Genomic DNA, 54825 nt, shown 5'->3' on the forward strand with positions numbered 1-54825 from the left:
GCCGAGGCGGACACGATGTTGTTCGGGCGGGTGACCTATGACGGGTTCGCCGGGGCTTGGCCGGAGCGGGAGGCTGCGGGTGGGGAGGATGCGGGGTTCGCGAAGGCGTTGGGGGATATGCGGAAGGTTGTGTTCTCGCATGGGACGGTCGATCTGTCGTGGCGCAATTCCGAACAGCCCCAAGGGGATCTGGTCGAGGTGGTTACCGCGCTGAAGGCGGAGGCGGGTGGCGAGATCACGCTGAGCGGGTCGACTTCCATCGTCCAGCAACTGCTGGCCGCCGCTCTGATCGACGAACTGCATCTGTTCGTCCATCCGATCGTCCTGCGCAACGGGGCGATGCGGCTCTTCGACGAAGGCACTCCGATTCCGCTGCAACTGCTTTCGGCCACCACCTTCAAGACCGGCGTTCTCCACCTGGTCTACGGTCCTGCCGAAGCTCCCACGCCCGTCGGCTATGACGAGGCGAAAACTCATATCTCCTAAACGAATTCGACACCTGTGAGGGCTGAACTGGCGGTCCACAGCTTGGCTGCGGTGTCACCGTCGGTCATATGGGGCAGTGGGTTTTCCTGAACCGGTCGGCCACGGAGGCCGAAGACCTCGGGCCCCCACAGTTGGCCACCGACGACCTCGGGATCCAGTGCCGCGCGGACGATGATGCGGGCACCCGCGTGCTTGCCATGCAGCACCGTCCGCGCGGGAAGGCTGTAGAGGCGCTGGGCGAGGCTGCGGGAGAACAGCGGTGGGCGCGCCGGAGTCAGTGCGTCCAGCGCGCCACCGGGGTGGGCGACGACGCTGGCGATGTCGGCACCCTGCTCCCGCAGTCGGCGATCCAACTCGAACCCGAACATCATCTGCGCGAGCTTCGACCGCCCGTAACTGCGCTTGGCTCGATAATCCCGTTCGGACTGCAGGTCATCCAGATCCAGCCGCTCCGACCGGGCCGCAAAGCTCCCCACCGTGACTACCCGGCTCCCGGTAGTAGCGGCTAGGACCGGCGCCAGGTGGGCAACCAGTGCGAAATGCCCGAGATGGTTTGTCGCGAACATCATTTCGTGGCCCTGCGGGCTCGTGCGCCGTTCCGGCTCCGACAACAGGATCCCGGCATTGAGCACCACCGCGTCCAAGCTGTCGACACCGAGCGCATCCACGGTCGCGGGCAGGGAAGCCAGGTCCGCCAGATCCAGCCGCACACTGCGTAACCGCGCGCCCTCGACGCGTGACCGGATCACTTGCATCGCCAACTCGGCCTTGCCGGTATCGCGGCAACCCAGCACCACGGTCGCGCCCCTGGCCGCGAGTTGTTCCGCGGCGAAGTACCCGATCCCCGCATTGGCACCGGTCACCAAAAACGTCTTCCCATCGGCCCGAAGCCCGCTCTCCCAGCTCATACCCCCAACCCTCGCCTCCACTCCTTGCACCACCCTCACATCCGGCTGTCGTGGCCCGGCGACCTCCACGCCGTCGCGACCATCGGGGAGTAGGAGAAACTTCTCGTATGAGTCTTGCCGCACATCTGGAGCAGCTCGGCCGCCCGCTGGTCGAGGAGCAACTGGCGCACCCGACCGTGGTGGGGATAGCGAAAGGCGACCTCCCCGACCCCGTGTTCCGCTCCTGGCTGGAACAGGACTACCTCTTCTTACTCGACTACGTCCGAGTCTTCTCCCGCCTCGCCTGGCAGGCACCCGCCGCCCACCTCGGCGACCTGGTCGACCTCGCGCACAACACCTTCCACGACGAACTCTCACTGCACCGCGGCCTGGCCGCAGAGTTCGGCGCCGACCTGGAAGGCGCCACCAAGGGCGACCCCTGCACGAAATACACTGCGTTCCTACTGGATTCGGCCGCAACGTACGCCGACGGCCTAGCCGCCCTCTACCCCTGCATGTGGGGCTATTCAACCCTCGGCGCCATCCTCGCCCGAACCCCGCCCGCCGACCCCCGCTACCGCCGCTGGATCGACACCTACGCCGACCCCGCCTTCGCAGCCCTCACCACCCGTTGCGCTCACATGCTCGACGAAGCAGCCGGCGACAACGCCGAAGCCCTGTTCCTCACCGGCATGCGCCACGAACTAGCCTTCTGGGACGTGCCGCCCAGCCGCGGCTGACCCGTTCTGGTCGATCGCGTTCGCAACTTCGCCGAGGTCCTGACTGGCCGGATCCCACAGTCCGCCATGGAAACTGGCCAGAATTGCCCCATCACGAGGGGTTTGTGTGGGCTGAAGCCAGTCGTCCTGTCCTCGGCCTATGAGTCTCGGCCTGGCTCTTGGTGAGTCGAGGTTGCGGGGGCGGCGTCGTCGGCGGTTAGGGCGAGCATGCAGGGATGTAGTAGCCGGATGATGTGTTCCGGGTCGGCGTCGGCGAGTTCGTCGGATTTGACGAGGTGTCGCGACATGATGACGCCGAGGATCACGGCGCTGATGACGGCGGACCGCAGCTCCGCGTCCTCGGCGGGGATGGTGTGGGCGATCTGTGCTCGGTAGCGGGCCATGGCGGCGCTGACGGCATCGGCCGCTTCGGGATTGGTCAGCATGGAACGAAACATGCTCAGTGACGCGACGGGCTCGTCGGTCAAGCGGTCGGCGAGGTTGGCGAGGATCTGCTCGGCCGCCTGACCGGGTGCCGCGGTGACCTCGGGTGCCGGAGCGGCTTCGATCACCCGTCGGAAAAGCTCCTGCTTGGAGCCGAAATAATGCATGACCAGCCCGGACTCGACTCCCGCCGCCGAGGCCACCGCGCGGATGGTGGTCCGTTCGTACCCGTCGGCGAAAAAAGCCTGGGCAGCGGCGTCGAGGATGCGGGCCTCGCTGAGCCGGGCCTGCTCGGCCCGCGAACCAGGCCGGGGAGTCGTCATCGGCCCATCGTACGCATATTGACCGCGCCTCCATTTTCGTTGTACCGTCGTTCAATGAACGCTTGTTCAATGAAATTTCGAAGTCTGACGGGGGACTACCGACATGTCATCTGCAACGCCCGCTGACGTCCTGGACCGACGTCGTCGCATGACCATGAACGGTGACGCCGATGGCCTCGCCGAGTTGTACTCGCTCGACGCGGTGATCGAAATGCCCTTCGCCGGGCCGGACGCTCCCCGGCGACTGGAGGGCCGGGAGGCGATCCGGGCGTATGCGCGGCGCGTGACGACCTCGCCGATGCGGCTGGACAGCTACGACGTGGCCGAGCTCTACCGGACCGACGACCCGGAATTGGTGATCGTGGAGATGCGGGGAACGGCGACCATGACCACGACGGGTCGGTCGTTCACGACGACGTCCATTCAGATCCTCCGGATCCGGGACGGTGAGATCGTGCTCTTCCGCGACTACGCCAACCCCGGGATTCTGAAAGACCTACTGGGGGAGACGAACCGATGAAATCGGCTCTGCGCGTGGCCATCACGGCCGCGATCGTCGGCGTTGCGGCAGTCGGCTGTGGGGCTACGGCGGCTGCGACACCGGGACAAGGGATCTCGGCCAGGCTGCTCGGGCAGGGACACGTCGGCGACAGCGACTACGTGCTGCGCGAGTACACCCTCGCGCCCGGCGGCTCGACCGGGTGGCACTACCAGGATGGGGCGGCATACGTCCACGTGATCAGCGGAACTCTGAGTCACTACGGTCCGGACTGCGCGCTCAACGGAATCCACGGTCCCGGCGATATCAGCTCCGAGCCGCCGGGGCCCGGCAACGTGCACGACGGACGCAACGAGGGGTCGGAGCCTGTGGTCATGGACGTGCTCTACATCCAGCCGACAGGCATGCCGACATCGGTCGACACACCGGCCCCGAACTGTGCGGCGTCGACCGCGTCGGAATCGATCGGGGAGTGAACGACATGACTGAGGCAACCGAGCTCAAACGCCGAGTCCGGCAGTTCAATAAGGTCATCGTCAGCTTACAGCGGATCGGGATCGCCTGGGGCCCTACACATTTGTTGACGATGCCCGGCCGCCGAACCGGTCTGACGCGCACGGCTCCGATCAATGTCGTGTCGATTGCGGGACAGCGCTACATCATTCAGGTATATCCGAGCGCCGCGTGGGTGACCAACGCACGCAGCACGGAAACGGTGACTCTGAGCCGGGGCCGCAGGTCTTCGACGGTCCGGCTGGTCGAGGTGCCGATCCCGGAACGACGTCCGCTACTGCACGACCACGTGCTGAACAGCCCGAAACGGGTGGCCGAACTGTTCGTCAGGAGTGGCTTGACGGCGCGGGCCGACGTGGCAACCGTGATGGCCGCCGCGGATCGAATAGCGATTTTTCGAGTAATACCAGCGTGATTGGGTTGGCAGCGGCGGGCGGCGATGGCTTCGCGGCGAAGAGTCATCATGCCTCTAGAGATTCACAATGCGGCGTCCGCTTGGTGCCGCCTGAGCTGAAACTGCTGATTGTCACCACTTTTCGGGCAGTGCGAGATACTCCGCGGGTTCGTAGAACTTGCACCCGTGTGGAGCGATGATCATCGGCCCGTGGGCCAGTGTGCTGCGCGCGAGCGTGCTCAGGATCTCCTCGGCGCGGTCCAGCCCGTGCTGCCAAAGGATGAAATAGACCGGATCCGGGATCCTGGACCTCAGGTGCTCCGGCATATCCTCGATGACCTCATCGATCGTCGCGAGGTCGTCGTCGACCTCCATCCGATCGTTGGTCGGCCACGGTTCGGGGTATTCGATCCGCAGTTGAGTTGGCGAATCAGGGTCGTAGTAGGACACCGAATCGCCCAGCGGCGCCAGTGCGCAGCGCACCATTTCCAAGGTCACCGACGAGGGGAGAATGATCCAAGAACTGTTTGTCATTTCAGCCGGGTCTCCTCGCGTTTTACGATTTGGACGATCGCGACCAGTCGACCTTATTGTTCCGTGATTCCTTGCGGATAAAGGCCACTTCCCATCCGGGTTGCATCACAACCCTCGCGGGCGCGTCCAGACATCGCCGAGTGGCACATTCCGGAGGGGTTTCGCCTCATTTGTCCGGCTTTTTGTGCCACTCGGTGTTCGGTTAGGCGGGGTGGCGGTGGGGGAGGGCGTTGTAGCGGAGTTGGAGGCCGTCGGTGAAGGCGGTTAGGGCTAGTTCGAAACTCTCCGAGTCGATTTCGTCTGCTTTGGCGCGGAGGAGGTGGGCTTGTTCTAGGTGGGGGTAGCGGTCTCGGTAGACCTGGATGTCGTCTACGAAGCCTCGGGAGAAGGAGCCCATGGTGGCGCCCATGACTAGGTAGCGGGTGGCGGCGCCGATCATGGTGGCGTCGCGTGGGGGCCAGCCTGCGGCGACGAGGCCGCCGTGGACGGCGTCGGCGTGGCGGAGGTTCTCTTCGCGGGTACCGGGGCCTGCGGCCAGGTAGGCGACGAAGTTGGGGTGGCGGACGAGAGCCTCGCGGTAGGAGCGGGCCCACGAGGTGAGGCCGGTGCGCCAGTCGGTTGATTCGAAGGCGGAGGTGTCGACTCGGGACATGATGCCGCCGGCGATGTCGTCGAGGACGGCGTCCTTGGTGGGGTAGTGGGTGTAGAGGGAGGCGGCTTGCACGCCCAGTTCGGCGGCGAGTTTGCGCATGGAGAGTTCGGCGAGGCCGTCGCGGTCGATGAGGGTGAGCGCGGCTTCGCGGATGCGTTCGCGGCTCAGCAGTGGCACTTTCGGCCTGGCCATCGACGCACCTCCTGCTGTGGCGAACCCCTGCTGATCCCCCGGTGAGGGTCGAACCTATCACCGTTTCCTTGATAACCGAACACTGTTAGGATAGCTTCGAGTAGTAAACCTAACAACGTTCGGTTAGGAGCTATCGGCACCATGGACTTCGAACTCGGCGAGTCGCAGCGCGAGCTGCGCGACCTGGCCAAGGCTTGGGTGGACAAAGAGGTCGTCCCGTACGCCGCCGCCTGGGATCGGGCCGAATCGGTCGACACCGCCATTGTCGGGAAGCTCGGCGATATGGGCTTTCTCGGCATCGAGATCCCCGAGGAGTACGGCGGCTCCGGCGGCACCGCGCTGGACTACTGCGTGCTGCTCGAGGAGCTCGGGCGCGGCGACAGTTCGGTGCGCGGCATCGTGTCGGTCTCGCTCGGACTGGTCGGCAAGACCATCAAGACCTACGGCACCGAGGCGCAGAAGCGTGACTGGCTGCCGCGGCTGTGCGCCGGACGGGCGCTGGGCTGCTTCGGGCTCACCGAACCCGGCACCGGCTCGGATGCGGGCAATCTGACCACCAAAGCCGTTGCGGACGGCGATGATTGGCTGCTGTCGGGCACCAAGATCTTCATCACCAACGGCACCTGGGCCGATGTAGCCATCATCTTCGCGCGCACCGGCGGCCCCGGCCCGCGTGGCGTGACCGCCTTCCTGGTCCCCACGGATGCGCCCGGCTTCACCCGCACCGAGATCAAGGGCAAGCTGGGCCTGCGCGGCCAGGCCACCGCCGAACTGGTCCTCGACCAGGTCCGCGTCCCGGACGCCAACCGGCTCGGCGAACTCGGCCAGGGCTTCAAGATCGCCATGGCCGCCCTCGACAAGGGCCGCATGGGCGTGGCCGCCGGTTGCGTCGGCGTCGCACGCGGCTGCCTCGAGGCCGCCGTCGAATATGCCGGGCAGCGTGAGCAATTCGGCAAGCCGATCGCCTCGTATCAGCTGGTCCAGGAACTCCTCGCCGACATCGCCGTCGACGTCGAGGCCGCCCGGCTGCTGACCTGGCGGGTCGCCGACCTGATCGGCAAGGGCAAGCCGTTCGGCACCGAAGCGTCGGTCGCCAAGCTCTTCGCCAGCGAGGCCGCGGTGAAGGCCGCCAACAATGCCATCCAGGTGTTCGGCGGCTACGGCTACATCGACGAATTCCCGGTCGCCAAATACCTGCGCGACGCGCGCGTACTCACCCTCTACGAGGGCACCAGTCAGATCCAGAAACTGCTCATCGGCCGCGCCCTCACCGGCGTGAACGCCTTCAACTGAGAACCACTCACGGACAGGGAGATTCACTCATGTCGAAAGTCGCAGTCGTGACCGGCGCCGCGCGCGGAATCGGCGCGGGCACCGCCGCCCGCCTGGCCGCCGACGGCTTCGCCGTGGCCATCGTCGATCTCGAGGAGGCCGCCTGCAAGGACGCCGTGGACGCCATCGTCGCAGCCGGCGGCCAGGCCATCGCGGTGGGCTGCAACGTCACCGACGAGACCCAGGTGCAGGCCGCGTTCGAACGCATTGCCGCGGAACTGGGTTCGGTGGACGTGCTGGTCAACAATGCGGGCGTGCTGCGCGACAACCTGCTGTTCAAGATGTCGGTCGACGACTGGGATCTGGTCATGTCGGTGCACCTCAAGGGCACGTTCCTGTGCTCGCGGGAGGCGCAGAAGTACATGGTGAAGCAGAAGTCCGGCAAGATCGTGAACACCTCCAGCGTGTCCGCGCTGGGCAGCCGCGGTCAGGCCAACTACAGCGCCGCGAAGATGGGCATCCAGGGTCTGACCCGCACGCTGGCAATGGAATTGGGTCCGTTCGGCATCAATGTCAATGCCGTCGCCCCCGGCTTCATCGTCACCGAGATGACCGATGCCACCGCCGCCCGCGTCGGTGTCTCCCCGGAGGAGTTCCGGGCCGAGGCCGCCAAGATCACCCCGCTGCGCCGCGTCGGCGAGCCCGCCGACATCGCGAACGTGGTGTCGTTCCTGGTCTCCGAGAACGCTTCCTTCGTGACGGGCCAGACCATTTACGTCGACGGCGGACGCCGCCTCTAATTCGGAGAGATTTTCGCTATGCAGAGAACAGTTTTCGACAAAGACCACGAAGCCTTCCGTGAGACCGTGCGCGCCTTCCTCGAGGCCGAGGTCGTGCCGGTGTACGAGGAGTGGTACGCCGCTGGTATCGCGCCGCGCGAGTTCTATTACAAGCTGGGCGAACTCGGAGTCTTCGGCATCGAGGTCCCCGAGGAGTTCGGTGGCGCCGGCATCGAATCCTTCAAGTTCCAGGCCATTCTCATCGAGGAATGCGCTCGCGCCGCGGTGTCGCTGGGCGGTTCGGGGGTGCACGTCGGGCTCTGCCTGCCCTACATCCTGAACCTGGCCACCCAGGAGCAGAAGGAACGCTGGCTACCCGGCTTCGTCGCCGGTGAAACCATGTTCGCCATCGCGATGACCGAGCCCGGCACCGGCTCGGATCTCGCCGGAATGCGCACCACCGCAAAGCTTTCCGAGGACGGTACGCACTACGTGCTGAACGGGTCCAAGACCTTCATCACCGGCGGCGTGCTGGCCGACCGCGTCATCGTGTGCGCCCGCACCGCTCCGGCGACGGAAACCGATCGCCGCCACGGCATTTCGCTGTTCGCGGTGGACACCAAGGCGGCGGGCTACACCGTCGGCCGCAAGCTCGACAAGCTGGGCCTCAAGGTCTCCGACACCGCCGAACTCAGCTTCACCGACGTGCACGTGCCGGTCGAGGACCTGCTGGGCGAGGAGCACAAGGGCTTCTCCTACCTGGGCCAGAACCTGCCCCAGGAGCGCGCCTCCATCGCCGTCGGCGCGTACGCGCAGGCCAAGGCCGCCATCCGCTTCGCCAAGGAATACACCAAGCAGCGCAATGTCTTCGGCCAGCCGGTCGCCAGCTTCCAGAACACCAAGTTCGAGCTCGCCGCCTGCCAGGCCGAGGTGGACGCCGCCGAAGCCGTCGTCGACCGCGCCCTCGAAGCCCTCGACCAGGGCACCTTGACCGCCGCCGACGCCGCGTCGGCCAAGCTGTTCTGCACCGAGGTCGCCCACCGCGTCATCGACCGCTGCCTCCAGCTGCACGGCGGCTACGGCTTTATTAATGAGTACCCCATCGCGCGCCTCTACGCCGACAACCGGGTCAACCGGATCTACGGCGGCACCAGCGAAGTCATGAAGATGATCATCGCCAAGGACATGGGGCTCTAGGCCCGCCGCACCCGAACGAACCCCGAGGTACCGATGAACGCGACTCTCTCCCTGGCCAGCATCCTCGCCGAACCGGCGTGGCGGCGACCCGACCACCTCGCCCTCATCGAGGGCGAGCAACGCATCACCTTCCGCGACCTGTGGCGGCAGGCCCGCGAACAGGCCGGCGCGCTCATTGAACTCGGGGTCCGTCCCGGCGACCGGGTTGCGCTCATGGGACCCAATACCGCCGACTTCCCGCGCGCCTACTTCGCCATCCTGGCCGCGGGCGCGACGGTGGTCCCGGTACACCTGCTGCTCACCGCCGACGAGGCCGAGTACGTGCTGCGCGACAGCGGGGCCAAGCTCATGATCTGCCACCCGATGGTGGCAGCCGTCGGCAATGACGCCGCGGCCCGGGTCGGCATCGACTGCGTCAACCCGAAAGAGCTGACCGGGGAAGCGATTCCGGCATACGTGTCGCGCAGCCCGCTCGACACCGCCGTCGTCTTCTACACCAGCGGCACCACCGGGCGGCCCAAGGGCGCGGAACTCAGCCACCTCAATATGGTCATGTGCGCCACCGTGAACGCCTTCGACGCCAACGAGGTCAAGCGCGAGGACATCGCCCTCGGCGCACTGCCGCTGTTCCACGTGTTCGGGCAGACCGTCTCGATGAACTCGCACTGGCGGCTCGGCGCGACCCTCGTCCTCATGCCGAGATTCGATGCGGCAGAGGCACTCCGGCTCATGGTCGCCGAGAACGTCAACACCTTCCACGGCGTACCCACCATGTACCACGGCCTGCTCGAGGCCGCGAAGGACGCCGAGCAGCTGCCGGAACTGAGACTCTGCATCAGCGGCGGTGCGGCCATGCCGCCGGTCATCATCGAGGAGTTCGAGAAGGTCTTCGGCTCCCACATCCTCGAGGGCTACGGCCTGTCCGAAACCTCGCCCACTGCAACGGTGAACCAGCCACTGCTCGGCCCGGAGATCGGCACCGTCGGCCACCCCGTCTGGGGTGTCGACGTCGAGATCGCCGACGCCGACGCACGCGACCGCATCGACCTGCTGCCCGCCGGGACCATCGGCGAGGTCGTGGTGCGCGGCCACAATGTGTTCAGCGGCTACACCGGCAAGCCCGCGGCCACCGCGGAAGTCATGGTGGACGGCTGGTTCCGCACCGGCGACCTCGGCACCAAGGACGAGGCCGGATACCTGCGCATCGTGGACCGGATCAAGGAGATGATCATCCGCGGCGGGTTCAACGTGTACCCGACCGAGGTCGAGGCCGCGCTGCTGCGACACCCGAACATCGCGCAGGTGGCCATCATCGGGGTGCCCGACGACAACTACGGCGAGGAGATCCTCGCGGTGGTGGTGCCGTCCGGACCGCTCACCGCCGAGGAAGTCATCGACTACGCGAAAGAGCATGTGGCACGGTACAAGTACCCGCGCCGCGTCGAGTTCGTCACCGAATTGCCCATGGGCCCCACCCACAAGATCCTCAAACGCGAACTCAAGCAGCGCTACGTCTGAGCCGGAGGACACACCATGATCGACTTCAGCGACTTCGAACAACTGCGCAAGGCCGTCGGCACCGAACTCGGTGTCAGCGACTGGATCACGGTCGACCAGCAGCGCATCAATACCTTCGCCGACGCCACCGACGACCACCAGTGGATCCACGTCGACGCCGAACGCGCCGCGGCCGGACCGTACGGGCGCACCATCGCCCACGGCTTCCTCACCCTGTCGCTGACGGTGCCGATGACCGCACAGGTCATGACGGTCAGCGCCGCGAGCATGGCAATCAACTACGGGCTCAACAAGGTTCGCTTCATCAACCCGGTGCCGGTGGACAGCCGCATCCGCGGCCGCTTCACCCTCGACGCGCTCACCGACATCCCCGGCGGCGTGCAGGCCGTGCGGACCGTCACCGTCGAGATCGAGGGCGTGGACAAGCCCGCCTGCGTCGCCGAGAGCATCGCCCGCTACCTCGCCTGACGAAAGCCGAAGGCCCGCCCGTCGAATAGACGGGTGGGCCTTCGCTTTTCGCTACTTACCCGGCCCGAACGGCTCCGCCGCCAGCGGTGCCGCATCCGGGGTCATGGTCGCCACCACCGAGATTCCGGCCGCCTGGAAGTTCGTCAGCGCCCGGGCGATATGGTCGGCCGAGGTGATCAGGATCGCCGCGTGCGCGCCGATCGCGTCCATCAGCTGCGCCGAGAAGGCCGCGTTCTGAACCGTCGAATTCGCCTTGGTCTCGGTGTGAATGCGGGCCCGGTCGATGCCGTGGTCGACCAGCCAGTCCGCCATCGCATCCGCCTCGGTCACCCCGTTCTGCGGATTGCCGCCGGTCACGATGACCGGGGCCTGAGGGGACAACAGCGCCGAGACGTACCCGGCATACAGGCGCGCCATGAGTTCGGGACGCATCTGACCGTCGGGTTCCAGCCCGTAGCCCAGCACCACGATCGCGGTGTCCGGGGTGAACAGGGCGGGCAGGTTGACGCCCGGCAGGTCGACGCCCGGGAAATTCAGCGTCGAGAAGCCCGCGACGGATTCCAGCACATCACTGGACAACCCGGCGAGTGGGTCGATCTGGGTCGGCAACTGCCCCGCGACCGGATCCGCGGCCGGGACCGAATCCGCTTCGGCCGGAAGGACATCCGGTGTGGGTGGGGCGTCATCGGTGAAGGCCGGGACCGCGTCGGCCCAGGCCGGTGCGGCGCCGGTGGCCAGGGCGATGATCGTCGCTCCTGGTAGCAGCGCCTGCAATGTCCGCGTTCGGACGGTGTTGGTAGTCGGTCGATGATGTCGGCCCGTACTGCGTCGTCGCAGCTCCGGACGAACCCCCTGCCATTGACCGCTGGATGAGATCTTTCGATGTCTGCCTGCGTCGAGCATCGCAACCCCCTAGGTAGCCAGATAGTGACTACCGGTCGGTTCACAATCGTCTGAATCATGATCGCGCCGGACTCACTCGCTCGGAGGCGGTTTCGGGAAATCAAGATTCCAATTCCGGGGGCAGCGAATCGTAGGTGACCGGCGTCACACCGGAGGTGATGTCACACCCGTGCGGCCTGCGTCGTCAACCCGACGAAGGCAACAGAGACCCACACAGAAAAGAGAGAACAATGACCCGCTTCGCCATCTACGAGAACGAAGTCGCCGCCAAGTTCAACAAGCGCCTCGTCACCGCCGCCCGCGTCATCGACGACTCCACCCTTCCCAAGGCCACCCAGGAACTGGTGAAAATCCGCGCCTCCCAGATCAACTCCTGCGGCATGTGCCTCGACATGCACACCAAGGACGCCGCCCACGCCGGCGAAACCCCCGTCCGACTGGCCATGGTCGCGGCCTGGAAGGAATCCACCGTCTTCACCGACCCGGAGCGCGCCGCCCTCGCCCTCACCGAGGAAGGCACCCGCCTGGCCGACGCCAACCCGGGCATCTCCGAGGACACCTGGTCCCAGGTTCGCAAGCACTACGACGACGACCAGATCGGCGCGCTGATCTCCCTCATCGCCACCATCAACGCCTGGAACCGCCTCAACGTCATCTCCGGCATGCTCGGCGGCGAATACGTCCCCGGCCAGTGGTGACCTCACCCCGGCGCCCCAATTCCTTTGGGGCGCACGGGTAGAGGCGATGAATCGCCGTCAGGCGGTGAATGTCTCGCGGTGGTCGACGCACCATTCGGCGAAGGTGCGGGCCGGGCGGGCGAGCAGGTCGGTGACGGTGTCGGTGCGGGTGCCGAGGGTGTCGGCACGCATGAGGGTGAAGCCCTCGACGATGGCTTCGGCGAGGCGCGGGGGAGCGCCGTGGGGGAAGCGGGCGGCGACCACCTCTTCGGGGGTGGTGACCTCGCGAATCTTGATGTCGCGGTCCAGGATTCGGGACAGGATTGCCACCTGTTCGGCGACAGTGAGGGATTCGGGGCCGGTGAGGTGATAGGACTTGCCGGTGTGTCCGGGTTCGGTCAGGCAGCGTGCGGCCACCGCGGCGATGTCGGCGGGGTCGATGGGGGCGAAGCGGCCGGGGCCCGACGGGTCGAGGATGGGATCGCCGGAACGGATGAGCGGGGCCCACTCCAGGGCGTTGGACATGTAGCCGCCGGGCCGGAGGATCGTGAACGGAATTCCGGTGGCGCGCACCAGGTTCTCGCGTTCGTGATGCCAGCTGCCCATGGCGGGCAGGGGGTCGACGAGGACGTGGGCCGAGGAGATCAGCACCACGCGTTGCACGCCCGCTTGCTGGGCGGCGCGCAGGGCGGTGCGGGTGTGGTCCAGGCCGATGCCGGGGACCAGGAGGAACAGGGCGTTGACACCGTCCATCGCGCGGGACACGGCAGCCTCGTCGTCGAGGTCGCCGAGGATCGGTTCCGCGTGTGCGGGTAGGGATTTCGCCCGTTCCGGGTCGCGGACCAAGGCGCGGAAATCGATGCCGTCGGCATCGAGGAGGCGGGTGAGCGCGCGGCCGATGTTCCCGGTCGCTCCGGTGAGCAGTAGCATGACTTCTCCAGATCGTTAGCCGTCTACTGAAAAAACGGTAGACGGCTAACGATCGACCGTCAATACCCGACCGCACGGAGGTTTCGTGTCTTCCGAAGGCTCAGCCGATTTTCTAGACCTGCACGGCCGCACATCGAAAGCCTTGCGCGCCTTGGCCGATCGCGACATGCGTCGACTCGGCCTGCACCTGGGCCAGAATCATGTCCTGGCCGTGCTGTGGGAACGCGACGGCCGCACCCCGGGGGAGATGGCCGCCGCCCTGAACGTCGCCACCCCGACCGTCGTCAAGATGGCCACCCGCATGACCGCCGCGGGCCTGCTGGAACGCCGCCGCGACGACCGCGACAACCGGCTGGTTCGGCTCTGGCTCACCGATCGCGGCCGCGATCTCCGCGAACCAGTCGAAGCCGACCGGAAGGCCCTGTCGGACGCGGTCACCGCCGATCTCACCGACACCGAGCGCGCACACCTGATGTCCGCACTCGCGAAGATCAATCGGGCCGCCGCCGAACTACTTGGTGGGTAGCGCGTTCTGCAGCCCGCCCACCTCGGTGATCTTCCATCCGGAATTGCGGTCGACGGTCACCGAATAGGTGACCGTGCTCTGGGCGCCGTTGGGCGTCTGCGCACTGGTGGAGGTCACGTTCAGATAGGCATTGACCTTGTAGATGCCGCCCGCTTCGGAGGTCACCGCCGCGGAGAGCGTGGTGGCCTTGGAGGTCCATTGCAGCGGCAGCAGGATCTGTTCGAGTTGCGGTGCGGTGGCGTCGAATTTGGCCGACAGCTGAGGTGTGGTGCCCGCCTGCAGGCGGCCCAGCCAGCCCTTCACATCGTGGTAGTCGATGGTGGACGCGCCGAGGGCGTAGTCGGTGGCGACCTGTTCGGCATGCCGGTCGTCGGCGGCGGACGCGTCGCGGTCCGACAGCTTCGAGGAGGCCGAGGCGTAGAGCACACCGAAGGTGATCGACAGCGCCAGCAGCGCGGCCAACGCGGCGGCGACCAGCACGGTCGAGAGCCGAATCGAGACGGTGCGTGGGGATTTCACGGACTCGGTGACGACCGGCGGCGGGGTCTCGGGGGCGGTCTCGGGCGACTCTTCCGGGGAGGTCGCGGTCGACTCGATGGTGGTCATTGCTGATCCTTTCGCCGAAACGGCTGGGGGCGTGGCTATTTGAGACCGACCCGGAAGTGCACCGCGCCGTCGTCGCCGACGCCGCGCAGGGCCTGGTCGATGAGCGCGCTGATATCGAGGGCGGGGGTCCGCTGCACCGCGTCGCGCACCACCGGTTCCAGGGCGGGCCCCAGCGGGGTCAGGCCGGGACCGATCTGCGCGAACAGCGCATCGAGGGACTTCAGGAACGGGACCATGCCGTCGCCGGTGAAATACGAGTCCACGGGCCGGCTTTCGGCCAGGGCCGCGCCATTGGCGACGATGTCGTTGAGGGTGACGCCGAACTGGCCGAGCTCGGGTCCCGCCGCGGCGAGCGAGGGGCCGAGCCAATCCATATCGCCGCCCATCGCCTGCAGGTCGGTGAACAGCTGCCGGATGGCGGCGGTCCGGCTGAGCAGCGTGGCGGCCAGCAGATTGGTGGAACGTTGCAGCACCGCCACGGCATCGTCGGTGCCCGCCAGGGCACGGTCGAAGGTGCCGACCAGGTGACCGATCGAATCCGGATGCAATTGGTTCAGCAGATCCACCACCCGTGACGCGAGGTCGGTGACGGTGGTCGGCGCGTGCACCCGGTCGGCCGAGATGACCTGACCATCGGACAGATACGGCCCCGCGGCCGACTGCGGCGCGAACTCCAGGTAGGGCTCACCGAGCGCGGAGAGCTGTTCGATGCGCACGTCGCTGGCGATCGGGACGCGGTAGCGGTCGTCGATGCGCATCCGCACCCGCACCCCGTGCGCCTGCTTGTCGACGGCCTCGGCGCGGCCGATCTGGATGCCGGTCAACAGGATCGGCGAATTCACCCCGAGCCCACCCGAATTGTCCAGGCGCAGTTCGGTGGTGAAGTAACCGCGCCGCGGATCGAGGTGCAGGACGCCGACGGTCATATAGGCGACGCCCAGCACCAGCACCGCCGCGATGGCCGAGAACGACAGCAGGGTACGCGGATTCATCGCACCGCTCCGATCATGCGCAGGGTGTCGACGATGCGGTCGGTGCGGTCGGCGGCTGACACGCCCTCGACGCTCACCCCGACCAGGTTCACCTTGGGTCCGCGTTCGGCGAACGGAATCAGTTTGTTCTGGATGAGATCGGTGAGCAGCTTCATGTTCGACGGCGAATCGCTGTCGAGCGGATGGCTGCCGAACAGCATCGGCACCATCGCGCGCGCCGCACCGTCCAGCGAACCCACCAGGGGGCCGAGCCAGGCCGCGGCCGGACCGAGCGGCCCGAGCGCGGTCAGCACGAAGATGACGCCGATCTCGGCATTGATGGCGTCGGTGGTGTGCTGGACGCCGTACGGGGTGAGCAGGCCGTCGAGCATGGGCGCGTTCTTGATCAACCCGTCGTTCACCGTGCCCTGCAACCCGTCGAGCAGTGCGTCGACCGAGGCGAGATGGTCACCCAGATCGGTGAAGTCCGACCCCAGCACCCCGGCGATGCGCGCGGTGTCGGCCGGATCGCGCGGCATCACCCCGTTGATCTTGCGCACGATGTCCTGGAAATCGGCGACCGCGCCGCTGCCGATGAATGTCGACAACCCCGCCAGCACATCCTCGATCGCGGGTGAGCGGGTGGTGTCGGCGAGCGGGATGGTCGCGCCCGGTTGCAGTTGCGCCGCCGCGGAACCGGCTGGTTCGGCCAGCGCGATGTGGACATCGCCGAGTGGAGTGTCCTGACGCAGTTCGGCGGTGGTGCCCACCGGCAGCCGCAGCGAGTCGCGCACGGCGATATCGGCGATGGCGTATCCCGCCTTCGCGGGCCGGCCACCGCCGGCGGGCAGCGCGTCCACCAGGGTGACGTGGGTGAGCTGACCGACCCGGACGCCATCGGCGAGCACCTTGGCACCCTGCGGCAGGTTGAGCACATTCGCGAACTCGATGTGCAGGGTGTAGGTGGGGCCGGAGACACCCGACCCGGGAACGGGGATGTCGGCGGGCTGCATATCGCAGGCGCTGACCGCGAAAAGCAGGGTGACACAGGTGATCACGTGCACTCCGGCACGACGCCAGGTGTTCATCGCGCGCTCACCGCCGCCAGGAGTGCGGGCACCGCGGGCACGGTGACCACTCCGCCGTCCACCTGACAGCCCGTACCGGTGAGGGTCTGCACGGCCGCGCACAACCGATCGGAATCCGCCTGTGCGAGTGTGAGTTTCGGCGGCGCGTAACCCAGGGTGAACTGCCCGGTGCCGGGGTCGAGTGCGGTGGCGAAACCGGTCGCCACCGCCGGGGCCATCCCGATCACCTGGGTGAGCGAACCCACCCCCGAGGCGATCAGCCGCGCGAGGTTCGCGGTATCGAGCTTCTTCAGTGCGGGCGCGGCCAGCATCATGATGGCGTCATTGGCCTGCGGCAGCACATTCGTCAGCGCCGCCACCAGATCGATAATGGGCGGGAAGGCCAGGTTGACGATATCGGTGAAAGCCTGTGGCAGACCGACGGCCACCTCCTGCATGTGCGGCCAGCCATTGCGGGCGCGATGGGCGAGTTCGGTGAGCGCGTCCAGCAACCGGCCGAGATGGCCGATGGCGGCATCCGGTGAGGTGAGCGCCTTGGACAGCTGCTGAATGAGGCCGTTGATCTCCTCGCCGGTGCCGGTGGTCGCGGCATCGAGGGAGTCGAGGCCGTCGGCCAGCGCCGTGCGCTGACCGGCCTGCCCGCCGCCGTTCAAACCGTCGACCAGACCGGTGAGCGCGGCGAAGGTCTGCGAAAGACTCTTGGGCGTCAGGGTTTTGGTGATGCAGGCGTTCGGATTCCAGGCCGCGCCGGCGGGCTCGGCCCCGATCAGGGTGAGGGTGCGGTCGGAGACGAGGGTGTCGCTCACGGTCACCGCGCCGACATCGGGCGGCAGCTTGCGGTCCGCTCGGACGGTGAAACGCACCCGGGCCGTGGGCCCGTTGGGGCTGATCTCGGTGACCCGGCCGACCGGTATGCCGAGAATGGCGACGGCACTGCCCTTGTACAGGCCGATGGTGTCGGGCATGTCGGCGCAGTAACTGCGCGTCGGCAATTCGGGCTTGCTCAGGCGCAAGCCGATCGCGGCGGCCAGCACCAAGCTCAGCACCACCGTGATCGACATGAACCCGCGAGAACCCAGTACTCGCTTCAACATCAGCACCCTCCTCCGGGCACGGGCACGCACACCGACGCGACGGGCACGCTCGCACCCGACTGATCGACGCTCACCCCGCCCCCCGCCGGTAGCAGCGGTTGCAGGCGTTGTTCCAGGCCGCGCACCGAATCCAGCAGTGCGCCCAGGCGATCGCCGAGCTCGCTCAGCTTCGGGATGGCATCGGCCAGCGGCTGCGCGCGATCCTTCAGGCCGTTGTCCCAGGCCCGGCCCAGCGGGGTGAAATCGGTGGCCACGGCCGCGAGATCGCGGAGCGCCTGCGACACCACCACCTTGTTGTTGCGGATGAGCTCCTCGAGCGTGCCGAAGGTGTTCATCAGCCGGGCCAGCACATCGGAATTCGCGTTCAGGGCCGACAGATACTCGTCGGCCATCGACAGGGTGCGTGAGATGTCGGAGTTCTGCTTGTCCAGGATGCCGACCAGATCATCGGCCGCGTGCAGTGCCGCGCGCACCGAATCCGGGCTGCCGCTGACCGATTGGGATACCGCGGCCATATCCTGGCGCAGCATGCCGCCGTCGATCTTGCCGACCGGGTCGATTGCGTCCTGGAAGGCGCGGGTCAGACTGTAGGGGAGTAGCACCCGCTCCGGTGGAATCACGGTGTCGCCCAACGCTTTCGTACCCGCGGGCGAGAGCGCCAGATAGTATCCGCCGACCACGGTCAGCATGCGCACATCCAGGGTGCTCTGATCGCCGACGAAGGTGTCGGCGTCCACGCTGAACTCCATGCGGACCCGATCCGCCAGTAGCGTCAGCGATTTCACCTTGCCCACCGGAATCCCGGCCACCCGGACATCGTCGCCGGTGCGGATGGTGCCCGCCTGCGCCAGGTCGGCGCGGTAGGTGTGTTCGGGGGTGGTGCCGGTGGCGTACACCGCGCCGATGCCGATGATCAGCAGCACGACGACGACCAATCCGGCTATGCCCCAGCGGATGTCGTCACGGCTCTCGCGGCGATCGGAGCGCCGCCGCGTCGGTCTCGGTCGCGGCCGCCACAGTTTCGGTTCCGGCCACCTCGATCTCAGTTCTGGCACAGCGTGATCCTCTGTCCGGCGATGAGCAGGCGCAGCGGCTCGGGCGCGGTGGCCGGGCCGTGCGAGCAGGTGAGGGCGGCGTCGGGGCCGGTAGCGGGCACCGCGGCGGTCATCGCCTGGATCAGGCCCGGCAGCTGATCGAACACGGCCACCGCCTGCTGCGGGTCCGGGAACGCCTGCTTCAGGACCGTATCCAGATCGCGATCGCGGGCACCGGTGACGCCGAGCACGGTGAGCAGGTCCCGAAGTGGTTGCAGCACCGGCGGAATGGTCATGGAGAAGGTGATCAGACCGGGTAGTTTGTCGCTGATCGTGACGAACAGGTCGGTCATATTGGTGAGCAGTTTGATGGCATTGCCCGACTTGCCGCCCATGTGATCGGAGATCTGGGACAGATTCGCGACCAGGGTGGACAGCACCGCCTGCCGATCGGTGGCGTAGCGGCTGAGCTTCTCGATACCGCCCAGTGCCGGACCCAGACCGCTGCCGTCACCCTGGATGACCGCCAGCACGGAGGTCGCGAACTGGTTGAGATCATCGGGCGACATCTGCGCCAGCACCGGTTGCAGGCCCTTGAACAGGGTCGTGATGTCGAAGGCGGGCACGGTTTCCGCAGTGGTGAAGGCGTTGCCGGGCGCACGACGGCCGGCGGGCTGGTCGGGCTGCTCCAGATCCAGATAGCGGAAGCCGGTGAGGTTCTGGAAGCGGACCGCGATCTTGGTATTGGCGAAGACCGGATGGTCACGGCTGACGGTGAACCGCACCCGGGCCAGGCTGCCGGACAGTCCGACCTGGTCGACCTTGCCGACCTGCACCCCGTACAGGCGCACATCGTCACCCGCGCGCACACCGTTGGCATCGGTGAAAAGTGCTGTGTAGGAGTCTGTTTTGCCGCTCACCGGTCGTTCGACCACACGGAAAACGCCGATCAACACGACCGTCATGACCACGACGGCGGTGCCGACGCGTAACAGCAGGCCAGGAGTTCTCATCGCGGGCCCTCCCCGGCAGGCTGTCCGAGCTGAGCTGAAAGCGGTTGTGCCAGTGCGGGAACCAATTGCACCGAGGCGTCGAGTACCGGCCCGTCCGGGCTGTCGTGGAAGGCGGCGCCCAGGCGGGTGAGCAGGTCGGTGAGCTGCTGTGACGAGCGTTCGGGCGTACTCACCGAGGCGCTGATCCGATCCAGGATCACACTGCCCATGGGCATCAGCCCCTGGAAGTACTGCTGCGAGGTGCCCAGCATGGCGGTGGCCACCGGCAGCAGGTCGCTGGTGATCCGGCTGAACATCGCGCCGTAGTTCTTCACCTGCTCATCGGTCTTCAGGTGTTCGTTGGAGTAGGACGCCCACAACACCGCCAGGCCGCCGGTCAGCATGGGCGGCAGTCCGGCCAGCGCACCTCCGTACCGGTCGAACATCAGCGACGGTGGGAGCTGCTGGGTTTCGGCGAACGACCGCGCGGTCGTACCGATCGCCTGCAACAGCGGGATGAAACCGTCGAGATCATGCGCGAATCGGCGCAACAGCTCGACCAGCTCCGGTGTCAGCACCTTGTCGGTGAGCGTGCCGGTCGACTTCAGCAGCGTGGCCAGGGTGGCGTCCCGGACCCGGTCGGAATCACCGGTCAGATCCACGGTCACACCGTTCCGCAGCGCCGAACCGCCGGCACCCGAACGCAATTCGACCGAGCTGATCCCGAACAGATTGCCGGGCGCGTAATCCAGCGCCAGCGCATCGGTGAGACCGAACAGCTGAGAACCCCTGAGGTCCAGCGTGATTCGCTGCCGGCCGACACCGGCGGCTTCGATGCCGGTGACCGCGCCGACGCGCACACCGTCCAGGCGCACATCGGTGCCGGGCGCGACACCCGCGCCGACCCGGCCGACCAGCAGCGCGACATGCAGATCATCGGGGGGCACGGAATCGGGCCAGGCACGCCAGCCGACCACGGTCAACAGCGACAGCACCAGGGCGCAAACCCCGAGCACGCGGGCGCGGCGCGGGCCCACTTCGGTTCCGGGCAAGGCATAGTCGGGCACGTCATCACCCCGTGAACGAGATCGGGGAGCGGAAGCCCCACAGCACGATGGTCCCCAGCATGTCCAGGGCGATGATCGCGACCAGGCTGGCGCGAATCGCCCGGCCCGAGCCGATACCCACACCCTCGGGACCACCGGTGGCGAAAAACCCCTGATAGCAATGGATCAGGACGACGGCCACCGCGAACAGCATCACCTTGATGGTCGCGGCCACCACATCCCAGCCCAGCACGAACTGATCGAAATAGTGGTTGTAGGTGCCCGACGGGGTGCCGTGCACGGTGGTCACGATCAGCGCACAGGAGGCGTAACTCAAGATCAGTGCCACCACGAAAGCCGGTGCCACCGCGACGATTCCGGCGATCACCCGGGTGGTGACCACGAACGGCACCGAACGGATGCCCAACGACTCCAGGGCGTCGATCTCCTCGGAGATGCGCATGGAACCGATCTCGGCGGTCATCCGGCAGCCGGCCTGTGCGGCGAAGCCGATACCCGCCGCGATCGGGGCCAGCTCACGGGTCACGCCGAACGCCGAGATCAAACCGCTGAGCTGGCCCAGCGACAACAGATTCAGTGCGCTGAACGCCTCGATGCCGATCGACGCGCCCATGGCCGCACCCATCAGCAGCATGAGCGGCACCACGCCGCCGCCGATGATCACCGAACCGCGACCCCAGGTCATATCGGTGATCACCGCGGCGGTCTGGCGGCGGTAGTGAATCAGGGTGTAGGGCACCGAGGACAGCACCTGCCACGCGAAACCCAGGACGAATCCGAGGTTTTCGATCGGACCCATCGGGCGCAGCCGCCGGGTCCAGCCCAGACCGGGCGGGTTGTAGGGGGCCGCCATCATGCCATCCGAACCGGGATGAACATGGTGACCACCTGCGTGATCGCGGTGTTCAGCACGGTGACCGCGGCCACTGACATCACCACCGCGGCATTCACGCCGTCCGCGACCCCGCGTGGACCGCCCTTGGCCTCCAGGCCGCGCTGACACGCGATGACCACCACCAGGAACCCGAAGATCACCGATTTGAGCAACGACACCCAGATGTCGATGGGCGCGGTGAACGAGCCGAAGGACTGCCAGTAGGAACCCGGCGTCACCCCGAGTGCCGTCACCGCCACCGCGAAACCGGATGCGATGCCGATGAAGATGATCAGCACATTGAGCAGCGGCGCGACCAGCATCATGGCGGCGATGCGCGGAACCACCAGGCGCTGAACCGGATCCACGCCCATCACCCGCATGGCGTCGACCTCCTCGCGGATGGTGCGCGCCCCCAGATCCGCGGCGATCGCGGCCGCCCCGGCCCCGCCGAGCAGCATGGCGGTGGCCAGCGGCGCACCCTGTTTGATGACGCCGAGCCCGCCGGCCGCGCCGATCATGGAATCCGCGCCCAGCTGCGAGACGATATTGCCGACCTGCGCCGAGACGATGACGCCGAACGGAATCGCCATCAGCACACTGGGTATCGCGGTGACGCGAATGAGAAACCAAGCCTGCGTGAGTGTTTCGTGGACGGGGAATCGGATTCGGGCCAGATCCGTACCGCCGACCCGGATCGCCTCCGCGGCCATGCGTAGTGAACGCCCCAATGTCCCCAGGCTCGACAGCACCGTCTCGCCGAAATTTCGTCGTAGTACCTGTGCCCCGGACAATTCCGTGGCATCGGACCGATCATGGATATCAGCCGTCGACATCGAACCTCCTTGCGGCTCTTCGTCACTCCCCTGGACGATCACCCGCAGGCTCCGGCTGCCCCACCAGCCGTGCGAACCTCGCGCCGATCTCGGGGTGAGGCTAATTCAGTGGAACGTGTTCTAGGTCTGCTTTCGAATATCTGGTGAAACAGCACCCGACACTTCGGAGAAAAGACCGCCGATACTCGCCCGCACCGGATTTGATTCATGTAACTCGGAATAGCGAGGTGCGCACGGGCCACGCGGACTCGCCGTGACTAGAGTTGGGCGCATGATTACCGCGATTGTGCTGATCTCCGCCGAGCCGGATCGGATTCCCGAGACCGCGCAGGAACTCGCCGACATCAAGGGCGTGGCCGAGGTCTATTCGTGCGCGGGGGATGTGGACCTGATCGCCGTGGTGCGGGTGCGCGACCACGAGGAGATCGCCGATGTCGTCACCGGGCGCATCAACAAGACGGCCGGGGTGCTGCGCACCGCCACCCACATCGCGTTCAAGTCGTACTCGCGCGCGGATGTGGAAGCGGGTTTCTCGATCGGCGAATAGGTCAGCGGGTCTGGACCGAAGCGCCCAACGCGGTGCCGGAGTGGCCCGGCTCGATGGTGTGGGTGACGCCGCCCTTGCAGCCGGGGAACAGATACACCCGGGCCCGCAACGGGGTCTCGTTGTCGACATTGAGGCGACGCGGGACGCTGCGAATGGTCACGCAGTCGTCGGCGGTGCCGTAGTTGTGGCCGTCCACGGTCAGCGTGCCGTTGTCGGTCACGTCCACGCGGGCCGTATGGGCCGCGCTCACAGGGATCCCGATGCCCAGGAACACGACCACCAGGCCGGGTAGCACCACTGCGTATCGCATGACGAGACTGTAACGCCGCTGTGACCATCGCTGTCACAAACACACAGGTGAGTGACCCGAACTCTCAGGACACTCGGAGGAATTCACTCGAGGAGACAGGACAGGACATGTTCGTGAAGGTGTGCGGGCTGACCACCGAGGAACAGATCGACTGGGCCGTCGACCTCGGCTACTCCGCCATCGGCGTGGTGGGCACGACCAAGAGCAAACGGTATGTCGAGGCCGAACGGGCGCGTGAACTGGCCGCGTACGCGCGCGGGCGAATTCGCAGCTTCGTGGTGGCCTTCGACAAGACCGAGGTCGCCGCGGTCATCGACGACTTCGACGTCATCCAGCTCTACAACTGGACCGCGCTGCCGAACCTGGCCTACTGCTCGGCCACCGCACCCGAACCCGGTCAGGACTGCGAGTACTTCTTCTACGACGCCAGCACCGGATCCGGCGTCTTCGCCGCGTTCCCCGCATGGCTCGACCGAGTCCCCGGACAGGTCGTCCTGGCCGGGGGACTGAACGCCGACAATGTCGCGGGCGTCATCGAGGCGCACCGGCCCTACGGCGTCGACGTCTCCAGCTCGGTCGAAATCTCGCCCGGCGTCAAGAGTTTCGACGCCATGCGGGACTTCATCCAGGCCACCAAGGGCTAGTTCGCGTCGAGCTTGTTCGAAACCTCGACCCAGCGGTCCAGCAGGTTCGACGCCGCACCGGAATCGACCGTGGCGGCCACCCGCTGCAAGGCCACCGCCAGCTTGGTGTGCAGATCGGAGTCGACATCCTCGGGGCGCAGGTCGAAGGCCACCAGCGCGGCCGCCGAATTCAGCAGCACCGCGTCGCGCACGGGGCCCGGGTCGCCCGCGAACATGTTGCGGGCGATCACCGCGTTCATCTCCGCGTCGCCGCCGCGCAGCGCCGACGGATCCACCCGCTCGATGCCGAGTTTCGTTGGGTCGATGGTGGTTTCGTGGCTGCGGCCACCCGCGACCACCCACACATCGGTGGTGTCGGCCGTCGTGATCTCGTCCAGGCCGTCATTGCCGCGCACCACCAGCGCCGAGGCCCCGCGCTCGGTGAACACGCCCGCGATCACCCGCACCAGATCCGGGAACGCGCAGCCGATCAGACCGGCCGAGGGCTGTGCCGGATTGGTCAGCGGGCCCAGGATATTGAAGACCGTCGGAATGCCGATCTCACCGCGCGCCTGACTGGCGTAGCGCAGCGACGGGTGGAACACCGGCGCGAAACAGAAGCCGATCCCGGTCTGGCGCACACATTCGGCCACCGACTCCGGGCCGAGTGCGATCTTCACGCCCAGCGCCTCGAGCACGTCCGCGCCGCCGCTCTTGGAGGACGCCGCCCGGTTGCCGTGCTTGATCACCGGAATACCGGTGGCCGCCACCACGATCGAGGACATGGTGGAGATGTTCACGCTGCCCGACTTGTCGCCGCCGGTGCCGACGATATCCACCGCCGCGCCCTCGTGCGGCACCCGGCGCGCGTGCGAGAGCATGCCGGAGGCCAGGCCGTTGAGCTCGGTCGGGGTCGGGCCCTTCATCTTCAGGGCCACACCGAAGGCCGCGATCTGCGCGGAGGTGGCGTTGTCGGTGAAGATCTCGTTCATCGCCCACGCGGCCTCGTCCAGGGACAGGTCGTTGCCGTCGGTGAGGATGCCGAGAACTTCTCGCCAGCTGCGCGCGCTCATTGCCTTCTCTTCCCGTTGCCGGTCAGGACCGGACACCAGTGTTGTTGGGGAAAGCCTAATCTGCGGGGCTAGTACTTATCGCCCGGACGGGACGCGGGCTGCAAGGCGTCCCAGCCCAGGACATTGCCGTCGTGGCGCTGGGCTATCCCCGCCATACGGGACCTTTCCTGGGAACAGTGCAGGGCATCGAGAACCTGCACACGCTGCAAAACCAGCTTCACGGGGTCCGAGGTATCCACCGAGGCAGTGTCATAGCCGATCTGCGCGGCAATGATCTGCACCGCATTCACCCGGTCCGCGGGAACTCGGAGGTGGTGCCGGAGGACTACTGGTTGGTCGGGAGTCCAGTCCATCGCCTTCCCCAAGGCCGCTGAACAGGCTTCGGCGTCATCGAAACTCGACGCGACCACCACCAGATCCGGGCGTGTCGGATCCAGTTCCGTTGTCCCGCTCCGCCCGACCATCCGACGCCACCACGTTTTGACACTCATAGGACCCTCTCGACACAGCTCAGCTTCCTCTTACCTGCGCAATCTAGGCTCGCCCGTGACACGCCGAGAGCCCCAGCGAGACGCTCGCTCGCCCTGGGCTTTCCGACACGTACGACGAACTTTCGTACCCCGCTACGCCTGTCGTACTACGACAAGTCATACTTACCGGCGTGACGACCGCAGTAGGGACCCCAGGATCGGCCATTACCCAGCGTGTGCATTCGCTGAACCGGCCCAACATGGTCAGCGTCGGTACCATCATCTGGCTGTCGAGCGAGCTGATGTTCTTCGCGGGCCTGTTCGCCATGTACTTCGTTGCTCGCGCGCAGGCGCACGGCGTCTGGCCGCCGGAGCCGACCGAGCTGAACCTGAAGCTGGCCGTGCCCGTGACCACCGTCCTGGTGCTGTCCTCGTTCACCTGCCAGATGGGCGTCTTCGCCGCCGAGCGTGGTGACGTGTTCGGTCTGCGTCGCTGGTACGTGCTGACCTTCATCATGGGCGCCATCTTCGTCGGCGGTCAGGCCACCGAGTACCACGCGCTCGTCACCGAGGGCACCTCGATCTCCAGCTCTGTGTACGGCTCGGTCTTCTACATCACCACCGGCTTCCACGGTCTGCACGTCATCGGTGGTCTCATCGCGTTCATCTTCCTGCTGGTGCGCACCAAGCTCAGCAAGTTCACCCCGGCGCAGGCCACGGCGGCGATCGTCGTCTCGTACTACTGGCACTTCGTCGACATCGTCTGGATCGGCCTCTTCGCGACGATCTACTTCGTCCGCTAACACCGGACACGCGCCGAGGCCAGCCCGCGTCGGCACCCAAAAACTTGTACAAGTCGGTTCCGTCTACTCCAAAGGGACACAGATGAGTTCATCTCCCCCGTCAGCGCCAGATCCCGAGGGGATCGGCCAGGTCACCAAGGTCCGCAAGCAGCGCCGCATGCGTCGGAAGCTGGTCGGCGGTCTGGTTCTCCTGATGGGCCTCGTCGGAGCCGGCTTCGCGGCGTCCGCCCTGACCCCGACGGCTCAGGTCGCGACCGCGAAAGACGATCAGTCCGCGCTGATCCGCGAGGGCAAGCAGATCTACGACACCTCGTGTGTCACCTGCCACGGCGCCAACCTGCAGGGTGTGCAGGATCGCGGCCCCAGCCTGATCGGCGTCGGTGAGGCCGCGGTCTACTTCCAGGTCTCCACCGGTCGCATGCCGGCCGCCGGCAACGGCGCGCAGATCCTGCGCAAGCCCGCCAAGTTCGATGCGCACCAGACCGACGCGCTCGGCGCGTACGTCCAGTCCCTGGGCGGCGGTCCGACCGTGCTGCGCGACGGCGACAACTCGATCGCGCAGGAGTCGATCATCGCGGACCGCGACCTCGGCCGCGGTGGCGAGCTGTTCCGGATGAACTGCGCCTCCTGCCACAACTTCACCGGCAAGGGTGGCGCGCTGTCCTCCGGCAAGTTCGCGCCGCCGCTGGAAGAAGCCAGTGAGCAGCAGATCTACCTGGCCATGCTCACCGGCCCGCAGAACATGCCCAAGTTCTCCGACCGGCAGCTGACGCCGGACGAGAAGAAGGACATCGTCGCGTACATCAAGGACCGCATGGAGACCAAGTCCGAGGGCGGCTACGGCCTCGGCGGCTTCGGTCCCGCCACCGAGGGCCTGGCCATCTGGGTCGTCGGCATCGTGGTCCTGGTCGGTTCCGCGATGTGGATCGGTTCCCGGTCATGAGTGAACAGGAGCGAAACAGCATGGGGGACAACCCCACTGAGCCTACGGACGAACAGCTCGACGCCATGTCGCGGGACGAGCTGGTCAAGCTCGGCACCGAACTCGACGGCGTCGACGTCGCCTACCGCGCCCCGCGCTGGCCGGTCCCGGGCACCCGGGCCGAGAAGCGCGCCGAGCGCCGCGTGGCCCTGTGGTTCGCGATCGCCGGCATCTTCGGCGCCGCGCTGATCGGTGTCTACCTGTTCTGGCCCTGGGAGTACAAGGGCCGGCACCAGGACGGCAACGGCATGTACACGCTGACCACCCCGCTCTACGGCATCACCCTGGGTGTCGCCGTGCTCGCCGTGGGCATCGCAGTCGTGCTGATCCGCAAGCACTTCATCCCGGCCGAGATCTCCATCCAGGACCGCCACGACGGCGCGTCCTCGGAGGTCGACCGCCGCACCCTGGTCGCGCAGCTGACCGACGCGGTCGACACCTCGACCCTGGGCCGCCGCAAGCTCATCACCCGCACCGCGGGCCTGGGCGTCGGCGTGCTCGGCGTGGGCGCGCTGCTGGTCTTCGTCGGCGGCATGATCAAGAACCCGTGGGCCAAGGGCGACAAGTCGCCGCTGTGGGTCTCGGGCTGGACCCCGGACTACGCGGGCGAGACCATCTTCCTGCGTCGCGACACCGGCCGCCCCGAGGACATCGTCCTCGTCAAGCCGGAAGACCTCGACGCCGGCGCCATGGAAACCGTCTTCCCCTGGAAGGAATCCTGGCGCGGAGACGAGAAGGCGACCCTGGCCTCGCTGCGCGGAATCCGCAACGCGGTCATGCTGATCCGCCTGCGCACCCACGATGCCGAACACGCCATCAAGCGCAAGGGTCAGGAAAGCTTCAACTTCGGCGACTACTTCGCCTACTCGAAGATCTGCACCCACCTCGGTTGCCCGACTTCGCTGTTCGAGCAGCAGACCAACCGGATCCTCTGCCCCTGCCACCAGTCGCAGTTCTCGGCGACCGAATGGGGTAAGCCGGTCTTCGGTCCCGCCGCTCGCGCGCTGCCGCAGCTGCCCATCACCGTCAACGCCGATGGCTACCTGGTCGCCCAGCACGACTTCATCGAGCCCCTCGGCCCGGCCTACTGGGAGCGTCGTTCATGAGCCCTAGCAAAGCGGCCATCCAGGCCAACGAAGTGGACGAGCGCTACCACATGGCGAAGTTCGCCAAGCGCTCGATCAACAAGGTCTTCCCGACCCACTGGTCGTTCCTGCTCGGTGAGATCGCGCTGTACGCGTTCATCATCCTGCTGCTGTCGGGTATCTACCTGACGCTGTACTTCGACCCGTCCATGAGCGAGACCGTCTACAACGGCGTCTACCAGCCGTTGCGCGGTGTCACCATGTCGCGGGCCTACGAGACCGCGCTGAACATCTCCTTCGAGGTGCGCGGCGGTCTGTTCGTGCGACAGGTGCACCACTGGGCGGCACTGCTTTTCGCGTCGTCGATCATCATCCACCTGTTCCGCATCTTCTTCACCGGCGCTTTCCGCAAGCCGCGTGAGGCGAACTGGGTGATCGGCTCGCTGCTGCTCATCCTGGCCATGTTCGAGGGCTTCTTCGGCTACTCGATCCCGGACGACCTGCTGTCCGGTACCGGTCTGCGCGCCGCCTTCGGTGGTATCACCATGGGTATTCCGGTCATCGGCACCTGGATGCATTGGCTGATCTTCGGCGGTGACTTCCCGGGCACCATCATCATTCCGCGCCTCTACATCGCGCACGTGCTGCTGCTGCCGGGCATCATCCTGGCTCTGATCGCCGCCCACGTGGCGCTGGTCTGGTACCAGAAGCACACCCAGTTCCCCGGACCGGGCCGCACCGAGAAGAACGTCGTCGGCGCCCGCATCATCCCGGTGTTCGCCGCCGACCAGGGCGCGTTCTTCGCCTTCACCCTCGGCGTCGTCGCGATCATGGGTGGCGTCTTCCAGATCAACCCGATCTGGAACCTGGGCCCCTACAACCCGTCTCAGGTCTCCGCGGGTTCGCAGCCGGACTTCTACATGATGTGGACCGACGGCATGGCACGCCTCATGCCGCCGTGGGAGCTGTACCTGGGCCGCTACACGGTCCCGGCGCCGTTCTGGGTCGCGCTCATCATGGGTGCCGTCTTCGGTGCGCTGGTCATGTACCCGTGGATCGAGAAGCGGCTCACCGGCGACACCGCCCGCCACAACCTGCTGCAGCGTCCGCGCGACGTGCCGGTCCGCACCGCCATCGGTGCCATGGCCATCGCGTTCTACATGGTGCTGACGCTGGCCTGTGTCAACGACATCCTGTCGCTGAAGTTCGACATCTCGCTGAACGCCACCACCTGGTTCTTCCGCATCGCCCTGCTGCTGGCCCCGCCGCTGGCGTACTTCGTCGCCTACCGGTTCTGCATCGGTCTGCAGCGCAGCGACCGCGCGGTGCTCGAGCACGGCGTGGAAACCGGTGTCATCAAGCGGCTTCCGCACGGTGAGTACATCGAGGTCCACCAGCCCCTGGGCCCGGTCGACTCGCACGGCCACCCGATCCCGCTGGAATACCAGGGCGCCCCGGTGCCCAAGAAGATGGTCAAGCTCGGCTCCGCCGGCAAGCCCGGCACCGGCTCCTTCCTCCGCGCCGACCCGGCGTCCGAGCAGGAGCAGAATGTGGCCAACGCCCACGAGGAAGAGCACAACATGCTGCACGCCCTCGAGTCGGCCCAGAACGCCGCCATCACCGACAAGCACGATCACTGATCGTCACCGTCACCCGAAGGCCCCGAGTCGAATTCGACTCGGGGCCTTCCCCGTTCCTGGCCCGGTGCGGTACCGGCTGCAATGATGTTCGGTATGAGTGCTCCCGACGAGCGTGACGAACTGCGCCTGACGGCCGAACAGTTTGCCGACGGCGCGACGTCCGAGCTCGGCGATATCGAGATCGTGGACGGTCGTGTCGTCCGGCTGATGGCTCAGAGCCCACTCCACAGCCGCGTGGTCAGGCGGTTGGCCGGTCTGCTCGAGTCCGCGCGCCGCGATGGCGGTCCGTGCATGGTCGTGGACTCCGATGTCGCCGCACGGTTCGCCGACGCCGAAACGGCCGTGGTGGATCGGCGCCTGAACATCCGCTACCCCGATATCTGGATCCGGGACTGCGAACCATACGACGTGAACACAGTCCGCGAGCATCTGCTGCTGATCGTCGAGGTGACCTCCGAGTCGACCATCGATACCGACATCAATGACAAGCGAATCCAATATGCGATAGCCGGGGTTCCTCGCTACCTGATCGTCCGGCTGGACCAGAAGGAAGACCGGATCGAAGAGATCGAGGAATACCGTCTCGACTGGTCCGGCCGCCGATACCGTGTGCACACCGTCCACCGCCGTGTGCTGCTGCTTGACGATCCGGTAGAGGCGACGATCCCGTTCGATGTCCTCGAACAGACGTAACTCTCGCCTCGATATCGACCAAGGCCCCGAGTCGAATTCGACTCGGGGCCTTCCCCGTTCCGGGCCCGAGACATCCCCTCCGCGCCGCGGACTGTCCGGATCGAGTGATACGACCGTACGGCGGTGTGGCTTCCTCGACGACGGGTCGCGGGCGGACGGTAAGTGAAGTGGCAGGTCAGGGGGGTGCGTGGGAATTCCGGTCCGGATGGGTGTCGGGGTGGTCGGATATTTGTTAGCTTCCGAACATGGGTGTCCAGGGTGATCGGCCGCCGAGAGTGCGGCCCGCGGTGGCCACCTGGTACGCGATGGAGACCGGTCGCAGACACGGGCTTTCGGTCGCGGAGTGCCTGGCGGGGACCGGGCTACGCGGGATGCAGTTGCAAGAGCCCGGGGCGGTGGTGTTGGCGGGCCAGGAAATGCGGGTCATCCGGAACCTGATCGCATACGGCGGACACGAGCGCGGAACCGACGGGCGGGAAGCCGATGGGCGAGGTGATGACGGGCGCGGGAGTGATGAACCGGGTGTTGGCACGGATCAGGACGTCGCGCGGGCTTTGGGGGAGGCGACCGGGTGGTGGTACCACCTGGGCAGCGCCGGGGTGGTGGGTTACGCGATGGTGACGAGTCCGACTGTGCGGGAGGCGGTTCGGTTGCTGCCGCGGTACTTCGCGAAGACTTCGGTGCGGTTCGAACCGGAGTTCACGGAGACCGTGGACGGGTTGCGAGTCGAGTTCGGGGATGGTGAGCGCGGGAGTTCGGTGCGGGCGTTCCTGCTGGCCCGCGATCTGGCGGCCGCGCGGGCGGTGGTCTCGGCGCTGGTATCGCCGTTCGAGCTCATCGTGGAAACCGAGTCCGGGCGAGGCGGATTCACCGTGCCACCCGAGATACTCACGCGACCCGCCCGTCCGCCCGACGCGCACACCGGCCTCGCCTGCGTGCAGCAGTGCGAACTCGCGCTGGATCGGCGGCACCGGCACACCGGTACGGCTGCCCAGGTGCGGCGAATCCTGTTGCGCACGCCCGCGGTCGCGCCGACGCCCGCCGAAGTGGCCCACGAACTAGGCGTCTCCGAACGCGGTCTGCACAATCGCCTCGCCGCCCAGCACCTCAGCTTCCGCAGTCTCGCCGATCAGATCCGCCAACTACTGGCCGCCGAACTCCTCGACCTTGGTGTGACCGCCTCGACGGTTGCCCGGATGACGGGCTCCACCGCGCGCACCTCCCTAGCCCCCAGCTACCCGGAACGCCCCGGCCGATCATCCGGTGGCGCACACGATATTCCGCGCTGAGGCGGACCGGAAAGCCGTCACCCGGCCGGAAAACCCTGCAGAGCAAGCGGACCGATCCAGTGACTCGGCGACGATCAGGGTTGTGGGGCTGCCGGATTCGGCTTGGTCCACACCAGCGAGTACCGCCAGAGCACGTGGCGGCGGTAGTGGACGCCGGGTAGGAGTTCGGTGGCGGTCCTACAGACCTCGGCATACGTCTGCGGCGGCGGCCAGACCACCGGGGACGGGTGCGCCCACTGCGCGCGGAAGAGCCGGTCCTTGAAACTGGTGAGCAGGGCAGCCGCCTCCCACGGCAGGTCCGCGACAGAACTGTTGCGGGCCATGCCGATCAGCGCCAGGGTGCCGCCGGGGCGTAGCAGCTCCCGCATGCGGACCAGTGCCTTCTCCGAATCCATGTGGTGCAGCGCCGCGATGGAGACGATCCCGTCGAACGACCCTGGCTCGAACGGGTACGCCAGGAAATCGGCCTCCAGGTAGGTGATCTCGCCGTCGGCGGACTGCTCGCGGGCCAACTCGATGCTCTTGCCGTCCGGATCGATCCCGGTCACGGCTGCCCCCGAGCGCCGAATCCGCCGGGCCAGCTGCCCTTCCCCGCATCCGACATCCAGTACGTCCCGCGCCCCGGCGACCGCCTCGGCCAGCAGCGGGTGGTATTCGATGTTGTGGTTCCAGCGTTCACTGTCGGGAACGTCCATCCCGCCATTCTGGCAGCGGATCGACGACGCCGCCCCCACGTTCGAAACTTCGCGCCCCGACCGGAATCCACTTCTCGACGAGGCGGTTTCGGCTTCGGTCCGGCGCGGTTGTCGGAGCCCGTACCTATCGTTGGGCGTATGACCGATATCGCTCCCCTGGCCGCTTCGACCCGGGCTCGCTTCGGCGACGCCGGTGTACATGCCGTCGTGCGCAACGGTCGTACGGTGCACGCGGTCGGACTCGGCGAGTGGGTCGAGGGCGAGGAAGTTCCGGAGCTGCTGTGCCACACCGGGATCGCCGGGTGGTCGCCCGCCGTGCTGGAGCCGACCCGCGCGGATGTCACCTGTGCCCACTGCCTGCGGCGACTGGGCAGAACCTCCTCCTCCCGGCAACTGTCCCTGTTCGGTGACGACGAGAATCAGCTCGGATAGCCGACCTGCCCGGGCCCGCCGGAATGGGACGGGGTGGCTGCGGCTTCGGCGCGGGCCAGCCAGTCGAGCCAGGGGCCTGCGCCGAGGCGGGGTTCGGCGTAGCCGTCGGTGGTGCGGACGATTCGGGTGCCGGGTTGGTCCAGCCAGCGGACCAGGAGGCCTGCCTCCTCCGGAAGACCGCCGCGCAGTGGGGGATAGGTGGGGGTGGCGTCGGGGGTGGAGAGGTTGGGTGGGATGACGGTTTCGGCGGAGGCGGCGAGGCGGTCTACGACCGGCATGGGGGAGATGCCGCGGACGGCGGTGCCGGCGGCGGCCAGGCGGGCGTGGCGGATGATCGCGAACTCCCAGCCACCGGCACCGTCGGGGCGGGCAGCTATCAGTTCGGGGATGGCGGCGAGGGCGGCCAGGCGCTGGGTGCGGCGCAGGGCGCGGACCACTGCCACGGTGCGATCCCGCAGGCGGGCTGCGACCTCGAAATGTTCTGCGGTGGAGAGGGTTTCGAGTTTAGTGGCGATGGTGTGCAGCAGCGCGTCGTCGACCCCGGTGAACAGGTCGCGGATCGCGGCCGGAGCTCGTTCGTACTCCTCTATATATAGGGGGCTGTTTTCGGCGCTCGCGGGGCAACCGCCGACCACGGCGGGCAGGCAACCGTGGTGCCCGCTGCGCGGAATGCGGTTGGTGCAGGTGCGCAGGCCCGCCTGCTCGGCGAGGGTGGCGGCGATCTCCTGGGCGTCGGTGCGGGAGCTGAACGGGCCCAGCGCGTCCCGGGTCGGCGTGCGGGAGACGGCGAAGCGGGGGAAGGGCTCATCGGTCAGCGTCAGCCACCACGCGCGCTGCGGGAACTTCGAACGCCGGTTGTAGGGCGGGGTGTGCGCGATCAGCAGTCGCAGCTCGCGCACCCCGGCCTCCAGGCCGTGCGCGCACTCCACGTGATCGACCCGGGTGGCCAGTTGCACCATCTCGCGCATGCGCGGCCGGGTATCGGATCCGGTGAAGTAGTTGCGGACACGGCGGCGCAGATTCACCGCCGTCCCTATATAGAGGACTTCGTCCGACGGCCCGCGGAACAGGTACACGCCGGGCGTCGCCGGAAGATCCGCGGCCATCCCACGTTTGGCGCGCTGCCGCCGCGTCACCTCCGGCAGATAGTCCAGCAGCTCGGTGAGACTCTGCACCCCTTGATTGCCGACCCGGGCGATGAGCGCGTGCAGCACGTCCACGGTCGCCTTGGCGTCGTCCAGCGCCCGGTGGGTGGGCCGCGTCTCGGCCCCCAGCAGCTGCGCGAGGTACCAGAGCTTGGCCGAGGGCGCCTCTTCCTTCGGGAGCACCCGCCGCGCCAGCTGGACGGTGCACAGCGTTTGGAATGCGGGCCACGGCAATTCGCACCGTGCCGCCGCGGCCTTCAGGAACCCGACATCGAAGCGGGCATTGTGGGCGACGAGCACCGCGCCCCGCGCGAACTCCAGGAACCCGGGCAGCACCTGCTCGATGCGCGGCGCGTCCACCACCATGGCGGTGGTGATCCCGGTGATCTGGACGATCTGCGGCGGAATCGCGCACCCGGGGTTGATCAGGGTCGCGAACTCGCCGAGCACCTCGCCGCCGCGCACCTTCACCGCGCCGATCTCGGTGATGGCGTCCCCGTCCGGACTGGTGCCGGTGGTCTCGAGATCGACCACCACGAACGTCGTGTCGTAGAGCGGGGTTTCGAGCTCGTCGAAGGCCAGCTGTGCGGCTGGATCCGATCGCGAAGACACGAACGGCAAGCGTAGGCGGGGGGTCCGACATGTCGCGCCGGTCGTGGCCGGCTGATCGCCCCGGCGCCTGGCGTGGGTCCCCGGCACCGGGGCCGTGACCTGCTGCCCTGCGCGGTCGTGATCTTGCTGAGATCGGACTAGGAAATGTCTGAATTTCCCGTGGGGTGCGGCCGAGATACTCGAGCTGCAATCCCCGAATTGCGAAAATATGCGAGATTGTGGCCAGGGTCACATTAATGCGGATTATGGATCAATTTTGATGAAGGGGCCGGTTGGTCCGGTTCGCCGCCCGGCGCGTGCTGCCCCGCTGCCACGCTGTCGGGCGTGTTGCTCGAGCGTGTCGCAGACTCCCAGGTCGTGGGCCATGGCTCTGACCTTGTGTTATTCGGAATCTGTCCAGGTCGGGAGGGTCGTCGGCACTCGTTGTCTACTCGCCGGTAGCTATTGGGACGCTCCCGCGAAAACGGCCGCTGTTATCGTTTCGTGATTGCTGTGACGTTAGTCGCACCGAAATAGGGCCGCGTAACAATTTCGAGTCACGGACCGACCGGCTCGGCTTTACAAAGCACCGTTATGTCCTCGTAATCTTCCTGAGACCTCGCGGAGTCCGACGTACCACCGGGTACGGCGTCGCGGGGCAGATTGGAAGTACCTCACCATGGCGACCACCTCCACCAAGCGACAGGTCCGGGGCATCCAGCGCACCGCGCGCCGTGCCGCAGCGGCCGGAGCCGTCGGCGCTGCCACGCTGAGTGCGCTGCTGCTGCCCGCGACCCCCGCGATGGCCCAGCCGGTCAACACTCCGGTCGGCGTCTTCGATGTACCGGATCAGATCCAGCTTCCGGCCATTCCGGGTGTGCCCGCGTCCATCCCGGTGAACATCCCCGAGATTCCGGGCATCGTCACCCCGCAGGGCCCCGGCCCGGCCGCCCCGGCCCCGCAGAACAGCCTGCACCAGGCCGCGGTCGACGCCGCCATGAGCCGCCTCGGCGATCCGTACGTGTACGGCGCGGCCGGCCCGAACGCCTTCGACTGCTCCGGTCTGGTGCAGTGGTCCTACGCGCAGGCCGGAGTCAGCCTGCCGCGCACCAGCTATGAGCAGGCGAACGCCGGCGCGCCGGTGTCCTACGACGATCTGCAGCCGGGCGACGTGGTGTCGTTCTACGGCGGCAGCCACTCCGGCATCTACATCGGTGACGGCAATGTGGTGCACGCGTCCACCTCCGGTCAGCCGGTGAAGGTCGCCTCGATCGCCTCGATGCCGTTCGCGGGCGCGGTCCGAATCTAGAACCTCCTGCCCTGCTCGAGGGCTGATTTCGAAACGGCGTCCGTAATGGTTCCGTGGCCTGCTGGACACAACCGGTCGCCGTTTCGTAATCTTATCGAGACCTTCTTGACCAGCTCGGGGTAAGAGAACGGGACGACACCAACGGTGGCAGCGCAACAGCGACCTCATCGAACACACAGTCATCATGCGAAACGACTGGTGGGTGGAGCCCTCACGGTAGGCGCGCTCATGGTCGGCACCTACGGCACCCTGGGTCTCGGATCCGCGATGGCCGACCCGGTCTCCGCACCGGCAACTGCTGGGGAAGCAGTGCAGCGGCTGATCGACCTGTCGCGGCAATCCGAACAGCTCAATCAGCAGGCGCTCAACGCGCAGGCCGACCTGGACACCAAGGTCGCCGCGCAGACCACCGCCGAGAAGCAGGCCGCCGACGCCACCGCCACGCTCGACGCGGCCAAGGCCGACATCAGCCGCTACCAACCGGTCGTCAACCGCGCGGCCACCTCCGCCCTGCTCGGCAGCCGCACCAACCGGCTCACCTCGCTACTGGTGAGCAATTCACCGCAGCAACTGCTCGACCAGATGTCCGTCGTGGATCTGGTGGCCACGCGCACGAGTGAGCAACTGGGCCAGTACCAGAAGGCCACCGACGCGGCCGCCGCCGCCCAGAAAATCGCGACCACCGCCGCCGACGCCGCCCGCGCCGCCAGCACCGCCGCCGACGCGATCCGCACCGACCTGGAATCCAAACGTGCTGCGCTGCAAGGCTCCATGGCCGGTGTCATCGCCGCCTGGGGGCAGCTCTCCGCGGGTGACAAGTCCGCGCTGGCGGGCTCCATGTTCCCGCCCGGCTTCGACCGCGACAGCCTGCTACGGGGCCTGGTTCCCGGCTCCGGCACCAGTGCTCTGGCCGCCGCCCTCACCCGCGTGGGCGATCCCTATGTCTGGGGCGCGACCGGCCCCGACCAGTTCGACTGCTCCGGCCTCGTGCAGTGGGCATTCCACCAGGTCGGCAAGAACGTGCCGCGCACCAGCCAGCAGCAATCCGACTACGGCACGCCCGTCGCCGAGAAGGACCTGCAGCCCGGCGATATCGTGTTCTTCTATTCCGACATCTCCCACGTGGGCATCTACGCCGGCAACGGATTGATGCTGCACGCTTCGACATTCGGCGTTCCCGTGCAGGTCGCGCCGATGGGCTCCACCCCGTTCCATTCGGCGCGCCGGTTCTGACCAGCAGTAACCGCGCATGAGCATGAGGTGGCGATGAGCGCTTTGCGGCGAGTGCGCGGCTGGCTGTCGGCGCGCCGGCGATTCCAGTTCGTGCTCACCCTGGTCATGGTCACCGGCCTGACCGCCGCCTGCGGCGCGCTGCTCATGCTGCCGAATTCGGTGCTGCCCACCTTGCGTGCGGTGGTGCCGAGCCCGGACTCCGGCGGGCTGACCGCCTCGGATCCGCAAGTGCCGGTGGTGAAGCGGACCATGGAGTATTACGGCAAGCCGGTCGCTGAGACGGTGGCCACCGGATCCGATCGGGTCGGGGTGGTGCTCGGTCATGCCGGGCAGCGCGCCGATATCGACACGCTGGCCAATGAACTCGCGGCGGCCACCACCGCGGTGACCTCGCTGTGGGGCCCGCAATGGAATCAGGCCCCCGTCGTCGTGGTCGCCTCCAGCCCTGCCGAATTCGCCGCCCTCACCCGTGCCGTCGGTGACGTGCCCGCCGAGGTCGCCGCCTCCACCGTTGTCGACCCGGTCCGCCCCGGGGCCGAATTGACCGGTCAGCGTGTCGTTTTCGGCCCGGAGGCCGGTCGCCGCCTCGGTGCGGACGGCCTGCGCTCGGTACTGCGCCACGAACTCACCCACATGGCGACCCGCAAGATCACCGTCGACGGCTCCCCACTGTGGATGCTCGAAGGCGCGGCCGAATACACCGCGCACCGCGGACTGCACCACCCCGTCACCCAGATCGCCCCCACCCTCACCACCCGCGCCCGCACCGGCGACCTCCCCGCCGACCTGCCCGCCGACGCCATGTTCGAACCCAGCAGCGGCCAAGCCTCCCTCGCCTACGAACAGGGCTGGTCCGCCTGCGCTTTCATCGCCGACCACTACGGCGACCCGAAACTCGTGGATCTCTACCACGCGCTGTCCTCCGGTCCGAAGGATCGCGCCGCCCTCGACACCGCCTTCCGCGACACCCTCGCCACCGGCTACGCCGATTTCGTCACCGCCTGGCGCGGGTGGATCTCCACCCGGACCGCCGAGGGCGCGTAGCTCCCGCTCACTCGGACCCGAGACCGCTTGCCCGTTCTTGCGGCTGTCGCTCTCTCGTCATTCCGGCCGCTGGCACTCCGCCACGGCGTGCCGCGGGGGGACTCGGGGTGCGAGGGTTCGGGGCGGAGGGTGACGGTGGGGCTGGTGCAGTAGGTTTGTCGGCATGGGGCGAACGTTGCTGGTTACCAATGATTTCCCGCCGCGACCGGGTGGGATTCAGTCGTATCTGCACGCGCTCGCATTAAGGCTGCCTGCCGATGAACTGGTGGTGTACGCGCCGCGGTGGCGGGGGGACAGCCACTGGAAGTTCGATGCCGAGCAGCCGTTTCAGGTGGTGCGGCATCCGACGACATTGATGCTGCCGACCCCGTTGGTGGCGCGGCGCGCCAAGAAGCTCATGCGCGACGAACACTGCGATCGGGTGTGGTTCGGGGCGGCGGCCCCGCTGGCCCTGATGTCGCCGGTGCTGCGGCGGGCGGGCGCGGAACGGATCATCGCCTCCACACACGGGCACGAGGTCGGCTGGTCGATGCTTCCGGGCGCGCGGCAGGCGCTGCGGGTGATCGGCGATCACACCGATGTCGTCACCTACGTCAGTAAATACACGCGGGGGCGGTTCGCGGCCGCGTTCGGTGCGCAGTCCGCGCTCGAATACCTGCCGCCCGCAGTCGATTCCGAGATCTTCAAGCCGGACCCGGCCGCCCGCGCCGAACTGCGCGCCCGCTACGGGCTGGGCGACCGGCCGACCATTCTCTGCCTGTCGCGGCTGGTGCCGCGCAAGGGGCAGGACGCGTTGATCGCGGCCATGCCCGAGATCCGCAAGCGCATCGACGGCGCGGTCCTGGTGATCGCGGGCGGCGGCCCCTACGAGCAGAAGCTGCGCGCCCTGGTCGCGGCCATGGGCGTGTCCGACGACGTGGTCTTCACCGGCCGCGTCCCGTCCAAGGAACTCGCCGCGCACCACACCCTCGCCGACGTGTTCGCCATGCCCTGCCGCACCCGAGGTTTCGGCCTCGACGTGGAGGGCCTGGGCATCGTGTTCCTCGAGGCCTCGGCCACCGGAGTGCCGGTGGTGGCGGGCAATTCGGGCGGTGCGCCGGAAACCGTGCGCGAAGGCGAGACCGGCCGCGTCGTCAACGGCCGCTCCATCCAATCGCTCACCGACGCCATCGTCGACATCCTCTCCGACCGCGACACCGCCGCGGCCATGGGCGCGGCCGGTCGCGCCTGGGTGCAGCAGCAGTGGCGCTGGGACCTCATGGGCGAGCGACTACAGGAACTGCTGGCCGGTACCCGGTCGGCGCGGGTCTGAGACGATTCCCGTCCTGCGCTAGGCTCAGCCGCGTGAGCAGTATCCAGGTTGCCGATCAGACCTTCGTCGCCGCGCCGGGTGAGGCCGTGGCCGAGGTGCTGGCCGATCGTGCCCGCTGGCGGAAGTGGTTCCCCGACCTGCAGTTGCAGGTTCGGGAAGACCGCGCCGACAAGGGAATTCGCTGGACCGTCAGCGGTGGCGCGGAAGGCACCATGGAGGTCTGGCTGGAGCCCATGCTGGACGGCGTCGTCATGCACTTCTTCATGCACGCCGAACCGCGCGGCGGCATCGCCGGTATGTCCGGGCGTGACCTGCTGGCGCTCAACCGGACCCGCCGCGTCGCGGGCAAGGTCATGTCCTTCGAGATCAAGGCCCGTCTCGAGGCCGGACGCAAGGCCGGGGTCGCCCCCGCCGCGCACTGACCGACCGCCGCTCCCACACCTCTCCAATGGCTTGAAAGGAAGCGTTGCCGCCCATGGCCGATCGAACTCAGAGGTCGATCGTGATCGACGCCCCCTCGGATCGAGTGATGGCGGTCATCGCCGACCTGGAGTCGTATCCGGAATGGGTCGCCGCGGCCCGCTCGGTCGAAGTGCTGGAGAAGCTTCCGGACGGCCGCGCCCGCACCGCCCGCTTCACCCTGGACGCCGGGGTCGTGAAGGACACCTACACCCTGTCCTACACGTGGCGGCCCGACGGCCGCGCGGTGAGCTGGAGCCTGGTCGCCGGTGACCTGCAGAAGGCGCAGGACGGCACCTACGAGCTGATCGCCCTGCCCGACGGCACCACCCAGGTGGTCTACGAGCTGACGGTGGACCTCAACATCCCCATGATCGGCATGTTCAAACGCAAAGCGGAGAAGGTCATCACCGACACCGCCCTCAAGGAACTCAAGAAACGGGTCGAAGGCTGAGTCCCGGCGGTACCGACCGCTCGCCGCGCCCCGCCACCCGCGTCGAGTTGTTCATCGGCAAGGGGGGTGTCGGAAAGACCACGCTGGCGTGCGCGACCGCCCTCGCCTACGCCCGCACCGGCCAACGCGTCCTGTTGGCCTCCCTCGACCAGGCCCACTCCCTCGGCGACGCCCTGGGTTTCCGCCTCCGCCACGGCGGCAGCACCAAACCCGCCGTCGCGAGCATCCCGCTCCCCATGTTCCAGCCACCGGAGCCGGGCTACCCGCCAACCGGATATGACAGCGCCACAACGGGATTCGGAAGCCCTCGGCTGGGGACCGGCAGCGTCGGATCGGAATTCGCGAATGCTGGATCGGGTTTCGCGAGCGGCGACGCCGCGATCGCGAGCGCCGGGGCGGAGTTCGGGAGTGCGGGAGCGGGATTCGGTGGCGTGGAGCACGGCCGCGCGACCGCCTGGGAGACACCACGGATCCCGCGCGGGGATTCGCTCGCTGCCGCGGCGACGCTCGATGTCATCGAGGTGGATTCGCTTGCGCTGCTGGAGGATCGGTTCGGGCAGGTGCTGCTCATGGCGTCCGGGGCGGGGCACGAGCACGGGTTCGATCTGGGTGCGCTGGATCCGGCCGAACTGACCGGACTGCCCGGGGTGCAGGAACTCCTCGCATTGCTGGAGATCACGCAGTTCGCCAAGGATGCTCGGTGGGATGTGATCGTGGTGGACTGCCCGCCGTCGGCGGACATGTTGCGCATCGTCACTACGCCCGACACCGTGCTCGGTTATCTGGAACGGGTGTGGCCCGCGCACTCTCGGACCATGGAGGCGATCGGCACCGATTTCCGCAAGGCGGTGCTGGCGGTGACCGTGGAACAGATCGTGTCCGCGGTGACCGACGCCCGCGACCTGTTGGCAGACCGCACCCGCACGGGGTGCAAGTTGGTGACCGCCGCCGAGCAGGTGGCGGTCGCGGAATCGGCGCGCGTGCGTTCCGCGGCGGCGCTGCTGGGTCTGCGGCTCGATGCCGTGCTGGTCAACAAGGTGCTGTCGGAGATGCCGGGCGTCGAGTCGGCCGCGCCCCCGCATCCGGCGGTGCAGTGGTACTTCAACCGCCGCGGTGAGCAACTCGACGTGGTGACCGAGCTGGGCAAGCGGATGCGCGATGTCCCGGTGCAGGTCGTGGGGCACGCCGGGTCCGAACCGGTGGGCCTGAGCTCGCTGTGTGCTTTGTCCTATGCCGTGGACGCGAGTGGTAACTGGGTGGGATGGCGTCCGATCCCTATGCTTGGCACAGATGCGGACGGTGTGCTGCCCGTCCCCGCCGAGCCGATGGTGCGGCTCGAGTCGGGAGCCGGCGTGCACTCGGTGTTCGCGATGCGCATGCATCTGCCGATCGTCGATCCGTCGACGTTGCGGCTGGGACGAGTGGAGGACGATTTGATCGTGGGAGCGGACGGGGTTCGGCGGCGCATGCGGCTGGCCCCGGTATTGCGGCGGTGCACGGTCGAGGCCGCCGAGCTCGACGGCGACCAGTTGGTCATCCGCTTCCGGCCCGACCCCCAGGTCTGGCCGAAATGACCACCACCCACCCGCGTCCCGGTCACCCCGACGAGAACCTCGGCGAATTCGCCGAGGAACTGCGGCTGCTCGCCGAGGCCGTGCTCGAACGCGTCGAACCGGTACTGCGCCGCACCGCCTCCGACGGGCGCACCGAATGGAACAGCTGCAGCTGGTGTCCGGTGTGCGCGGCCGCGGCCATCGTGCGCGGCGAACACCACGACGTGGTGGCCGCCATCGCCGAACACGGCACCGCCATCGTGACCGTGCTGCGTGAGGCGCTCGCGGGCGTCCCGGTGGATCCGGTGATCCCGCCCGAACTGGATCCGGATTCCCCGGAGTACCACGCCTGGCATCAGTACGCGCACGCCGCCGCAAACCCTTCCGAGGCAACGGATCTCCCGTTCGCGGACGAATCCGCGCCGACGGGCCACGCGCCCAGCCCCGCCGCGAGCCTCGCCGCGGTGTTCACTCGCTTCCTGGCCGGTGCGCAGGGCCGCGCTGCCGCGCGAAACCAGCACGGCGACAATGATTTCGGTGCTCCCGCCGAGGACACGGAAGACCCGCTGGGTCACGGTCCCGGTGCCGCGCGCCGACCCACCGACACGCAATCCGAGGCGGACCCCGCTGCCGACCCGCGGCCGTTCGGGCCGCCGATCGCAACTCCTACCGACGATCCCTCCGGCCGAGCGACGGGTGCACCCGCCGCCGGTTCGTCCGATGCGCAGGCCACCGGCCCGGCATCGGGTCGCGCATCGCGGCCGGGAGGTGGTCGGCGCGCCAAGTACGTGCCCATCGACGTGACCATCAAGGCATGAGGGGCGGTGAGGATGTGCCGTTGACCGTGGGAATCGATGTGGGCGGCACGAACATCCGGGCGTCGGTGGTGGACGGGGCGGGCGAGGTGCTCGACACCGTGACCGCGCCGACCCCGCACTCCGCGCGGGCGCTCGAGGACGGTCTGGCCCGCGCGGTGCGTGAACTGTGCGCCCGGCACACCATCGGCGCGGTGGGGCTCGCGGTGGCGGGTTTCGTCGACGAGGACCGTGCCACCGTGCGTTTCGCCCCGCACCTGCCGTGGGAGGACGCCCCGGTCGCGCAGCGGTTGACCGACCGCCTCGGCCTGCCGGTCATCCTCGAGCACGACGCCAATGCCGCGCTGTGGGCGGAATACCGCTTCGGCGCGGCGGCAGGCGGCCGCAATGTGGTGCTGGTCGCCATCGGCACCGGCATCGGCGCGGCACTACTCATCAATGGGCAGCTGTATCGCGGAAGTTACGGTGTCGCACCGGAACTCGGCCACCTCCAGGTGGTGCCCAACGGACGCGCCTGCGCCTGCGGCAAACGCGGCTGCTGGGAAAGGTATTGCAGCGGAACCGCTCTGGTGGACACCGCCATCGAACTGCTGGCCACCGACCCGCAGCGTTCCACCGTGCTGGCCCGCGAATCCGGTCGCGATCCGGGTTCCCTGACCGGCCGCCGGGTGGCGGGCGCGGCGCAGGACGGCGATCCGGTCGCCCTCGAGGTGATGGCCGACTTCGCGCGCTGGCTGGGCCTGGGCCTGGCCTTCGTCAGCGACCTGTTCGACCCGGACCTGATCGTGGTCGCCGGCGGCGTCAGCAGCTCGGCCCCGCTGTTCCTCGACGAAGCCCGCGAGCACTACGCCGCCTCCATCACCGGTGCCCGCCACCGCCGTCTCGCCCGCATCCGCACCGCCCAGTTGGGTGAGGCGGCGGGCATGATCGGCGCCGCCGAACTGGCCCGCGCCGCGGTGCCCGCCGGTCAGAACGGGATCTCGACCGCGTCGGCTCGTCGTTGATCAAGGTGACAACTGATTTAGTGCCGGTGCGGGTAACTCACCGGGTACGTCCAGGATCGGTTCGGGCCTGACCGCAGGTCCGGGTGTGGGACTGTTGACGGCTCTCTGTTGCCCGCTGAAGTCGCGGGGAGGCGGGGGAGCAGTTCCACGGGTCGGGACGAAAGTCCCGACATTGGAGAATCCGCTCACCACCGGTTGGTTACGCTGCGGACTCGGCGGTAGGGTAGGCAAGCGAGTGTGGTGGTGCCCGCAATGAGGCCGGTCCCGGGTATCGAAAACAGGGGAAAGGACGCAATGTTCTACTGGCTGCTGAAGTTCGTCTTGGTGGGGCCGCTGATGCACCTGCTCAACCGGCCGCAGGTCGAGGGTGTCGAGAACATTCCCCCGAAGGGTGCGGCCATCCTGGCCGGCAACCATCTGTCGTTCACCGACTGGCTGTTCACCCCGCTGATGAGCCCCCGCCGGATCACCTATCTGGCCAAGGCCGAATACTTCACCACTCCGGGTCTCAAGGGCCGCCTGCAGAAGTTCTTCTTCTCCGGCACCGGCCAGTACCCGATCGACCGGTCCGGTGCGGACGCGGCCGAATCCGCTCTCAACACCGCGCGCACCCTGCTCGGTGAGGGCCGCCTGGTCGGGCTCTACCCGGAAGGCACGCGTTCCCCGGACGGCCGCCTCTACAAGGGCAAGACCGGTGTGGCACGCCTCGCCCTGGAGACCGGTGTGCCGGTGATCCCGGTGGCCCTGATCGGCACCGACGAGGTGTGCCCGCCCGGACCGTTCCGCTGGCGTGCCCGCAAGGTCACCGTGAAATTCGGTGCGCCCATCGACTTCTCGCGTTACGAGGGCATGGGTGGCAACCGTTTCGTCGAGCGTGCCGTCACCGACGAGATCATGTACGAGCTCATGCAGATGGGCGATCAGGAGTACGTGGACGTCTACGCCGCGAGCCTGAAGAAGGGCGTCCCCTCGGGCAGCCGCCCCGACGCGGACCGCGTGCCGCAGACGATGGCCGGCTGAGCCGACCGCCTCGAGTCATCGGAAAGGCCCCGGGAGACCAAGTCTCCCGGGGCCTTTCGCATACCTGGAATCAGATCGCCTGGATTCGGCGGTGTCAGATCGCCTGGATTCGGCGGTGCGCTTCGATGGCTTCGAACTTCGCCAGGTTGTGGCGGGCGTCGGCGAGCGCGTCGTGCGCGTCCTTCGGGATGGGCGGCAGCGGCGGTCGACCGTGCTGGTCCCAATGCTGACGCAGCTCATTGGTGTAGCGCGGCAGCGCATTGGGCAGGTCGACCATGGACCCCCACAGCTGGCACAGCGCGACGTGGTCGTAGGCGCCGACCCACGCCCACAGTTCGGGTTCCACACTGGGGCGGGGAACCAGGAACTTGTAGAGGTCTTCGCGAATGCGCTGGCGCGAGCGCCACAGCGGGGAGGACGGCGGCGGTAGCTTCGGTAGGACGTTGCGGCGGACGAACGGCCCGGCCTTCTCGGGATCGAATTCGGTGGAGACCGCGTAGAACTCGCGTCCGTCCTCGCACACCACCGCGATGGAGACGAGGTCGATGACGGTCCCGTCCTCGATGAATTCCGAATCGTAAAAGTACCGCAGTGAGATGGGTCTCTCCTGACCTCGAGCTCGGGGAATGGGTCCGGGCTGATCATACGACCACCGGGTGTGAGCAATTCCAGCCCTGGGTGTGGTCCACCTCATCAAGACCGATCCGTATTCTGAACTCGTGAACTGGACCGTCGACGTACCGATCGATCGCCTGCCGGAACTTCCTCCGCTGCCCGCCGAACTGCGTCGGCGTCTGGATGACGCCCTTGCCCGCCCGGCCCTCCAGCAGCCGTCCTGGGATCCCGAGCAGGCCGCCAAGATGCGCACCGTGCTGGAATCTGTCCCCCCGATCTGCGTGCCCGCCGAGGTCGAAGAGCTACGGCTGCGCCTGGCCGAGGTGGCCCGCGGTGAAGCCTTCCTGATGCAGGGCGGCGACTGCGCGGAAACCTTCGCAGACAACACCGAGCCGCACATCCGCGGCAATATCCGCACGCTGCTGCAGATGGCCGTCGTGCTCACCTACGGCGCGAGCCTGCCGGTGGTGAAGGTGGCCCGCATTGCCGGGCAGTACGCCAAACCCCGTTCCTCCGACACCGATTCGCTGGGCCTCACCTCCTACCGCGGTGACATGGTGAACTCGCTGGTCGCCGATGAGGGTCTGCGCGTGCACGATCCGTCGCGGCTGGTGCGCGCCTACGCCAACGCGTCGGCGGCCATGAACCTGGTGCGGTCGCTGACCTCGGCCGGGATGGCCGACCTGCACAAGGTGCACGACTGGAATCGCGAGTTCGTGGCGCAGTCCCCGGCCGGGGCCCGCTACGAGCAGATGGCCGCCGAGATCGATCGTGCGCTGGCGTTCATGAAGGCTTGCCGCGTCAACGATCCCAATCTCTCGACCGCACGCCTGTACGCCAGCCACGAGGCGCTGGTGCTCGACTACGAGCGGGCCATGCTGCGCCTGAGCGAGCACCCCGTCACCGGCGAGCCGGTGCTCTACGACCTGTCGGCGCACTTCCTGTGGATCGGTGAGCGGACCCGTCAGCTCGACGGCGCGCACATCGCGCTGGCCGAACTGATCGCCAACCCGATCGGTCTCAAGATCGGCCCGACCACCACGCCCGAGCAGGCCGTGGAATACGTCGAGCGCCTGGACCCCAACAACGAGCCCGGCCGCCTGACCCTGGTCGCGCGCATGGGCAACGGCAAGGTCCGCGATGTGCTGCCCCCGATCATCGAGAAGGTGCAGGCCACCGGCCACCAGGTGATCTGGCAGTGCGACCCCATGCACGGCAACACCCACGAGGCCACCACCGGCTACAAGACCCGCCACTTCGACCGCATCGTCGACGAGGTGCAGGGCTTCTTCGAGGTGCATCACGCGCTGGGCACCCACCCGGGCGGCCTGCACATCGAGCTCACCGGCGAGAACGTCACCGAATGCCTCGGTGGCGCGCAGGACATCTCGGATCTGAACCTGGAAGAGCGCTACGAGACGGCGTGCGACCCGCGCCTGAACACCCAGCAGTCGCTCGAACTGGCGTTCCTGGTCGCGGAGATGCTGCGCTAGGAACCCGAGACACACAAGAGCCCGGATCGTGAAAGCGGTCCGGGCTCTGTCGTTTCCGAGGTATCGGTATTAGGGGAGTGCTACGACCGTGATGGTGGCGCCGGGTTCGACGACGTCGCCGGGGGCGGTGCTCTGCGAGACGATGATCGAGTTGTCGTTGCCCGCCAGTTGACGGACGGTGATCGAGAGACCGAGGGCCTGGAGTTTGCTGCGGGCGGTGGAGACGTTGGCGCCCAGCAGGTTCGGCATCTCGATCGCGCTGTTGACGACCAGGACCACGCCGCTCCCGTTCTCGGCGGTGGCGCCCGCGGCCGGGTCGGTGCTGATCACGGAACCGGCCTTGATCTTGGCGTCGAATTGATCCCGGGTGGAGCTGACGGTCAATCCGGCCTTCTGCAATGCCGTTCTGGCCTCGTCCTCGGTCTTGCCGCGCACATCGGGCACCTTGACCGGCTGAGATCCCTTGCTGCGGTAGACCTTCACCTGCGCATTGGCGGGGAGGACGGTGCCGGAGCCCGGATCCACCTTGGCGACAGTGCCTTTCGGCGCGGTACTGCCGATCTCGCCGCCGTCCACCGGCGTCAGCCCGGCATCTCTGATCGCCTTGTTCACCGTCGCGACGTCAGCTCCCGCTTGCACATCCGGCACCTTGGGCTTACCGCTGGAGACCAGGATCGCGACCAAGGAGCCCTTGGTGATCCGGGCCCCGGCGACCGGATCGGTGCCGACCACATTGCCGACCGGGACGGTGTCCGACGCCTTGTTGCGAGTATCGGTCTTGAAGCCCGCGGCCTGCAGGGTGGCGATCGCCTTGTCGGTGTTCATGCCCGCGATGGACGGCACCGCCGAATATCTCCCGACTCCGAGCCACCAGCCGCCGATACCCAGCAGCAGCGCCAGCGCGATCACCACGCTCAACCAGATGATGACCTTGCGGCGCGACTTGCCGCGATCCTCGATCAGATCCTGCGGATAGCCCTGGTTGTTCGGCGGTCTGGGCGACGGCGGCGCGTATTCGGTCGGATACTCCGGCGGCATCTCCCGCGCGGCCGTCATGACTCTGGTGTGCTCGGCCTGCGGCTGCACGTATTCGGTCGGCGGGTCCACGGCCATTCGGGTGGTCGGGTCCGCCGCGCCCGGAATGGGCCGCGCGGCAGGCTGCGGCGCGGCCGCCTGCGCGATCCGGTATTTGGCGCTGAGGTGTTCGGCAGATTCGGTGGGCGCGGGCACCCGGTACTCGGGTAGCTGCAGTTCGCGGGCGATGCGCCGCAGGTCCGCCGCCATCTCGGTGGCATCGGCGTAGCGGTGCATGGGTTCCCGCGCGGTGGCGTGCGCGACCAGCTCGTCGATCTCCGGCGGGATCCCGGTGATGAACCGGCTCGGGCTCGGCACGTCCTTCTCGACTCGCTGCAGGGCGATGGACAGCGAGTTGTCGCCGGTGAACGGGGTTCGGCCGGTGAGCATTTCGAAGATCAGCACGCCCGCGGAGTACACGTCGCTGCGGGAGTCGGCGGTGCCGCTGGTGACCTGTTCGGGGGACAGGTAGGCGGCGGTGCCGAGGATCACGCTGTCGGAGGTGATCTTGGCCTCGGCGACGGCGCGCACCAGTCCGAAGTCGGCGATCTTCACGTCGCCGGTGTCGGAGATGAGCACGTTCTCGGGTTTGATGTCGCGGTGTACCAGCCCGGCCGCGTGCGCCACGCCGATGGCGGCCAGTACGGGTTCGGCGACGGCGCGCACCGCGTGCGGGGGCATGGGTCCGCGTTCGCGCAGCAGTTCGCGCAGGGTGCCGCCCTCGACGAGTTCCATGATCAGGAACGGGTGGTCGCCGTCGACGCCCTGGTCGTAGACCGCGACCAGCGAGGGATGCTTGAGCTTGGCCACCGCGCGCGCCTCGAGTTCGAAGCGGGTGAGGAATTGCGGGTCGGACGCGAACTTCGGATCCATCACTTTGATGGCAACCGGTCGGTCCAATCTGGTGTCCACCCCCCGGAACACCATGGACATGCCGCCGCGCGCGATCGGCGCGTCGATGCGGTAGCGCCCTTCCAGCATCTGGCCGATCAACTGCAACCCTTCCGATTTTCCGAATGCCGCCCCGCGCGGCTCACCCGATGGTAGTCGCGCCGGGGTGTGTTGCGATGGTGGCGACGCGACAGACTACCGTGGTCCGCGTGAGTGCCTTTCCTTGCAGCGAAGACGTCCTGCCGGATTCGGTGACCCTGATCCCGCTGCCCGACGTGGCCGAGCAGTTGGGAATGCTGGTCACGCGAGTGCATCAGATGCTGCGCGACCATCAGATAATCGCGGTCCGCCGCGCCGGCGTTGCCGGAATTCCCAAGGAGTTCTTCGACTCCGACGGTGCCATCGCCAAGCACGTTCCCGGTCTGATCACCGTGATGCGTGACGGCAAGTACACCGATGAGGAAATCCTCGAGTGGATCTACACCGAGGACGAAACCCTGCCCGGCCGCCCCATCGACGCCATCCACGGACCGCTGGCCCGTGAGGTGATCCGCCGAGCGGCCGCTGACCCGTTCTGATAAATCGATAGTTCGACGGTCGTCGCGGTCAGTTCCGAAGGGGACCGGCCGCGACGAATTCCCGTGCAGCCACCCGTAAACGACGGTGCTGCGGCACTACCGCGCGGCGGCTGAATACCGCATAGTCGGCCCGTTCGATCTCATCGAGAATGCCGCTGTAAAGAGTGGCGGCCGTGCGAATGGCCGGGCGCACCCGGGGTGTGAGCAGATCGATACCCGGAATCGCGCGGCGATAAATGCCGCGATTGATCGCGATCAAATGCGCGAGCGCCCGCCGTACCCGTGGGTCGGTATGGCCCGAGCCGCGGCATTCGAACAACAGCTCGGCGTCCACACCGAAGGCCGCCAATTCGTCAGTGGGCAGATACACGCGCCCGCGATCCAGGTCCTCGCCGACATCACGCAGGAAATTGGTGAGCTGGAACGCTTCTCCCAGCGCGGCGGCCGCGGGTTCGGCGTCGGCCACCGGGACCACGGTGCCCAGCACCGGCAGCAACTGCAATCCGATGGCGGCCGCCGAGCCGCGCATGTACTCGCGCAGGCCCGCCATGCTGGGGTAGCGGTCGCGGTATTGCGGCCCGCCGGGGATATCCATCCGCATGGAGTCGAGGAACACCCAGAAGTGTTCGGCGGCAATCGAATACCGCCGGATGGTGTCGGATACCGCCAGCAGGACGCGGTCCTCGGGCCCGTCGGACTGCTCGAGGGGCGCGTCGACCAGCCGGGCGCGCAGTTCGTGTTCGATCGAATCCAGCCGGGCCGCGGACTCTTCTGCCCGCCCGGGCGCGTCGGCGGCGTCCACGATGTCGTCGACCAGCCGCGCGAACGCGTACAGCGCGTGCACGGCCGGTCTTCGTTCCGGTTCCAGCAGCCGGGTGGCCAGGAAATAGGTGCGCCCGTGGGCTGCCGCGATGCGGCGGCAGTCCCGGTAGGCGCGGTCGAGCGGCACGGCGAGCTCGGTCACGCCGGGCCGGGCGCGGCCGCACCGCCGAGCGGGGTGACCGGCGCGTGCAGATCGGTATGCGGGTGTGCCGCACGCAGTTTCAGCGGATCCACGGTGTGCAGCGACAGCGCCGCGACGACCGCGGCGAAGGTGGCCAGCGCGACGTGCACCCAGTTGTAGAGCCCGATCGACCCGTCCGGCTGGAACACCAGCATCAGCCACGTACACAGTCCGACCAGGACCTGCAGAGTCCGGGTGGACAGCGCGAAGCCGGCGGCCAGTGCCAGCGGCCACGAGTAGTACCAGGGCAGCGCGGCCGGGGACAGGATCACGATGGCCACGAACGCGACCAGGATGCCGAACACGGCCTCCTTCTCGCTGTTGCGGAAGCGCCACCACGCCCACACCAGGATGCCCACCATGGCGAGCTCGCACAGCTTGCGGGTCACGTTCAGGACGGGCCCCATCTGCAGCGGGGTCACCCAGGTGGTGATGTGCGCCAGGACGGTCGGCAGCGAGAGCCAGTTGATGATCTTGTTGGAGCCGGACAACGCTGTGAGCCAGCCGATCTGGTGGTCCTTCAGCCCGGTCATCAGTGTCGCCGCCCCGAAGACGGCCGCGAAGACGGCCACGCCCAGCGCGCTGATCTTGGCGAAGGTCAGCAGCGGATGCGGCAGATCGCCCTCGTTGCGCGCCGCGCGGCGCTCGCGTTCGTGAATGATCCAGATCCACACCAGGAATGGCAGCGCCACACCGGCGGTCGCCTTCACGGCCACGCCGATGGCGACCACCACGATGCCCGCCACATGATGATGTTCCAGGACCAGCGCGATGCCCGCGGCCATCAGGCCGACCATCAGCATCTCGTTGTGCACGCCGCCGATCAGGTGGATGAGCACCAGCGGGTTGAGCACCGCCAGCCACAGCGCGGTGGTCGGCTTGCCGCCCAGATGCTTGGTGAGATGCGGGATCGCCCACACCATCAGTGCCAGACCCGGCAGCATCACCAACCGCAGCGCGATGGTGCCCGCCACCACGTTGTCGCCGGTGATCGAGATGATGGCCCGCCCGATCAACAGGAAGATGGGCCCGTACGGGGCGGTCGTGTTGAGCCAGACCGGGCTCACGTTGTCGAGCACCGCGGGAGACAAGGAGTCCAGCTTCGACGGTCCCCACACATACGGGTTGATGTCGAAGTGGACCATCGCGCCCTGCGCCAGATACGAGTAGGCGTCGCGGCTGAACATGGGCACGGCGAAAATCAGCGGGAAGATCCAGATGCCGACGATGGCACGCAGTTCGGCGATGCTCACGTCGATGCCGGGCTGACGCCCGATCACGATGCGCCCCAACCGCACCCACGCGGTGATCATGGCGATGACGCCGATCCAGACGAACACCGAGGACAGCACCAAGCCGTGCCCGAAACGCAGCCACGACAGATGCATGGCCTCGAGCAGCGGGTCGTTGCGTCGCACGCTGCCCGCGCCGAAACCGCCGAAGGTGATAAGTAGCGCACCGAAGAATCCGAGCGTGGCCGAGTGTCCGGCCGGGCCGCGCACGAAGTCGGCGGCATTGCTCATCCAGCCGTGCGATGCGGGACCGTCGAGAGCGGGCCGCGCGGCCGGGGTGTGCTGCGCGGTGTCCGGAATGAGGACGGCGTCCGTATCGGGGGTCGGCATAGGCGGTTCTTCCCCCCGGAAAGGTCGGCGGCGGCAGCCGCGTAAGGATTGTGGACGCGGGTCAGTCTAGTGCTTGTGCACCGATGCCACCGCCCCGGTGTCACGTGATCCGCTACTGGCATGTCGCACCTCACCGGTGAGGCGCGCAGCGGCCAGTTTGCCCGAAATCAGGACGGTCGGCACGCCGACGCCGGGGACCGTCCCGGAGCCCGCGAGAACGACATTCGCGCGGGCCCGCACCAGGTTTCGGGTGCGGAAGGGGCCGGTTTGGCGGAACAGGTGCGCGGCGGAGAACGGGGTCCCGGCGAGCATGCCCTTGGCCCGCCAGGTGGCCGGGGTGTCGACGTGGTCGATGCGGAAGTGCTCCGAGATCCCTTGATAGCCGCGCTCTTCCAGCGTGTGCAGGAGTTCGCGCAGGTAGAAGGGGGTGAGCTGGTCCCAGGCGAGGGGTGCGGCGGCCAGGTTCGGGCAGGGGGCCAGCAGCGACAGCGGCTCGTAGCGCAGGGTTTCGCGCAGGTGCCCGGCCTCGTCGATGTGCTGTTCGGGGCGCTCGAGATAGAGGGTCGGGTCGGTCAGCGCCGGGCGGGTGAGCAGCAGCGACGGGTCGCTCATCAGCGCCCCGCGGCCGGGCCGGGCCGCGATCTCGGTGAAGGTCCGATCCCATTCCCGCCCGAAATCGATGGTGTGATGCGCCCGCACCGGCCAGTTCCGGGTCACCTCGGCCGGAATCGTGCCGTGCGCCACCACCGCCGACGGGGAGGCCCGCAGTCCGCGCCGATGCCGCAGTCCGAAGCGCGGCAGCGAGCCGATGTCGGCGGTCACCACCACGGCGTCGCAGTCGAAGACACGACCGTCGGCGGTCCGCACCGACTCGGCCCGGCGGCCCCGATAGTCGATGCCGATCACCTCGGCACCCAGTTCGAGGGTGCCGCCCGCCGCCGTGAACGCCTTGCCGAGAGCGACGGCGATGGCCCGCATGCCGCCCTCGGGGTAGTACACGCCCAGGCAGGTGTCCATATAGGGAATGGCCCCGTACACGCCGAGCGCCTGATTTGGTGCCGTGCCCGCGAAGAGCGCCTGGAAGCTGAACAGCCGCGCGACCTGCGAATCCCGCACGATCCGCCGGACTTTCGGCCCCAACCGCCCGAACGCCCCCAGCCGCACCAGTTTCGCCAGCGCGACCCGCTTCTCGGGAATCCGGACCATATCCAGCGGCGAATCGAAGTTGGTGTCCATGAACTGCCGGAACTCGGCGTCGTACACGCCCCGCAGCCACCCGCGTAGTCGCCGGTACCGCTGCGCGGTCGCGGGCCCGCGTTTGTGCTCGAGCTCCTGCGTCATCGCCTCCTCATCGGAGTAGACGCCGATCACCGACCCGTCCGCGAACCGCGCCCGATACGCCGGCGCCATCTCGAGAATCCGCAGCCCCACCGATTCCCGCGTCTGCCCGACCACCCCGAGCGCCTCGTCGATCAACTCCGGCAGGGTGAGAATCGTTGCCCCGGAATCGATCTCATAGTCCGGCCCCTGATAGGACCCGACCCGCCCACCCGGCCGCTCGTCCCGCTCGAGTACGGTAACCTGCCGCCCCGCCGCCACCAGATGCAGCGCCGCGGCCAGCCCGGACAGTCCCGCGCCCACCACGACGACCCGATCGGTCGCCCCCGCAACGGTTTTCATACCATCCACTCCCTCGTGCGGCCACTGCGCTCTCAGGACCCCGCGCGATATCCGCCTTGTCCGGTTCTGTCTACCCGATTCGAGTTGGGCCGCCGCACGCGGGCCGATGGGCCCGCGTCCACTGCGCCGTCAGTACGTACGGGCGGTGGCGGCGAGGGCCATGGCGCGCAGTTGGCGTTTCGCGTCCGGGGTCGCGGTGCTGGAGTCCAGGGCGGTGAGGGCCTGGTCGGTGAGGGCACCGATGCGCTTCTCGACCGCGTCGACGGCGCCGAGATCGATGAGGGCCGTGCGCAATTCGGCGACGCGCTCCGGGGTGACGTCGGTGCCCAGGCTGGAGCGGATGAGGTCGGCGACCGGCGGGGCGGCGATGTCGGCGCGTTGGAGGGCCTCGGCGATGAGGACGGTGCGCTTGCCTTCGCGCAGGTCGTCGCCCGACGGTTTGCCGGTGACGGCCGGGTCGCCGAAGACGCCGAGCAGGTCGTCGCGCAGCTGGAAGGCGATGCCGATGTCGGTGCCGAATTCCCGGTAGGCGGCGATCAGTTCGGGCCCGGCCCCGGCGAGTGCGGCACCCATGTGCAGCGGTCGTTCGATGGTGTAGGCCGCGGTTTTGTACCGGTTGATCCGCAGCGCCGCCTCGACCGTCTCGTCCCCGGCGGATTCGCCGTGGATGTCGAGTAGCTGCCCGCCCAGCACCTCGGTGCGCATGGCCGCCCACACCGGGGCGAAGCGGGCGGCGGCGTCGGCGGGCAGGCCCGCATCGCGGGTCATATCGTCGGCCCAGGCCAGCGCGAGATCGCCGATCAGGATGGCGAC

At 67.6% G+C, this 54825-nt stretch carries 59 protein-coding genes (2 of these 59 running past the window's edge); 33 read left to right on the plus strand and 26 right to left on the minus strand.

Annotated elements, in window-relative coordinates; genetic code table 11:
- Window positions 1-486: the 3' portion of a dihydrofolate reductase family protein gene (locus ACFXHA_RS35750; protein ID WP_379364127.1), read on the plus strand. 117 nt of this gene lie to the left of the window's left edge; 486 of the gene's 603 nt are visible here — the last part of the coding sequence; the start codon falls outside the window, past its left edge; it ends in the stop codon at window positions 484-486.
- Here the strand turns inward: ACFXHA_RS35750 and ACFXHA_RS35755 are convergent.
- A complete protein-coding gene (locus ACFXHA_RS35755; RefSeq protein WP_379364129.1) occupies window positions 483-1394 on the minus strand; it encodes an SDR family NAD(P)-dependent oxidoreductase in 912 nt (303 codons plus the stop codon). The two genes, ACFXHA_RS35750 and ACFXHA_RS35755, sit on opposite strands and share 4 nt — an antisense overlap.
- A 107-nt stretch (window positions 1395-1501) precedes the next feature.
- On the opposite strand from ACFXHA_RS35755, the gene ACFXHA_RS35760 reads away from it, so the two are divergent.
- Window positions 1502-2113 (plus strand): TenA family protein, encoded by a 612-nt coding sequence (locus tag ACFXHA_RS35760; RefSeq protein WP_379364131.1) that lies wholly within the window; start codon window positions 1502-1504, stop codon window positions 2111-2113.
- A gap of 137 nt (window positions 2114-2250) precedes the next feature.
- Here ACFXHA_RS35760 and ACFXHA_RS35765 read toward each other — a convergent pair whose 3' ends face one another.
- On the minus strand, window positions 2251-2859 hold the full coding sequence (locus ACFXHA_RS35765; protein WP_379364133.1) for a TetR/AcrR family transcriptional regulator: 609 nt from the start codon (window positions 2857-2859) through the stop codon (window positions 2251-2253).
- A 103-nt stretch (window positions 2860-2962) separates the two neighbouring features.
- Here ACFXHA_RS35765 and ACFXHA_RS35770 point away from each other — a divergent pair, with 103 nt between their 5' ends.
- From ACFXHA_RS35770 to ACFXHA_RS35780, 3 genes are read left to right on the plus strand one after another with little or no spacing between them, the layout of a single operon-like run.
- Window positions 2963-3379 (plus strand): nuclear transport factor 2 family protein, encoded by a 417-nt coding sequence (locus ACFXHA_RS35770; protein WP_379364135.1) that lies wholly within the window; start codon window positions 2963-2965, stop codon window positions 3377-3379.
- On the plus strand, window positions 3376-3834 hold the full coding sequence (locus ACFXHA_RS35775; RefSeq protein ID WP_379364136.1) for a cupin domain-containing protein: 459 nt from the start codon (window positions 3376-3378) through the stop codon (window positions 3832-3834). The genes ACFXHA_RS35770 and ACFXHA_RS35775 overlap by 4 nt, the downstream gene beginning before the upstream one ends.
- Before the next feature lie 5 nt (window positions 3835-3839).
- Window positions 3840-4286: a nitroreductase family deazaflavin-dependent oxidoreductase gene (locus tag ACFXHA_RS35780; protein WP_379364138.1), complete on the plus strand. Its 447-nt coding sequence runs from the start codon at window positions 3840-3842 to the stop codon at window positions 4284-4286.
- A 111-nt stretch (window positions 4287-4397) separates the two neighbouring features.
- On the opposite strand, the gene ACFXHA_RS35785 is transcribed toward ACFXHA_RS35780, so the two are convergent.
- Window positions 4398-4799 carry a hypothetical protein gene (locus tag ACFXHA_RS35785; RefSeq protein ID WP_379364140.1) on the minus strand — a complete coding sequence of 134 codons (402 nt, stop codon included), beginning with the start codon at window positions 4797-4799 and terminating at the stop codon, window positions 4398-4400.
- 202 nt (window positions 4800-5001) lie between these two features.
- Window positions 5002-5643, minus strand: coding sequence for a TetR/AcrR family transcriptional regulator (locus ACFXHA_RS35790; protein ID WP_379364142.1), 642 nt, complete (start codon window positions 5641-5643; stop codon window positions 5002-5004).
- Between the two features lie 141 nt (window positions 5644-5784).
- Here ACFXHA_RS35790 and ACFXHA_RS35795 point away from each other — a divergent pair, with 141 nt between their 5' ends.
- Genes ACFXHA_RS35795 through ACFXHA_RS35815 form a run of 5 tightly spaced genes read left to right on the plus strand, consistent with a single transcriptional unit; the run spans window position 5785 to window position 10877 of the window.
- Window positions 5785-6936, plus strand: coding sequence for an acyl-CoA dehydrogenase family protein (locus ACFXHA_RS35795; protein ID WP_379364144.1), 1152 nt, complete (start codon window positions 5785-5787; stop codon window positions 6934-6936).
- Between the two features lie 29 nt (window positions 6937-6965).
- Complete coding sequence (gene fabG, locus ACFXHA_RS35800; protein ID WP_379364145.1) at window positions 6966-7715, plus strand: 3-oxoacyl-ACP reductase FabG; 750 nt, start codon at window positions 6966-6968, stop codon at window positions 7713-7715.
- Window positions 7716-7733: 18 nt separating this feature from the next.
- Entirely contained in the window at window positions 7734-8891 is a 1158-nt protein-coding gene (locus ACFXHA_RS35805) for an acyl-CoA dehydrogenase family protein (protein ID WP_379364147.1), read from the plus strand.
- A gap of 33 nt (window positions 8892-8924) precedes the next feature.
- Window positions 8925-10409, plus strand: coding sequence for a long-chain fatty acid--CoA ligase (locus tag ACFXHA_RS35810; RefSeq protein WP_379364149.1), 1485 nt, complete (start codon window positions 8925-8927; stop codon window positions 10407-10409).
- A gap of 15 nt (window positions 10410-10424) precedes the next feature.
- On the plus strand, window positions 10425-10877 hold the full coding sequence (locus ACFXHA_RS35815; RefSeq protein ID WP_379364151.1) for a MaoC family dehydratase: 453 nt from the start codon (window positions 10425-10427) through the stop codon (window positions 10875-10877).
- A gap of 51 nt (window positions 10878-10928) precedes the next feature.
- Here ACFXHA_RS35815 and ACFXHA_RS35820 read toward each other — a convergent pair whose 3' ends face one another.
- Window positions 10929-11651: a YdcF family protein gene (locus ACFXHA_RS35820; protein WP_379364153.1), complete on the minus strand. Its 723-nt coding sequence runs from the start codon at window positions 11649-11651 to the stop codon at window positions 10929-10931.
- Between the two features lie 359 nt (window positions 11652-12010).
- On the opposite strand from ACFXHA_RS35820, the gene ACFXHA_RS35825 reads away from it, so the two are divergent.
- Window positions 12011-12478, plus strand: a complete 468-nt coding sequence (locus ACFXHA_RS35825; protein WP_379364154.1) for a carboxymuconolactone decarboxylase family protein — start codon at window positions 12011-12013, stop codon at window positions 12476-12478.
- Window positions 12479-12535: 57 nt separating this feature from the next.
- Here the strand turns inward: ACFXHA_RS35825 and ACFXHA_RS35830 are convergent, their stop codons facing one another.
- A complete protein-coding gene (locus tag ACFXHA_RS35830) occupies window positions 12536-13387 on the minus strand; it encodes an NAD(P)H-binding protein (protein ID WP_379364156.1) in 852 nt (283 codons plus the stop codon).
- Between the two features lie 85 nt (window positions 13388-13472).
- Here ACFXHA_RS35830 and ACFXHA_RS35835 point away from each other — a divergent pair, with 85 nt between their 5' ends.
- Window positions 13473-13913 (plus strand): MarR family winged helix-turn-helix transcriptional regulator, encoded by a 441-nt coding sequence (locus ACFXHA_RS35835; RefSeq protein WP_379364158.1) that lies wholly within the window; start codon window positions 13473-13475, stop codon window positions 13911-13913.
- On the opposite strand, the gene ACFXHA_RS35840 is transcribed toward ACFXHA_RS35835, so the two are convergent.
- From ACFXHA_RS35840 to ACFXHA_RS35880, 9 genes are read right to left on the minus strand one after another with little or no spacing between them, the layout of a single operon-like run.
- Complete coding sequence (locus tag ACFXHA_RS35840) at window positions 13899-14519, minus strand: hypothetical protein (RefSeq protein ID WP_379364160.1); 621 nt, start codon at window positions 14517-14519, stop codon at window positions 13899-13901. The two genes, ACFXHA_RS35835 and ACFXHA_RS35840, sit on opposite strands and share 15 nt — an antisense overlap.
- Window positions 14520-14554: 35 nt before the next feature.
- On the minus strand, window positions 14555-15511 hold the full coding sequence (locus ACFXHA_RS35845) for an MlaD family protein (protein ID WP_379364162.1): 957 nt from the start codon (window positions 15509-15511) through the stop codon (window positions 14555-14557).
- Window positions 15508-16578 carry an MlaD family protein gene (locus ACFXHA_RS35850; protein WP_379364164.1) on the minus strand — a complete coding sequence of 357 codons (1071 nt, stop codon included), beginning with the start codon at window positions 16576-16578 and terminating at the stop codon, window positions 15508-15510. Before ACFXHA_RS35850 ends, ACFXHA_RS35845 begins: the two co-directional genes overlap by 4 nt.
- Window positions 16575-17672, minus strand: coding sequence for an MlaD family protein (locus ACFXHA_RS35855; protein ID WP_379364165.1), 1098 nt, complete (start codon window positions 17670-17672; stop codon window positions 16575-16577). The genes ACFXHA_RS35850 and ACFXHA_RS35855 overlap by 4 nt, the downstream gene beginning before the upstream one ends.
- A complete protein-coding gene (locus tag ACFXHA_RS35860) occupies window positions 17672-18727 on the minus strand; it encodes an MlaD family protein (protein WP_379364167.1) in 1056 nt (351 codons plus the stop codon). The genes ACFXHA_RS35855 and ACFXHA_RS35860 overlap by 1 nt, the downstream gene beginning before the upstream one ends.
- A complete protein-coding gene (locus ACFXHA_RS35865; RefSeq protein WP_379364169.1) occupies window positions 18715-19719 on the minus strand; it encodes an MlaD family protein in 1005 nt (334 codons plus the stop codon). The genes ACFXHA_RS35860 and ACFXHA_RS35865 overlap by 13 nt, the downstream gene beginning before the upstream one ends.
- Window positions 19716-20765: a mammalian cell entry protein gene (locus ACFXHA_RS35870; protein WP_379364171.1), complete on the minus strand. Its 1050-nt coding sequence runs from the start codon at window positions 20763-20765 to the stop codon at window positions 19716-19718. The genes ACFXHA_RS35865 and ACFXHA_RS35870 overlap by 4 nt, the downstream gene beginning before the upstream one ends.
- A gap of 4 nt (window positions 20766-20769) precedes the next feature.
- Complete coding sequence (locus ACFXHA_RS35875) at window positions 20770-21621, minus strand: ABC transporter permease (protein WP_379364173.1); 852 nt, start codon at window positions 21619-21621, stop codon at window positions 20770-20772.
- Window positions 21618-22475: an MlaE family ABC transporter permease gene (locus ACFXHA_RS35880; protein ID WP_379364175.1), complete on the minus strand. Its 858-nt coding sequence runs from the start codon at window positions 22473-22475 to the stop codon at window positions 21618-21620. The genes ACFXHA_RS35875 and ACFXHA_RS35880 overlap by 4 nt, the downstream gene beginning before the upstream one ends.
- Before the next feature lie 271 nt (window positions 22476-22746).
- Here ACFXHA_RS35880 and ACFXHA_RS35885 point away from each other — a divergent pair, with 271 nt between their 5' ends.
- Window positions 22747-23022: an Lrp/AsnC family transcriptional regulator gene (locus ACFXHA_RS35885; protein WP_379364177.1), complete on the plus strand. Its 276-nt coding sequence runs from the start codon at window positions 22747-22749 to the stop codon at window positions 23020-23022.
- A gap of 1 nt (window position 23023) precedes the next feature.
- On the opposite strand, the gene ACFXHA_RS35890 is transcribed toward ACFXHA_RS35885, so the two are convergent.
- Window positions 23024-23332, minus strand: a complete 309-nt coding sequence (locus ACFXHA_RS35890) for a hypothetical protein (protein WP_379364179.1) — start codon at window positions 23330-23332, stop codon at window positions 23024-23026.
- Window positions 23333-23439: 107 nt separating this feature from the next.
- On the opposite strand from ACFXHA_RS35890, the gene ACFXHA_RS35895 reads away from it, so the two are divergent.
- Entirely contained in the window at window positions 23440-23976 is a 537-nt protein-coding gene (locus ACFXHA_RS35895; RefSeq protein ID WP_379364181.1) for a hypothetical protein, read from the plus strand.
- On the opposite strand, the gene trpD is transcribed toward ACFXHA_RS35895, so the two are convergent.
- On the minus strand, window positions 23973-25028 hold the full coding sequence (gene trpD / locus ACFXHA_RS35900; protein ID WP_379364183.1) for an anthranilate phosphoribosyltransferase: 1056 nt from the start codon (window positions 25026-25028) through the stop codon (window positions 23973-23975). The two genes, ACFXHA_RS35895 and trpD, sit on opposite strands and share 4 nt — an antisense overlap.
- Window positions 25029-25096: 68 nt before the next feature.
- Window positions 25097-25519, minus strand: a complete 423-nt coding sequence (locus tag ACFXHA_RS35905) for a hypothetical protein (RefSeq protein ID WP_379364185.1) — start codon at window positions 25517-25519, stop codon at window positions 25097-25099.
- Between the two features lie 170 nt (window positions 25520-25689).
- On the opposite strand from ACFXHA_RS35905, the gene ACFXHA_RS35910 reads away from it, so the two are divergent.
- The 6 genes from ACFXHA_RS35910 to ACFXHA_RS35935 all read left to right on the plus strand — a co-directional run bounded on the left by ACFXHA_RS35910 (window position 25690) and on the right by ACFXHA_RS35935 (window position 31990).
- Complete coding sequence (locus tag ACFXHA_RS35910; RefSeq protein WP_379364187.1) at window positions 25690-26301, plus strand: heme-copper oxidase subunit III; 612 nt, start codon at window positions 25690-25692, stop codon at window positions 26299-26301.
- An 82-nt stretch (window positions 26302-26383) separates the two neighbouring features.
- Window positions 26384-27244, plus strand: a complete 861-nt coding sequence (locus tag ACFXHA_RS35915) for a c-type cytochrome (protein ID WP_379364189.1) — start codon at window positions 26384-26386, stop codon at window positions 27242-27244.
- Entirely contained in the window at window positions 27241-28389 is a 1149-nt protein-coding gene (locus ACFXHA_RS35920; RefSeq protein WP_379364191.1) for a ubiquinol-cytochrome c reductase iron-sulfur subunit, read from the plus strand. The genes ACFXHA_RS35915 and ACFXHA_RS35920 overlap by 4 nt, the downstream gene beginning before the upstream one ends.
- Window positions 28386-30008 carry a cytochrome bc complex cytochrome b subunit gene (locus tag ACFXHA_RS35925; protein ID WP_379364193.1) on the plus strand — a complete coding sequence of 541 codons (1623 nt, stop codon included), beginning with the start codon at window positions 28386-28388 and terminating at the stop codon, window positions 30006-30008. Before ACFXHA_RS35920 ends, ACFXHA_RS35925 begins: the two co-directional genes overlap by 4 nt.
- Window positions 30009-30101: 93 nt before the next feature.
- On the plus strand, window positions 30102-30701 hold the full coding sequence (locus ACFXHA_RS35930; RefSeq protein ID WP_379364195.1) for a Uma2 family endonuclease: 600 nt from the start codon (window positions 30102-30104) through the stop codon (window positions 30699-30701).
- 245 nt (window positions 30702-30946) lie between these two features.
- Window positions 30947-31990: an AraC family transcriptional regulator ligand-binding domain-containing protein gene (locus tag ACFXHA_RS35935; protein ID WP_379364197.1), complete on the plus strand. Its 1044-nt coding sequence runs from the start codon at window positions 30947-30949 to the stop codon at window positions 31988-31990.
- Window positions 31991-32064: 74 nt separating this feature from the next.
- Here the strand turns inward: ACFXHA_RS35935 and ACFXHA_RS35940 are convergent, their stop codons facing one another.
- Window positions 32065-32685 (minus strand): class I SAM-dependent methyltransferase, encoded by a 621-nt coding sequence (locus ACFXHA_RS35940; RefSeq protein WP_379364199.1) that lies wholly within the window; start codon window positions 32683-32685, stop codon window positions 32065-32067.
- 138 nt (window positions 32686-32823) lie between these two features.
- On the opposite strand from ACFXHA_RS35940, the gene ACFXHA_RS35945 reads away from it, so the two are divergent.
- A complete protein-coding gene (locus ACFXHA_RS35945; RefSeq protein ID WP_379364201.1) occupies window positions 32824-33117 on the plus strand; it encodes a hypothetical protein in 294 nt (97 codons plus the stop codon).
- Here the strand turns inward: ACFXHA_RS35945 and ACFXHA_RS35950 are convergent.
- Entirely contained in the window at window positions 33105-34883 is a 1779-nt protein-coding gene (locus ACFXHA_RS35950) for a DEDD exonuclease domain-containing protein (RefSeq protein WP_379364203.1), read from the minus strand. The two genes, ACFXHA_RS35945 and ACFXHA_RS35950, sit on opposite strands and share 13 nt — an antisense overlap.
- 649 nt (window positions 34884-35532) lie before the next feature.
- Here ACFXHA_RS35950 and ACFXHA_RS35955 point away from each other — a divergent pair.
- From ACFXHA_RS35955 to ACFXHA_RS36000, 10 genes are all read left to right on the plus strand, one after another.
- Window positions 35533-36162, plus strand: a complete 630-nt coding sequence (locus tag ACFXHA_RS35955) for a C40 family peptidase (protein WP_379364205.1) — start codon at window positions 35533-35535, stop codon at window positions 36160-36162.
- A gap of 228 nt (window positions 36163-36390) precedes the next feature.
- Window positions 36391-37395 carry an NlpC/P60 family protein gene (locus tag ACFXHA_RS35960; RefSeq protein WP_379364377.1) on the plus strand — a complete coding sequence of 335 codons (1005 nt, stop codon included), beginning with the start codon at window positions 36391-36393 and terminating at the stop codon, window positions 37393-37395.
- A 33-nt stretch (window positions 37396-37428) separates the two neighbouring features.
- Window positions 37429-38439 carry a peptidase MA family metallohydrolase gene (locus ACFXHA_RS35965; RefSeq protein ID WP_379364207.1) on the plus strand — a complete coding sequence of 337 codons (1011 nt, stop codon included), beginning with the start codon at window positions 37429-37431 and terminating at the stop codon, window positions 38437-38439.
- A gap of 163 nt (window positions 38440-38602) precedes the next feature.
- Window positions 38603-39751, plus strand: a complete 1149-nt coding sequence (locus ACFXHA_RS35970) for a glycosyltransferase family 4 protein (protein WP_379364209.1) — start codon at window positions 38603-38605, stop codon at window positions 39749-39751.
- Window positions 39752-39783: 32 nt separating this feature from the next.
- Entirely contained in the window at window positions 39784-40173 is a 390-nt protein-coding gene (locus tag ACFXHA_RS35975; RefSeq protein ID WP_379364211.1) for a polyketide cyclase / dehydrase and lipid transport, read from the plus strand.
- A 53-nt stretch (window positions 40174-40226) separates the two neighbouring features.
- Complete coding sequence (locus tag ACFXHA_RS35980) at window positions 40227-40664, plus strand: SRPBCC family protein (protein WP_379364213.1); 438 nt, start codon at window positions 40227-40229, stop codon at window positions 40662-40664.
- 47 nt (window positions 40665-40711) lie between these two features.
- Complete coding sequence (locus ACFXHA_RS35985; RefSeq protein WP_379364214.1) at window positions 40712-42238, plus strand: ArsA family ATPase; 1527 nt, start codon at window positions 40712-40714, stop codon at window positions 42236-42238.
- Window positions 42235-43035 carry a hypothetical protein gene (locus ACFXHA_RS35990; protein ID WP_379364215.1) on the plus strand — a complete coding sequence of 267 codons (801 nt, stop codon included), beginning with the start codon at window positions 42235-42237 and terminating at the stop codon, window positions 43033-43035. Before ACFXHA_RS35985 ends, ACFXHA_RS35990 begins: the two co-directional genes overlap by 4 nt.
- Window positions 43032-44036: an ROK family glucokinase gene (locus tag ACFXHA_RS35995; protein ID WP_379364217.1), complete on the plus strand. Its 1005-nt coding sequence runs from the start codon at window positions 43032-43034 to the stop codon at window positions 44034-44036. Before ACFXHA_RS35990 ends, ACFXHA_RS35995 begins: the two co-directional genes overlap by 4 nt.
- A gap of 294 nt (window positions 44037-44330) precedes the next feature.
- On the plus strand, window positions 44331-45056 hold the full coding sequence (locus ACFXHA_RS36000) for a lysophospholipid acyltransferase family protein (protein ID WP_379364219.1): 726 nt from the start codon (window positions 44331-44333) through the stop codon (window positions 45054-45056).
- A gap of 94 nt (window positions 45057-45150) precedes the next feature.
- Here ACFXHA_RS36000 and ACFXHA_RS36005 read toward each other — a convergent pair whose 3' ends face one another.
- Window positions 45151-45648, minus strand: a complete 498-nt coding sequence (locus ACFXHA_RS36005; protein WP_379364379.1) for a polyadenylate-specific 3'-exoribonuclease AS — start codon at window positions 45646-45648, stop codon at window positions 45151-45153.
- A gap of 127 nt (window positions 45649-45775) precedes the next feature.
- On the opposite strand from ACFXHA_RS36005, the gene ACFXHA_RS36010 reads away from it, so the two are divergent.
- Window positions 45776-47164: a class II 3-deoxy-7-phosphoheptulonate synthase gene (locus ACFXHA_RS36010; protein ID WP_379364221.1), complete on the plus strand. Its 1389-nt coding sequence runs from the start codon at window positions 45776-45778 to the stop codon at window positions 47162-47164.
- Between the two features lie 69 nt (window positions 47165-47233).
- Here ACFXHA_RS36010 and pknB read toward each other — a convergent pair whose 3' ends face one another.
- Window positions 47234-49231, minus strand: a complete 1998-nt coding sequence (gene pknB / locus ACFXHA_RS36015; protein ID WP_379364381.1) for a Stk1 family PASTA domain-containing Ser/Thr kinase — start codon at window positions 49229-49231, stop codon at window positions 47234-47236.
- A gap of 107 nt (window positions 49232-49338) precedes the next feature.
- On the opposite strand from pknB, the gene ACFXHA_RS36020 reads away from it, so the two are divergent.
- Complete coding sequence (locus ACFXHA_RS36020) at window positions 49339-49707, plus strand: Rv2175c family DNA-binding protein (protein WP_379364223.1); 369 nt, start codon at window positions 49339-49341, stop codon at window positions 49705-49707.
- Window positions 49708-49735: 28 nt separating this feature from the next.
- Here the strand turns inward: ACFXHA_RS36020 and ACFXHA_RS36025 are convergent, their stop codons facing one another.
- From ACFXHA_RS36025 to ACFXHA_RS36040, 4 genes are all read right to left on the minus strand, one after another.
- Complete coding sequence (locus ACFXHA_RS36025; RefSeq protein ID WP_379364225.1) at window positions 49736-50671, minus strand: phytoene/squalene synthase family protein; 936 nt, start codon at window positions 50669-50671, stop codon at window positions 49736-49738.
- Window positions 50668-52332, minus strand: a complete 1665-nt coding sequence (locus ACFXHA_RS36030; RefSeq protein ID WP_379364227.1) for an alpha-(1->6)-mannopyranosyltransferase A — start codon at window positions 52330-52332, stop codon at window positions 50668-50670. Before ACFXHA_RS36030 ends, ACFXHA_RS36025 begins: the two co-directional genes overlap by 4 nt.
- Before the next feature lie 66 nt (window positions 52333-52398).
- Window positions 52399-54012: a phytoene desaturase family protein gene (gene crtI / locus ACFXHA_RS36035; protein ID WP_379364229.1), complete on the minus strand. Its 1614-nt coding sequence runs from the start codon at window positions 54010-54012 to the stop codon at window positions 52399-52401.
- 129 nt (window positions 54013-54141) lie between these two features.
- Window positions 54142-54825, minus strand: the 3' portion of a protein-coding gene (locus ACFXHA_RS36040) for a polyprenyl synthetase family protein (protein WP_379364231.1). It continues 534 nt past the right edge of the window; 684 of the gene's 1218 nt are visible here — the last part of the coding sequence; the start codon falls outside the window, past its right edge — the gene reads right to left on this strand; its stop codon occupies window positions 54142-54144.

It is taken from the genome of Nocardia sp. NPDC059240 (genome assembly GCF_042753865.1).
In the GTDB taxonomy this organism is placed as follows: Bacteria; Actinomycetota; Actinomycetes; order Mycobacteriales; family Mycobacteriaceae; genus Nocardia.

Bases quoted from the DNA above. Each gene is read 5' to 3' on its own strand.
- ACFXHA_RS35780 (WP_379364138.1), top strand. From the start codon at position 3,840: ATGACTGAGGCAACCGAGCTCAAACGCCGAGTCCGGCAGTTCAATAAG.
- ACFXHA_RS35920 (WP_379364191.1), top strand. From the start codon at position 27,241: ATGAGTGAACAGGAGCGAAACAGCATGGGGGACAACCCCACTGAGCCT.
- ACFXHA_RS35890 (WP_379364179.1), bottom strand. From the start codon at position 23,332: ATGCGATACGCAGTGGTGCTACCCGGCCTGGTGGTCGTGTTCCTGGGC.
- ACFXHA_RS35850 (WP_379364164.1), bottom strand. From the start codon at position 16,578: ATGAACACCTGGCGTCGTGCCGGAGTGCACGTGATCACCTGTGTCACC.
- ACFXHA_RS35795 (WP_379364144.1), top strand. From the start codon at position 5,785: ATGGACTTCGAACTCGGCGAGTCGCAGCGCGAGCTGCGCGACCTGGCC.
- ACFXHA_RS35810 (WP_379364149.1), top strand. From the start codon at position 8,925: ATGAACGCGACTCTCTCCCTGGCCAGCATCCTCGCCGAACCGGCGTGG.
- ACFXHA_RS35965 (WP_379364207.1), top strand. From the start codon at position 37,429: ATGAGCGCTTTGCGGCGAGTGCGCGGCTGGCTGTCGGCGCGCCGGCGA.
- ACFXHA_RS35995 (WP_379364217.1), top strand. From the start codon at position 43,032: ATGAGGGGCGGTGAGGATGTGCCGTTGACCGTGGGAATCGATGTGGGC.
- ACFXHA_RS35865 (WP_379364169.1), bottom strand. From the start codon at position 19,719: ATGAGAACTCCTGGCCTGCTGTTACGCGTCGGCACCGCCGTCGTGGTC.
- ACFXHA_RS35830 (WP_379364156.1), bottom strand. From the start codon at position 13,387: ATGCTACTGCTCACCGGAGCGACCGGGAACATCGGCCGCGCGCTCACC.
- ACFXHA_RS35970 (WP_379364209.1), top strand. From the start codon at position 38,603: ATGGGGCGAACGTTGCTGGTTACCAATGATTTCCCGCCGCGACCGGGT.
- ACFXHA_RS35990 (WP_379364215.1), top strand. From the start codon at position 42,235: ATGACCACCACCCACCCGCGTCCCGGTCACCCCGACGAGAACCTCGGC.
- ACFXHA_RS35770 (WP_379364135.1), top strand. From the start codon at position 2,963: ATGTCATCTGCAACGCCCGCTGACGTCCTGGACCGACGTCGTCGCATG.
- ACFXHA_RS35915 (WP_379364189.1), top strand. From the start codon at position 26,384: ATGAGTTCATCTCCCCCGTCAGCGCCAGATCCCGAGGGGATCGGCCAG.
- ACFXHA_RS35845 (WP_379364162.1), bottom strand. From the start codon at position 15,511: ATGAATCCGCGTACCCTGCTGTCGTTCTCGGCCATCGCGGCGGTGCTG.
- ACFXHA_RS35935 (WP_379364197.1), top strand. From the start codon at position 30,947: ATGGGTGTCCAGGGTGATCGGCCGCCGAGAGTGCGGCCCGCGGTGGCC.
- ACFXHA_RS35755 (WP_379364129.1), bottom strand. From the start codon at position 1,394: ATGAGCTGGGAGAGCGGGCTTCGGGCCGATGGGAAGACGTTTTTGGTG.
- ACFXHA_RS36000 (WP_379364219.1), top strand. From the start codon at position 44,331: ATGTTCTACTGGCTGCTGAAGTTCGTCTTGGTGGGGCCGCTGATGCAC.
- trpD (WP_379364183.1), bottom strand. From the start codon at position 25,028: ATGAGCGCGCGCAGCTGGCGAGAAGTTCTCGGCATCCTCACCGACGGC.
- fabG (WP_379364145.1), top strand. From the start codon at position 6,966: ATGTCGAAAGTCGCAGTCGTGACCGGCGCCGCGCGCGGAATCGGCGCG.
- ACFXHA_RS35855 (WP_379364165.1), bottom strand. From the start codon at position 17,672: ATGTTGAAGCGAGTACTGGGTTCTCGCGGGTTCATGTCGATCACGGTG.
- ACFXHA_RS35980 (WP_379364213.1), top strand. From the start codon at position 40,227: ATGGCCGATCGAACTCAGAGGTCGATCGTGATCGACGCCCCCTCGGAT.
- ACFXHA_RS35815 (WP_379364151.1), top strand. From the start codon at position 10,425: ATGATCGACTTCAGCGACTTCGAACAACTGCGCAAGGCCGTCGGCACC.
- ACFXHA_RS35885 (WP_379364177.1), top strand. From the start codon at position 22,747: ATGATTACCGCGATTGTGCTGATCTCCGCCGAGCCGGATCGGATTCCC.
- ACFXHA_RS35825 (WP_379364154.1), top strand. From the start codon at position 12,011: ATGACCCGCTTCGCCATCTACGAGAACGAAGTCGCCGCCAAGTTCAAC.
- crtI (WP_379364229.1), bottom strand. From the start codon at position 54,012: ATGAAAACCGTTGCGGGGGCGACCGATCGGGTCGTCGTGGTGGGCGCG.
- ACFXHA_RS35925 (WP_379364193.1), top strand. From the start codon at position 28,386: ATGAGCCCTAGCAAAGCGGCCATCCAGGCCAACGAAGTGGACGAGCGC.
- ACFXHA_RS35775 (WP_379364136.1), top strand. From the start codon at position 3,376: ATGAAATCGGCTCTGCGCGTGGCCATCACGGCCGCGATCGTCGGCGTT.
- ACFXHA_RS35945 (WP_379364201.1), top strand. From the start codon at position 32,824: ATGACCGATATCGCTCCCCTGGCCGCTTCGACCCGGGCTCGCTTCGGC.
- ACFXHA_RS35765 (WP_379364133.1), bottom strand. From the start codon at position 2,859: ATGACGACTCCCCGGCCTGGTTCGCGGGCCGAGCAGGCCCGGCTCAGC.
- ACFXHA_RS35905 (WP_379364185.1), bottom strand. From the start codon at position 25,519: ATGAGTGTCAAAACGTGGTGGCGTCGGATGGTCGGGCGGAGCGGGACA.
- ACFXHA_RS35760 (WP_379364131.1), top strand. From the start codon at position 1,502: ATGAGTCTTGCCGCACATCTGGAGCAGCTCGGCCGCCCGCTGGTCGAG.
- ACFXHA_RS35895 (WP_379364181.1), top strand. From the start codon at position 23,440: ATGTTCGTGAAGGTGTGCGGGCTGACCACCGAGGAACAGATCGACTGG.
- ACFXHA_RS35930 (WP_379364195.1), top strand. From the start codon at position 30,102: ATGAGTGCTCCCGACGAGCGTGACGAACTGCGCCTGACGGCCGAACAG.
- ACFXHA_RS35790 (WP_379364142.1), bottom strand. From the start codon at position 5,643: ATGGCCAGGCCGAAAGTGCCACTGCTGAGCCGCGAACGCATCCGCGAA.
- ACFXHA_RS35875 (WP_379364173.1), bottom strand. From the start codon at position 21,621: ATGATGGCGGCCCCCTACAACCCGCCCGGTCTGGGCTGGACCCGGCGG.
- ACFXHA_RS35880 (WP_379364175.1), bottom strand. From the start codon at position 22,475: ATGTCGACGGCTGATATCCATGATCGGTCCGATGCCACGGAATTGTCC.
- ACFXHA_RS35940 (WP_379364199.1), bottom strand. From the start codon at position 32,685: ATGGACGTTCCCGACAGTGAACGCTGGAACCACAACATCGAATACCAC.
- ACFXHA_RS35960 (WP_379364377.1), top strand. From the start codon at position 36,391: ATGGTCGGCACCTACGGCACCCTGGGTCTCGGATCCGCGATGGCCGAC.
- ACFXHA_RS35840 (WP_379364160.1), bottom strand. From the start codon at position 14,519: ATGACCACCATCGAGTCGACCGCGACCTCCCCGGAAGAGTCGCCCGAG.
- ACFXHA_RS36030 (WP_379364227.1), bottom strand. From the start codon at position 52,332: ATGCCGACCCCCGATACGGACGCCGTCCTCATTCCGGACACCGCGCAG.
- ACFXHA_RS35805 (WP_379364147.1), top strand. From the start codon at position 7,734: ATGCAGAGAACAGTTTTCGACAAAGACCACGAAGCCTTCCGTGAGACC.
- ACFXHA_RS35785 (WP_379364140.1), bottom strand. From the start codon at position 4,799: ATGACAAACAGTTCTTGGATCATTCTCCCCTCGTCGGTGACCTTGGAA.
- ACFXHA_RS35955 (WP_379364205.1), top strand. From the start codon at position 35,533: ATGGCGACCACCTCCACCAAGCGACAGGTCCGGGGCATCCAGCGCACC.